The organism is Enterobacter cloacae complex sp. P14RS (assembly GCF_014895895.1).
Classification (GTDB): domain Bacteria; phylum Pseudomonadota; class Gammaproteobacteria; order Enterobacterales; family Enterobacteriaceae; genus Enterobacter; species Enterobacter bugandensis.
The window spans coordinates 1-42,973 of sequence record NZ_JADBQM010000018.1 but is presented as its reverse complement, the minus strand read 5'-3'; the positions used below and the strand labels follow the sequence as shown (position 1 = coordinate 42,973).

General features: G+C 54.9%; 37 protein-coding genes and 1 rRNA gene (1 of these 38 cut by a window edge). 15 read left to right on the top strand and 23 right to left on the bottom strand.

Translation table 11 applies throughout. The features are described from left to right. Positions 1–22, top strand: a 5S ribosomal RNA gene (gene rrf / locus IM295_RS14725); it begins 90 nt to the left of the window's first position. A 106-nt stretch (positions 23–128) separates the two neighbouring features. Here rrf and IM295_RS14720 read toward each other — a convergent pair. The 7 genes from IM295_RS14720 to IM295_RS14690 form a co-directional block, all read right to left on the bottom strand. Next, positions 129–887 carry an amino acid ABC transporter ATP-binding protein gene (locus IM295_RS14720; protein ID WP_041907797.1) on the bottom strand — a complete coding sequence of 253 codons (759 nt, stop codon included), beginning with the start codon at positions 885–887 and terminating at the stop codon, positions 129–131. A gap of 7 nt (positions 888–894) precedes the next feature. Beyond that, positions 895–1,998, bottom strand: a complete 1,104-nt coding sequence (locus IM295_RS14715) for an amino acid ABC transporter permease (protein WP_193066871.1) — start codon at positions 1,996–1,998, stop codon at positions 895–897. Between the two features lie 9 nt (positions 1,999–2,007). Further along, positions 2,008–3,189, bottom strand: coding sequence for an amino acid ABC transporter permease (locus tag IM295_RS14710; RefSeq protein WP_048959000.1), 1,182 nt, complete (start codon positions 3,187–3,189; stop codon positions 2,008–2,010). Positions 3,190–3,256: 67 nt separating this feature from the next. Further along, complete coding sequence (locus tag IM295_RS14705; protein WP_028014619.1) at positions 3,257–4,282, bottom strand: amino acid ABC transporter substrate-binding protein; 1,026 nt, start codon at positions 4,280–4,282, stop codon at positions 3,257–3,259. A 448-nt stretch (positions 4,283–4,730) separates the two neighbouring features. Beyond that, entirely contained in the window at positions 4,731–4,952 is a 222-nt protein-coding gene (locus IM295_RS14700) for a lipoprotein (RefSeq protein ID WP_008502867.1), read from the bottom strand. Between the two features lie 301 nt (positions 4,953–5,253). Beyond that, positions 5,254–8,367 (bottom strand): efflux RND transporter permease subunit, encoded by a 3,114-nt coding sequence (locus IM295_RS14695; RefSeq protein ID WP_193066870.1) that lies wholly within the window; start codon positions 8,365–8,367, stop codon positions 5,254–5,256. An 11-nt stretch (positions 8,368–8,378) separates the two neighbouring features. Further along, entirely contained in the window at positions 8,379–9,518 is a 1,140-nt protein-coding gene (locus IM295_RS14690; RefSeq protein ID WP_028014617.1) for an efflux RND transporter periplasmic adaptor subunit, read from the bottom strand. 383 nt (positions 9,519–9,901) lie between these two features. Between IM295_RS14690 and envR the strand changes: the two genes are divergently transcribed. Further along, on the top strand, positions 9,902–10,618 hold the full coding sequence (gene envR / locus IM295_RS14685; RefSeq protein ID WP_028014616.1) for an acrEF/envCD operon transcriptional regulator: 717 nt from the start codon (positions 9,902–9,904) through the stop codon (positions 10,616–10,618). Here envR and IM295_RS14680 read toward each other — a convergent pair. The 14 genes from IM295_RS14680 to IM295_RS14615 all read right to left on the bottom strand — a co-directional run bounded on the left by IM295_RS14680 (position 10,534) and on the right by IM295_RS14615 (position 23,463). Next, positions 10,534–12,615 carry a bifunctional diguanylate cyclase/phosphodiesterase gene (locus IM295_RS14680; protein WP_193066869.1) on the bottom strand — a complete coding sequence of 694 codons (2,082 nt, stop codon included), beginning with the start codon at positions 12,613–12,615 and terminating at the stop codon, positions 10,534–10,536. The genes envR and IM295_RS14680 overlap by 85 nt on opposite strands. 138 nt (positions 12,616–12,753) lie before the next feature. Then, positions 12,754–12,918 carry a DUF2556 family protein gene (locus IM295_RS14675; RefSeq protein WP_014885446.1) on the bottom strand — a complete coding sequence of 55 codons (165 nt, stop codon included), beginning with the start codon at positions 12,916–12,918 and terminating at the stop codon, positions 12,754–12,756. Positions 12,919–13,097: 179 nt separating this feature from the next. Beyond that, positions 13,098–13,394: a DNA-binding transcriptional regulator Fis gene (gene fis, locus IM295_RS14670; protein ID WP_000462905.1), complete on the bottom strand. Its 297-nt coding sequence runs from the start codon at positions 13,392–13,394 to the stop codon at positions 13,098–13,100. A gap of 23 nt (positions 13,395–13,417) precedes the next feature. Continuing rightward, entirely contained in the window at positions 13,418–14,383 is a 966-nt protein-coding gene (dusB, locus tag IM295_RS14665) for a tRNA dihydrouridine synthase DusB (RefSeq protein ID WP_008502861.1), read from the bottom strand. Positions 14,384–14,713: 330 nt separating this feature from the next. Beyond that, entirely contained in the window at positions 14,714–15,454 is a 741-nt protein-coding gene (locus tag IM295_RS14660; RefSeq protein ID WP_028014614.1) for a carbonic anhydrase, read from the bottom strand. Between the two features lie 137 nt (positions 15,455–15,591). Further along, on the bottom strand, positions 15,592–16,473 hold the full coding sequence (gene prmA, locus IM295_RS14655) for a 50S ribosomal protein L11 methyltransferase (protein WP_193066868.1): 882 nt from the start codon (positions 16,471–16,473) through the stop codon (positions 15,592–15,594). An 11-nt stretch (positions 16,474–16,484) separates the two neighbouring features. Beyond that, complete coding sequence (panF, locus tag IM295_RS14650) at positions 16,485–17,936, bottom strand: sodium/pantothenate symporter (protein WP_028014612.1); 1,452 nt, start codon at positions 17,934–17,936, stop codon at positions 16,485–16,487. Next, positions 17,926–18,168 (bottom strand): YhdT family protein, encoded by a 243-nt coding sequence (locus IM295_RS14645; RefSeq protein WP_006178860.1) that lies wholly within the window; start codon positions 18,166–18,168, stop codon positions 17,926–17,928. The genes panF and IM295_RS14645 overlap by 11 nt, the downstream gene beginning before the upstream one ends. Positions 18,169–18,276: 108 nt before the next feature. Further along, positions 18,277–19,626, bottom strand: a complete 1,350-nt coding sequence (gene accC, locus IM295_RS14640) for an acetyl-CoA carboxylase biotin carboxylase subunit (protein WP_003860388.1) — start codon at positions 19,624–19,626, stop codon at positions 18,277–18,279. A gap of 10 nt (positions 19,627–19,636) precedes the next feature. Continuing rightward, positions 19,637–20,101, bottom strand: a complete 465-nt coding sequence (gene accB, locus IM295_RS14635; RefSeq protein WP_008502856.1) for an acetyl-CoA carboxylase biotin carboxyl carrier protein — start codon at positions 20,099–20,101, stop codon at positions 19,637–19,639. A gap of 21 nt (positions 20,102–20,122) precedes the next feature. After that, positions 20,123–20,575, bottom strand: coding sequence for a type II 3-dehydroquinate dehydratase (aroQ, locus tag IM295_RS14630; protein WP_028014610.1), 453 nt, complete (start codon positions 20,573–20,575; stop codon positions 20,123–20,125). A gap of 234 nt (positions 20,576–20,809) precedes the next feature. Further along, entirely contained in the window at positions 20,810–21,409 is a 600-nt protein-coding gene (msrQ, locus tag IM295_RS14625) for a protein-methionine-sulfoxide reductase heme-binding subunit MsrQ (protein ID WP_028014609.1), read from the bottom strand. Next, positions 21,410–22,411 (bottom strand): protein-methionine-sulfoxide reductase catalytic subunit MsrP, encoded by a 1,002-nt coding sequence (gene msrP / locus IM295_RS14620; RefSeq protein WP_193066867.1) that lies wholly within the window; start codon positions 22,409–22,411, stop codon positions 21,410–21,412. Positions 22,412–22,488: 77 nt separating this feature from the next. Beyond that, the gene (locus IM295_RS14615) at positions 22,489–23,463 is read right to left on the bottom strand and encodes an MDR family oxidoreductase (protein WP_041907830.1); all 975 of its coding nucleotides are present in this window, start codon (positions 23,461–23,463) and stop codon (positions 22,489–22,491) included. 182 nt (positions 23,464–23,645) lie between these two features. Between IM295_RS14615 and csrD the strand changes: the two genes are divergently transcribed. The 8 genes from csrD (at position 23,646) to tldD (ending at position 35,910) form a co-directional block, all read left to right on the top strand. Then, on the top strand, positions 23,646–25,586 hold the full coding sequence (gene csrD / locus IM295_RS14610) for an RNase E specificity factor CsrD (protein WP_193066866.1): 1,941 nt from the start codon (positions 23,646–23,648) through the stop codon (positions 25,584–25,586). 282 nt (positions 25,587–25,868) lie between these two features. Next, on the top strand, positions 25,869–26,912 hold the full coding sequence (mreB, locus tag IM295_RS14605) for a rod shape-determining protein MreB (protein WP_000913396.1): 1,044 nt from the start codon (positions 25,869–25,871) through the stop codon (positions 26,910–26,912). Between the two features lie 61 nt (positions 26,913–26,973). Beyond that, entirely contained in the window at positions 26,974–27,990 is a 1,017-nt protein-coding gene (mreC, locus tag IM295_RS14600) for a rod shape-determining protein MreC (protein ID WP_028014605.1), read from the top strand. Beyond that, positions 27,990–28,478 carry a rod shape-determining protein MreD gene (gene mreD / locus IM295_RS14595; protein WP_008502849.1) on the top strand — a complete coding sequence of 163 codons (489 nt, stop codon included), beginning with the start codon at positions 27,990–27,992 and terminating at the stop codon, positions 28,476–28,478. Before mreC ends, mreD begins: the two co-directional genes overlap by 1 nt. 9 nt (positions 28,479–28,487) lie before the next feature. Then, positions 28,488–29,081 carry a nucleoside triphosphate pyrophosphatase gene (locus tag IM295_RS14590; protein WP_193066865.1) on the top strand — a complete coding sequence of 198 codons (594 nt, stop codon included), beginning with the start codon at positions 28,488–28,490 and terminating at the stop codon, positions 29,079–29,081. Next, positions 29,071–30,540 (top strand): ribonuclease G, encoded by a 1,470-nt coding sequence (rng, locus tag IM295_RS14585; RefSeq protein WP_008502847.1) that lies wholly within the window; start codon positions 29,071–29,073, stop codon positions 30,538–30,540. The genes IM295_RS14590 and rng overlap by 11 nt, the downstream gene beginning before the upstream one ends. Positions 30,541–30,582: 42 nt before the next feature. After that, complete coding sequence (yhdP, locus tag IM295_RS14580) at positions 30,583–34,380, top strand: AsmA2 domain-containing protein YhdP (RefSeq protein WP_193066864.1); 3,798 nt, start codon at positions 30,583–30,585, stop codon at positions 34,378–34,380. Positions 34,381–34,464: 84 nt separating this feature from the next. After that, complete coding sequence (tldD, locus tag IM295_RS14575) at positions 34,465–35,910, top strand: metalloprotease TldD (protein WP_028014602.1); 1,446 nt, start codon at positions 34,465–34,467, stop codon at positions 35,908–35,910. Between the two features lie 46 nt (positions 35,911–35,956). Here the strand turns inward: tldD and IM295_RS14570 are convergent, their stop codons facing one another. Further along, the gene (locus IM295_RS14570; protein WP_032644925.1) at positions 35,957–36,571 is read right to left on the bottom strand and encodes a YagU family protein; all 615 of its coding nucleotides are present in this window, start codon (positions 36,569–36,571) and stop codon (positions 35,957–35,959) included. 217 nt (positions 36,572–36,788) lie between these two features. Beyond that, the gene (aaeR, locus tag IM295_RS14565) at positions 36,789–37,715 is read right to left on the bottom strand and encodes an HTH-type transcriptional activator AaeR (RefSeq protein ID WP_028014600.1); all 927 of its coding nucleotides are present in this window, start codon (positions 37,713–37,715) and stop codon (positions 36,789–36,791) included. 179 nt (positions 37,716–37,894) lie between these two features. Between aaeR and aaeX the strand changes: the two genes are divergently transcribed. The 5 genes from aaeX (at position 37,895) to IM295_RS14540 (ending at position 42,873) form a co-directional block, all read left to right on the top strand. Further along, entirely contained in the window at positions 37,895–38,098 is a 204-nt protein-coding gene (gene aaeX, locus IM295_RS14560) for a p-hydroxybenzoic acid efflux pump operon protein AaeX (RefSeq protein WP_003860416.1), read from the top strand. A 7-nt stretch (positions 38,099–38,105) separates the two neighbouring features. Continuing rightward, positions 38,106–39,038: a p-hydroxybenzoic acid efflux pump subunit AaeA gene (gene aaeA, locus IM295_RS14555; protein WP_028014599.1), complete on the top strand. Its 933-nt coding sequence runs from the start codon at positions 38,106–38,108 to the stop codon at positions 39,036–39,038. A gap of 5 nt (positions 39,039–39,043) precedes the next feature. After that, on the top strand, positions 39,044–41,011 hold the full coding sequence (aaeB, locus tag IM295_RS14550) for a p-hydroxybenzoic acid efflux pump subunit AaeB (RefSeq protein WP_047367037.1): 1,968 nt from the start codon (positions 39,044–39,046) through the stop codon (positions 41,009–41,011). Between the two features lie 89 nt (positions 41,012–41,100). Beyond that, complete coding sequence (locus IM295_RS14545; RefSeq protein ID WP_028014597.1) at positions 41,101–42,555, top strand: NAD-dependent succinate-semialdehyde dehydrogenase; 1,455 nt, start codon at positions 41,101–41,103, stop codon at positions 42,553–42,555. A gap of 45 nt (positions 42,556–42,600) precedes the next feature. After that, positions 42,601–42,873, top strand: coding sequence for a barstar family protein (locus IM295_RS14540; RefSeq protein WP_028014596.1), 273 nt, complete (start codon positions 42,601–42,603; stop codon positions 42,871–42,873). Positions 42,874–42,973: the final 100 nt, after the last annotated feature.

Sequence of the window (42,973 nt, the reverse complement as noted above, 5' to 3'; positions counted from 1 at the left end):
TGAGAGTAGGGAACTGCCAGACATCAAATAAGTGAAAAGGCCATCCGAAAGGATGGCCTTTTTGCGTTTCTGCGCTGCACAAACCGTAGGCCGGGTACGGCGAAGCCGCCACCCGGCAGAGCAAACGACTAATGAATTACCTGCGATAAAAATGCTCGCGTACGTTCTGACTTCGGATGCGCAAAGAACTCATCCGGCGGTGCCTGCTCAACAATTTCGCCGCGGTCCATAAAGATCACCCTGTCAGCTACCGTTCTGGCAAAACCCATCTCATGCGTTACGCACAGCATCGTCATGCCGGATTGGGCCAGCCCAATCATGGTATCCAGTACTTCTTTCACCATTTCGGGATCCAGCGCAGATGTCGGTTCGTCAAACAGCATGATTTTGGGTTTCATGCACAGCGAACGGGCGATAGCCACGCGCTGCTGTTGCCCGCCCGAGATCTGACCTGGAAACTTATTGGCATGCTCCGCGATACGTACGCGTTCAAGGTAGTGCATCGCCAGCGCCTCCGCTTCCTGTTTCGGCATCTTTCGGACCCAAATCGGCGCAAGCGTACAGTTCTGCAGAACGGTCAGGTGTGGAAACAGATTAAAGTGCTGAAATACCATTCCCACTTCCTGCCGCACGCGTTCGATATTTCGGATATCTTCATTCAGTTCAATACCATCAACCACAATGCGCCCTTGTTGATGCTCTTCAAGATGGTTAATACAGCGAATGGTTGTGGATTTACCTGAACCGGAAGGGCCGCAAAGGACGATGCGTTCGCCCTGCTTTACCTTAAGATTGATGTCCTTCAGGACATGAAACTGTCCATACCATTTATTGACGTTTTCCAGCGTAATCATCGCGTTGGCGGTTGTCATAGTCATTTGGCTCATAATTTCCTCAGTGCGGTGTACGCCCGGTGTTAAAGCGCTTTTCCAGATGCTGGCTGTAGCGCGACATGCTAAAACAAAAGATCCAGTAGATCAGAGCGGCGAAGACATATCCCTCGGTGGACATACCCAGCCAGACAGGGTCAACGGTTGCCTGCTGCACGCTGCTAAAGAGATCGAACAATCCGATGATGATCACCAGGCTGGTATCTTTAAAGAGAGCAATGATCGTATTGACCAGCCCAGGGATAACCAGCTTGAGCGCTTGCGGAAGGATCACCAGCCCCTGCGTTTTCCAGTAACCGAGCGCCAGCGACTCCGCCGCTTCGTACTGGCCTTTAGGCAATGCCTGCAGGCCACCGCGTACAACTTCAGCGACATAGGCGGACTGGAAGAGAATCACCCCGACCAGGGCACGGATCAGCTTGTCGATCGTTGTACCTTCCGCCATAAACAGTGGCAGCATGACCGACGACATAAACAGTACGGTGATAAGCGGTACGCCGCGCCAGAACTCAATAAAGATAACGGAGAGCACGCGTACGACCGGCATTTTTGAACGGCGACCCAGGGCGAGTAAAATGCCCAACGGTAGCGCGCCAGCGATCCCTACTGAAGCGATAATCAATGTCAGCGTCAGACCACCCCACTGGCGTGTTTCAACGCGTTCCAGCCCCAGAAAACCGCCATACAGCAGCACCCAGACAATAATCGGATAAACCACCGCCCAGACGGCAATATAGCGCCCACGGTGAGGCAGCTTTTTCCAGAACATGACTGCAACAGAGAGCAGGCCGATAACCAGCGCCAGATTAATCCGCCAGCGCTGTTCGTGCGGATACAATCCATACATGAACTGACCGAAGCGCTCATGAATAAATACCCAGCAAGCGCCGGCTTTTGTGCAATCAGCTCGGGTTGAACCGACCCAGTTGGCCTGTAGAACCGCCCAGTTCAGCAGGGGAGGAATCAATTCCCACATTAGCCACAGGCAGACAATCGTCAGCAGGCTATTACTCCAGCTGGAGAAGAGATTCTTGCGTGCCCAGAGAATAAAACGTCCACCCGTCGAGCTGGCAGGGCGCGAGGAGTGCGACAGTATCGCTTTTGTCATCATAGATCCTTAGCGCTCGACCAGTGCTATACGACGGTTATAAAGGTTCATCAGCAACGAAATAGCCAGACTGATGATTAGATAGACGGACATAGTGATGGCAATGGTTTCTATGGCCTGTCCGGTCTGGTTAAGCACGGTTCCGGCGAAGAGAGACACCATATCCGGATAACCAATGGCAGCTGCCAGCGATGAGTTTTTGACAATGTTGAGATACTGGCTGGTCAGGGGCGGAATGATCACCCGTAAAGCCTGCGGAATAATAACCTGGCGAAGCGTCACGGTATTCGGCAAACCGAGTGAACGTGCCGCCTCGTGCTGCCCGTAAGGCACGGCCTGGATCCCGGAGCGGATGATTTCCGCAATAAACGCGGAGGTATAAATTGAAAGCGCCAGCGTGAGTGCTGCCAGTTCAGGAATTAACACCATACCACCCTGGAAGTTGAATCCGCGTAGGTGAGGAATATCCCAGTGCAAGGCTGCACCAAAAAGCCAGTGAGCAACTAACGGTAAGCCAACAATCAGCGCAGCGGCAACTGGCCATGTTTTACGAAGCTGTCCGGTTTTAATCTGATGCTTACGGTTATAGCGGAACAGGCCGACGGAAATCGCGAGCGCAACAATAATGGCGACGATAAAGGCGTAAATCCCTTCGGCCACCTGCGGAGAGGGAATGTATAACCCACGATTACTCAGGAAAAACAGCTCAAACGCATCGACGGCCTGGCGGGGACCGGGAAGATTACGCAGCACCGCGAAATACCAGAAGAAGATCTGCAGCAGCGGTGGGATGTTGCGAAACGTCTCAATATAGATGGTGGAAAGCTTTCGCAGCAGCCAGTTTTCAGAAAGACGCGCCAGCCCAATAAAGAAGCCCAGGATGGACGCGAAGACAATACAAAGTGCCGATACCAACAGCGTATTCAGTAAACCGACCACAAACACGCGTCCGTACGTGTCACCCTCCTGATAGTCGATAAGGTGCTGAACAATCCCAAAGCCCGCGCTGCGATCCAGAAACGCAAAACCGGAGGTGATACCGCGATTATTCAGGTTAGTGATGGTGTTATGGATGAGATACACGGCGATAAGAACAACCGCAACAATAGCAATAATCTGGAATAGCCAGGCGCGGACCGCGGGATGAGAAAAGGATAGCGATCCTTTTACGGCTGAGCGGCGATGGGACATAAAGAAACCTCAGTAACCATGACTCTGGAGTGGGCACTGCCCGAGCAGTGCCCGTTACAGCTATGACTTAACGTACTGGTGGCGCGTACTGAATACCGCCGTTATTCCAGAGATTGTTCTGGCCGCGTTTGATCTTCAGCGGGCTTTCCGATCCCACGTTACGCTCGAAGATCTCTGCGTAGTTACCCACCTGTTTGATGATGTTGTAAGCCCACTTGTTATCCAGCTTCAGATCCTTGCCAAAATCACCTTCTTTACCGAGCAGGTGCGCCATATCCGGGGTGGAAGGATTCGCCGCTTTCTCATCAACGTTTTTCGAGTTGATGCCCATCTCTTCTGCATTCAGCATGGCAAACAGCGTCCAGCGAACGATAGAGAACCAGTCTTCATCGCCACGACGCACAACCGGTCCGAGAGGTTCTTTGGAGATCACTTCAGGCAGGACAATCCATTCCGCCGGATTGCTCAGCTTAATGCGTAAGGCATACAACTGTGACTGGTCAGAGGCCAGGGTGTCGCAGCGACCGGATTCCAGCGCTTTGGCTGATTCATCCGAGCGGTCGAAAGTCACAGGGGTGTATTTCATCTTATTTGCTTTGAAATAATCCGCGACGTTCAGCTCGGTATCGGTACCCGCCTGGATACACACGGTGGCGCCATCCAGTTCTTTGGCGCTTTTCAGGCCCGCTTTATTGTGGGTCAGGAAGCCGATGCCGTCATAGTAGGTCACGCCCGTAAATGACATCCCCATACCTGCATCGCGGGAGGAGGTCCAGGTGGTATTACGCGAGAGCATGTCAACCTCGCCGGACTGCAGCGCCGTAAAGCGCTCTTTCGCCGTCAGCGGGGTGTATTTTACTTTGCTGTCATCACCAAAAACCGCTGCTGCGACGCCACGGCAGACATCCACATCAATACCGGTAAATTTGCCGTTCGCATCGGCATAAGAGAAGCCAGGCAGACCGTCGCTGATACCGCATTGAACAAAACCTTTCTTTTTAACGGCATCCAGAGTCGTTCCCGCATGGGCTTGACCGGCTATGGCAAACAACATGCCTGCAGCGGTCAGGCTGGCTATCATCGTCTTTTTCATAATGGATCCTGTGTGGCGAAATTTATTGTTATAGAAGCGTTTTTAAGCGCTTAACCTGTCTGTGGCATTGGCCAACGTTTATAAAGCAAACGTAATGCCAGTTTTGAGTTCAGCGAGATAAGAGAAAACTGAACGCTTAATGCAGAGTGTAGACAGGCTTAAATAAAATGAGCGCCCCGAAACAGTGCGAAATTACAACCTGTGCCACAAATTGGAGCAAAAGTTTTAACCGGGATGAAATAAAAAGGAGAGATAGTTTCTCAGGTGAATATTGGCAGAGTATTCAATAGTATTAATGTATGAAAATCATCAGAGATAAGAAAAAGGTGTTGATAGCGGTTGGTTGAAATGAAATATAAGAATAAATGCGGAACTTTGTTATTTATTAGAAAATGATGAACTCATTAAAAGCAAAAGCGCGGCCGGAGCCGCGCTTTCTGAACAGATGTTACTTCGTCAGGGCAACAATACCTAACGTTAAACCCGCTACTGCGGCAGCGCCGCCGGCGATGGCACCCGCTGTTTCCCAGTTGTCCTGGGTGGTGCCTTTCATACAGGTATTGGTATGAACCAGTCGGCCCTGATCATCGTAAACCGGTACACAAGGAGAGTCGTGCGCGCAACCAGCAAGCAGCGCAGCGAGAAGTGCAACGGAAATGAATCTTTTCATGATGTTACCTCAGTATTATTTCTTATTCGCTACAAAGCCAGGAGGGCTATTAACGAACTGGAGATTATTTTACCACCAGGGTAAGTTCCCGTTACACGTGGAATAATCTCAAATTATGTAGTTTGTAAAAATCATGGAGAAAAAGCATTTTCTGGATAAATTCATGGAGAAATTATGGAGTCGCAAGAGGGCGCTTTTACTTAACGCAAACTCATGAATTTTTAATATGCGATTCAATAATGACTAATCCATTGTTTATATTAAAATAAAAAAGGCACCAAACGGTGCCTTCAGGGATACGTTAATCCTTATGGTTGGTAAACCGTCTCCGGACAACCACAAAGAAAACGGGCACAAAGAAAATAGCCAGAAGCGTTGCGGAAAGCATGCCTCCCATCACACCCGTACCGACGGCGTTTTGCGCTCCGCTCCCGGCTCCGGTGCTAATTACCAGCGGCATGACGCCAAGAATGAAGGCCAGGGAGGTCATCAGGATCGGGCGAAGGCGCATTCTTGAGGCTTCCAGCGTGGCCTCAATGATACCTTTACCTTCTTTATCCATCAGGTCCTTAGCAAATTCGACGATCAGGATGGCGTTTTTCGCCGATAACCCAATCGTTGTCAGCAGGCCGACCTGGAAATAGACGTCATTGTTTAACCCGCGCAGCGACGCTGCGAAAAGAGCCCCGATGACGCCTAACGGCACAACCAGCATGACAGAGAAGGGTATGGACCAGCTTTCATACAGTGCAGCCAGGCACAGGAACACCACGATCAGTGAAATGGCGTACAGTGCAGGCGCCTGGTTACCGGAAAGGCGTTCCTGATAAGACATTCCCGTCCAGTCATAGCCGATGCCGGAAGGCAGTTTTGCCGCCAGGCTTTCCATCATCACCATGGCCTCACCGGTACTTTTCCCTGGGGCTGACTCACCGAGGATCTCCATGGACGGCATGCCGTTATAGCGTTCCAGACGAGGAGAGCCGTAAACCCAGTGAGCGCTGCTAAAGGATGAGAACGGCACCATTTCCCCATTCGCGCTGCGCACGTAGAGATTATTGATGTCCCCCGGCAACATACGGAATTTCGCATCCGCCTGGACGTAAACTTTTTTCACGCGGCCATGATCGATAAAGTCATTCACATAGGTACCACCCAATGCCGTCGATATCGTCTGGTTGACGTCAGAAATGCTAATACCCAGCGCCTGCGCTTTCTCCTGATCGACATCCAGTTTGAACTGCGGTGTATCCTCCAGGCCGTTAGGACGCACGCGAACCAGCAGGTCAGGGTGCTCTTTCACCATGCCGAGCAGCTGATTACGCGCCTGCGTCAGCTGGGTATGCCCCAGGTTTGCCTGATCGATAAGTTCAAAGTCGAAGCCCGTTGCGGTTCCCAGTTCGATAATGGCAGGCAGGTTAAACGGAAATACAAGGCCGTCTTTAATCTGGCTGAACGCTTTTGTCGCTCGGCCCACGATGGCCTCAACGCTATTTTTCTCCCCAGAACGTTCTTCCCAGGGTTTCAGGCTGACGAAGGCGATACCGGAGTTCTGGCCCTGACCGCTAAAGCTAAAGCCGTTAACGGTAAAGACGGATTCAACGTTCGCTTTCTCTTGGGTCAGATAGTAGTCCTGAACCTGGTCGAGAACCTGCTGAGTACGCGTCTGGGTCGCACCCGCCGGGAGTTGAACCATCGTCATAAATACCCCCTGATCCTCTTCAGGCAGGAAGGAGGTAGGTAAGCGCAGGAACAGCACCGCCATCCCACCGACAATAAGGACGTACACCACCAGATAGCGGCCGGTCTTACGCAAAATACCGCTTACGCTGTTGCTGTAGTGCTCCACGCTCTTATCAAAGAGCGCATTGAACCAGCCAAAGAACCCCCCTTTCTTCTCATGATGATCGCCAGAGATGGGCTTAAGCAGCGTTGCGCAGAGTGCGGGCGTCAGGATCAGCGCAACCAGCACGGAGAGCGCCATGGCGGAAACGATAGTCAGCGAGAACTGGCGATAGATGGCGCCCGTCGAGCCACCAAAAAAGGCCATCGGGACAAAGACCGCCGAGAGAACCATCGCGATCCCCACCAGCGCGCCCTGGATCTGCTCCATCGACTTCTGCGTGGCCTCTTTGGGCGGCAGCTTGTCCTCTACCATCACGCGCTCAACGTTCTCGACCACCACGATGGCGTCATCAACGAGTAGCCCTATCGCCAGTACCATCCCGAACATCGTCAGGGTGTTGATGGAGAAACCGAACGCCGCAAGAACTGCGAAGGTACCCAGCAGAACCACCGGCACCGCGATAGTCGGAATGAGCGTCGCGCGCAGGTTTTGCAGGAACAGATACATGACCAGGAAGACCAGAACGATCGCTTCAAACAGGGTCTTCACCACTTCATGAATAGAAATTTTCACAAAAGGCGTGGTGTCATAGGGATAGACGACCTTCAACCCCTGCGGGAAGAACTGTTGCAGTTGCGCCAGTTTGCTCTTGATGGCTGCCGCGGTATCCAGCGCGTTTGCCCCGGTTGCCAGCTTAATCCCCAGGCCGGTTGCGGCCTGCCCGTTGATTTTGGTCACCATATTGTAGTTTTCGCCGCCGAGCTCAATGCGAGCGACATCCTTCAGGTGAACCATCGAGCCGTCCTGGTTCACCTTGAGCGTCACGCGGCCAAACTCTTCCGGTGATTTCAGGCGAGTTTGCGCGATGATGGAGGCATTCAACTGCTGTCCAGGAACCGATGGCGTACCGCCCAGCTGACCTGCCGCTATCTGGTCGTTCTGCGTTTTCAGCTGGTTGATAATATCCAGCGGCGTCAGCTGGTATTTATTCATCGCGTTGCTGTCGAGCCAGATGCGCATCGCATACTGGGCGCCAAACAGCTGAACGTCGCCGACACCCGTCGTTCGGCTGATAGCATCTTTGACGTTCGAGGCGACATAGTCGGAGATATCATCCTGAGTGAGGTTTTTGTTGTCCGAAACAAAACCGGCGACCAGCAGGAAGCTGCTGCTGGATTTCTCAACGCCAATCCCTTGCTGCTGTACCTCTTGCGGCAGCAGCGGCATGGCGAGCTGCAGTTTGTTCTGCACCTGCACCTGGGCGATGTCCGGATCCGTTCCTGACTCAAAGGTCAATGTGATGGTGACATTACCTGCTGAATCGCTGGTGGAAGACATGTACATCAGGTTGTCGATACCGTTCATGTTCTGTTCGATAACCTGGGTCACGGTATCCTGCACCGTCTGGGCATCAGCGCCGGGGTAGGTCGCAGAAATCGCCACGGCTGGCGGAGCAATCGTCGGATACTGGGCGACGGGCAGTTTGAGAATGGCCAGCCCGCCTGCAATCATCAAAATGATGGCAAGTACCCAGGCGAAAACCGGCCTTTGAATAAAGAAATTAGCCATGTCGTCGTTCCTTAACTGGCGGGAGTCGTGGTGGTATCTGGCGTGGCGACGACGGTAGCCCCTGGTCTGACTTTTTGTAATCCGCTGACAATCACGCGGTCACCGTTTTTCAGCCCTTCCGTCACCAGCCAGCGGTCGCCAATGGCCTGAGGCGCAACGACGGTACGTGATTCAACCTGGTTTTTATCATTAACCACCAGCACGGTTGCGTCGCCTCGCGGCGTTCGGGTCACGCCCTGCTGCGGAACCAGAATGGCATCTGGCTGTGTGCCTTCATCAATTCGGGCGCGAACGAACATCCCCGGTAACAGCAGGTGTTGAGGATTCGGGAAAATGGCGCGCAGCGTGATTGAGCCGGTGCTTTCATCCACCGTAACGTCGGAGAACTGTAGGGTGCCTTTCAGCGGATAGGGCTGACCATTCTCCATCAGCAGCTCAACGCTGCTGGCCGTGTCGCCTTTTTGCAGGCTCGTCTGCTTCAGGCGCATAAATTCATTGCTCGACTGGGTCACATCGACATAAATCGGATCAAGCTGCTGGACCGTCGCCAGCGCTGCGGCCTGCCCGTTCGTCACGAGCGCCCCTTCCGTCACGCTGGATTTGCCGATGCGGCCATCGACAGGGGACGTTACTTTGGTATACGCAAGGTTGATACGTGCGCTTTCAACGCCCGCTTTTGCGGCGACAACGCTGGCATCTGCCTGCTGGGCCGTGGCCACGGCTTGGTCATACTCTTGTTTGCTGACATACTGTGTTCCCACCAGTGGGAGATAACGTTTCACCGTCAGGTGTGCAATATTGGCCGCCGCCTGCGCCTTTGCCAGCTCGCCTTTCGCGCTGTCGTAAGCCGCCTGATAGGTCGCAGGATCAATTTGATAAAGTGAGTCCCCAGCTTTTACATCGCTACCTTCCGTGAAGTTGCGACGCAGAATGATACCGCTAACCTGTGGACGAACCTCCGCAACGCGGAACGCATCTGTTCTGCCCGGGAGTTCAGTTGTGACGGCCAGCGGCGCACTTTTCACGATATGGACGCTGACCTGAGGCGCCTGTGCATGTTGTTGTTGATTTTCCTGGCCATCGCATCCAGTGAGCAGTACAGCGCAGACAATGAAACCGGCTAAGGGTAAACGTCTGAAATGATTCGTCATGACTGTTCCTTTAAATACCCATTAACCGATGTTTGCCGTAGATCGGTCGTGGGGCAGAGGGAAAAATAAAATGTAGCTGCGTATAATAATGAGGGTATTTAATGTTTTTTAATTTATAAGTGCGAATGACGAGGCCTGAGAAGAAAATCAGAATCAGTCCCGTAGAAAATACGGCTATACTTCTGCCCGCTAAATCAGGCTAATAGAGCTTAATCGGTAAATTTATTCATTTCGTGAATTTAATTCCGGGCATGTATTTAGATTGTTTATAGATAAAGTAAATTGACTTTTTTTGTGCAAAATTAAAACGGCTTTTAGTGAATACTTCCAGCCATCCGAACCTGATGTTATGTATATACCCAGTGAGTAAAGAGTAGCTGTCAATGGCGCGTAAAAAGAAAGAAGAGGCTCAACAAACCCGACAGCAGTTGATTGAGGCGGCTATCGGGCAGTTTGCGACGCGAGGCGTAGCCAGCACGACGCTGACGGATATCGCCGATGCCGCAAAGGTTACGCGTGGTGCTATCTACTGGCACTTTACCAGTAAAGCAGAGATATTTAATGCCATTTGGGAACAGCAATTACCGCTACGTGACATCATTCGCGACAGGCTTTCTCTCTCCGAAAATGATGATCCGTTGTTAATACTTCGTGAGCAATTCATTACTGCGCTTCAGTATATCGCACGCGAACCCCGTCAATGTGCGCTATTACAAATTTTGTATCATAAATGTGAATTTACTAGCGATATGATTTCAGAGGATGAAATTCGGAAACGTATTGGGTTCAATTATGATTCTTTGCGCGTTACGCTGGAAAAATGTATTTCTCGAAACATCATTTCGTCGCAGGTGAACGTTGAGCTGACCATGATCGTATTCCACGGTTTTTTTAGCGGCATCATTAAAAACTGGTTAATGAATACCGACAGTTTTAATCTTTATCAACAGGCGCCAGCCCTGGTCGACAGCATTCTGGCGACACTCCCTCTCTTGCGCGTGTCGCCTCATAATGATTACGGCTCAGCGCCTGGCAACATTTCACCCCGTGCACAAAGCGCCTCGATGGTCTGCGCGCTGGCGGGTTTACCTAACAGATAACCCTGTAAGGTATTACAGCCCAGCTCCGTCAAAAAGGCTTGCTGCGCTTCGGTTTCCACACCTTCGGCCACGACTTTCAGGTTGAGCGTTTTCGCGAGGGCCACAATCGCAGAGACAATGGTGGCATCCTCGCTTTCACCGCTTAACTCTTTCACAAACGCTCTGTCTATCTTCAGTTCACAGGCCGGTAAACGCTTGAGATACAGCAGGCTCGAATATCCGGTCCCAAAATCATCAATCGAGGCTTTCACCCCAGCATCCGTCAGCTCTGTCAGCACCCGCACGCTCTCATCTGGGTTGCTCATCGCCGTAGTTTCCGTGACTTCCAGGATCAACATTTCCGGCGGGACGTGATGACGCTCCAGGCAGTCGAGCACTGTTTTAACCAGCGAGGGTTGTTCGAACTGCAATGTCGACAGGTTTACTGCCATTGACCAGTTTCGATGCCCCTGCAGATGCCATTTTCTCAGCTGGCGACAGGCTTCATTGAGCACCCAGTTACCAATAGGGATGATAAGCCCGGTTTTTTCCGCCAGCGGCAGGAAAAGATCCGGCGTCAGTAAACCCTGCTTCGGATGCTGCCAGCGCAGCAGCGCTTCAAACCCGAGGAGAGGGCCCGCGGGCGCGTGAAACTTTGGCTGATAAAGCAGGCGCAGTTCATTACGATCGACGGCCATCCACAGATCGTTCATTAACTGAAGATGGGTCTGCGCCAGAGTGTTCATGGAGGGCTGGAAAAAGTGATAGCCGTTTCGGCCCATATACTTGGTGTGATACATCGCCGCGTCGGCGTTAAACATCAGCTCACGTTCGGTTTTGCCGTCGTGAGGGTACAGGGCGATACCAATGCTAAGCGTTACCACCAGTTCGTAGGGGTCGAGAGTGAACGGGCTATCGATCGCCCGCACCAGCGAATTTGCCAGCGAGGCCGCATCGTCCGGACCTTCTCCCTCAGCCAGCAGAACAAACTCATCGCCGCCAATGCGTGCAAGGGTAAACTGGCCCTTCAGGAGATGCAGCAGACGCTGCGTAACGGCGACCAGCAGCCTGTCACCGACATCATGGCCGTAGGCGTCATTGATGGCTTTAAAACCGTCAAGATCCATGAACATCAGGGCGAAATGGGTACCTTCACGGTCAGCTTTGCTGATGGCCTGATCGAGCCGGTCCTCCAGCAGGATACGGTTGGGCAGACGCGTCAGCGTATCGTGCAGCGCCAGCTGCGCAAGTTCCCGGTTCGCTTCTGCCAGCGACGAGGCCAGAAGGGCGGTTCGTGCCTGCAGGCGGGCATCCAGCATCGACACCAGCAGGGTGATCCCAAGAATAGAGAGAGCAACGACGCTGACCAGCACGGCCAGCCAGCTGCCGTTAATACCCTGATGGTGAACCATGGTGGACATTGGAAACTGCGCGGCCTTCATCCCGGCGTAGTGCATACCGGCGATAGCAATTCCCATCGTGATGGCAGCACCCAGGCGCATCAGCACCACCTGAGCGGCTTCATGACGCAGGCGGAAGGTCAGCCACAATGCTGCAAGCGAAGCGGCAAGCGCAATCACGACCGAAATGGCCACCCACAGCGTATCCCAAACGATCCCCGGCCTCACCTCCAGCGCCGCCATACCGGTGTAATGCATGGCAACAATGCCGATTCCCATCACCAGAGCGCCGGGGAGCAGGCGGCGCATGCGCAGCTGTTCACAGCTGACGAGCCATAGCGCAAACAGTGACGACCCCACGGCGATGACCATAGATAAAATCGTCAGGGTCGCGTTGTAGCTCATGCTCATGGAGAGATCCATCGCCAGCATGCCGATAAAGTGCATGGCCCATACGCCAATGCCCATCGCAACACCGCCTCCCGCCAGCCAGACGCGCGCTGCGACGCCCTGACTCCCGGCGACACGTGCAGCCATATTCAGCGCGGTGTAAGCAGCAAGGATGGCAACAGCAAAGGAGAGGGCTACAAGGATAGGGTTGTATTGGCTAACCAGCATGGTCGGTTCTACTCGAGTATGACGTTACGCAGGAGAGGTTGAGAAGGGCGAGACATTATCACCGTCAGGTAACGGCTCAAAGGGATTTAAATCCCCGTTTTTAGTGGGTAATACGGGGAGGTTGGTGACGGCAGGGTGTTAATCGAGTTCTGAACAGTTCACTAATTTCAGCGGATTGACGGAGTTCATATTGCGGCACTTGTCGGTTTCGGTGCTCATCAGTTCAATCCACTGCATCAGGAGGGCATCGAATAGAAAAACGGAGATTGCAAAGACGACCAGCCACCAGTATTTACGAATCATTGTGTCATTCCGCGAGAAGAGAGCCACTGAAGTGGTGGAAATATACACGAAAAGAAGCGGTTTAAAAGCGGGATAAGCAAAGGTTTACAAAGCGTTGACGGTGAAAGAAGAAGACAATAAAAAAGGCGCATCCCCATGCCAGGTAGCGCCTTTTTAAACAAGCATTTAACTGATTAGTATCAGTTCATGCCATATTTTTTCAGTTTCTTACGCAGAGTACCACGGTTGATACCCATCATCAGCGCAGCGCGGGTCTGGTTACCGCGGGTGTATTGCATCACCATGTCCAACAGTGGCTGTTCAACTTCAGCCAGTACCAGCTCATACAGGTCATTAACATCCTGACCATTCAGTTGAGCAAAATAGTTCTTCAGTGCCTGTTTAACCGAGTCACGCAGGGGCTTTTGAGTTACCTGATCCTGAGAGTTAACGGTAGAAACGGTCAGTACGTCAGAATTTACGCGTTGTTCGAACATAGTTCTGTCAGCTCTTTATTTCATTACGCAAGATTTTCGAAGTATGCCTCCAACGCCTCCAGCTGTTCGCTGGCATCCTCAATGGCGTTGAATGTGCGCCGAAACTGGTCATCTGGAGCGTGCTCCTGGAGATACCAGGAGACGTGTTTACGCGCAATTCGGTACCCTTTTGCCTGACCGTAGTGGTCATGCAGTTCCCGAACATGCGAACAAAGCAAGCGCTTTACCTCTGCCAGAGGCAGTGGGGCAAGCAGCTCCCCAGTGTCCAGATAATGCTGGATTTCCCGGAAGATCCAGGGTCTTCCCTGAGCTGCACGTCCTATCATCAGAGCATCAGCTCCCGTATAGTCGAGTACAGCCCTGGCTTTAAGCGGGTCAGTTATGTCGCCATTCGCGATAATCGGAATGGAAACCTTCTGCTTAACTGCCCGAATGCTGTCGTATTCAGCTTCACCATTGAACAAACAGGCGCGAGTGCGTCCGTGGATGGTCAGGGCCTGAATACCACAATCTTCGGCCAGTTGGGCAATCTCTACACAGTTACGGTGTTCCGGCGACCAACCCGTGCGAATCTTCAACGTAACAGGAACGTCCACTGCGCTGACAACCGCCGTCAGGATAGCTTTCACCTGGTCGGGGTATTGCAGAAGGGCTGAACCTGCAAGCTTGCGATTCACCTTTTTGGCCGGGCAACCCATATTGATATCAATAATCTGGGCACCACTTTCCACGTTAATACGCGCGGCATCTGCCATCTCTTCAGGCACGCTTCCGGCAATTTGCACGGTGCGAATACCTGGTTCATCAATGTGCACCATCCGAAGGCGGGATTTATCGCTTTCCCAAACCTGCGGGTTAGACGACATCATCTCGGATACGGTTAAACCGGCTCCCATCTCATAGCACAGCGTCCTGAACGGCCGGTCGGTAATACCTGCCATTGGGGCTGCGATCAGGCGATTTCTAAGCTGGTGGTGTCCGATGCGCATGAGTTAAGAAATGACCATACTGTGACTGCAAGGCGGCGTATATTACGCATTTTTTGCACGAGATGAAAGGCCAAACTTTGAACAATCCACTGTTGTAGATCAAGGAATCGCCACGCAATCTTTTCGTTTAAAATTATTCATTATTGAAATCATTGGGTTATGCGCTGATGGCTATTTTATGTGCGCTTACAATTTCCCGTAACTTCTCATCATTTCTGAATAAATGCGACAGATGAGCGGGATAATCTGCTGTTTTTAACAGCAGATTTCCCCACTTCTTTGCGATCTGCGTCGCATTTTAGAACATGATCTCAGGGCAAAAAATAGACGTTATTCGAGGATAACACGACCATGGAGGGACTGTACCGGCCGGTTATTATCGTGATGCATTGTGTGGGTGAATTTCTCGAGCTGCCCGGCGGAGACCGTCAGAGGATGCTTAAGCACGATCCAGGTGACGCCTTCTGAACACGGTGGCGTTGTCAGCGAGCCGCTAAAGCGCCAGTACGTTTTATCTTCCGGCAGCAGCTTATTCAGGTTGAGCTCCTGCTTGATGGAGACGTTCAGCTCAGCCTGCTGAGGCATAACGTCCCACAGTTTATCAAGCTCACGGTTCTCTGCCCCTTTGTCGAACATGACCGCGACCACCGCCAGTTCCCCCTTCGCATTTTTATGCACAAGGTGCATTTCCATCGCGTAATGCTTGCCGTGCACGGTGTTTTCGCTCGGCGCGTGGAAGTGGAACTGCTGTAATGTCCAGGTTTGCTTATCCAGCGTGATAGTGTCGCGAGTGTCGGCCTCCTCGCTTGCCTGAATGGTATGGCCATTGTTTGTCAGCGTCACAGGGCCGTCAACGTAGTGCGTTTGCAGCGGGGAGAGATGGGCGTTAGCGGTTGAATCAATATCAATGGGAGACTGGTTCATTCCACTGTTACAGGTCTTGTACGCTTCATCCAGTTCACCCCAGTGCTCCGGTGAACTTTCTCCTTTGTAGCTCCAGTGTGATGCGCATGCTGAAGCCGAGATCATGCTCAGCGCTAACAGCGCTGCCTTGCTATAAACGTGTTTCATAATATTCTTCCCGTGAATTTTTATTATCCAAATCAAAATTTATCAATATGATTTGTGTGGTTATTTTACCGGAGGCAGGCCAGGGGCGGGAGGAATATTGAGGAGAAAAGGCGTGGTCAGAGGACCACGCCAAATGCTTATTTCTTACGACCGGTAATGCGGCACCACTCTTCTTTCTCGACGACCGGGTCGAGCGCAAAGAGATCGGCGTAGGCTTCGCAAACGCTCTCCGCCTGGCTTGCCAGAATGCCGGAAAGTCCCAGCAGGCCACCCTCAACCGGCAGCACGCTGATTAATGGCGCCAGTTCACGCAGTGGGCCCGCGAGAATGTTTGCGACCACCACATCGGCTTTCATGGCTTCTGGCTGCGCTTCCGGCAGGTAGAGCTCCAGACGATCGGAGACGCCGTTACGCTCGGCATTATCGCGGCTGGCCTGAATGGCCTGCGGATCGATATCGATCCCGATGGCTTTCGCCGCGCCCAGTTTCAGGGCGGCAATCGCGAGGATCCCGGAACCGCAGCCGAAGTCGATCACCGTCTTACCTTCAAGATCCAGACCATCCAGCCACTGCAGACACAGAGACGTGGTTGGATGGGTGCCGGTGCCAAACGCCAGGCCTGGGTCAAGCATCACGTTCACCGCGTTTTCATCGGGAACCTCGCGCCAGCTTGGGCAGATCCACAGACGTTTGCCGAACTGCATCGGATGGAAGTTGTCCATCCACTCGCGTTCCCAGTCTTTGTCTTCCAGCTGTTCGATTTTATGCGCGAAGCCTGCACCCAGCAGCGGATGGTTTCCCAGAATCGCCACCACCTCTTTCATGTCGGTTTCGGCATCGAACAGGCCGATCACGTCGGTATCACCCCACAGGCGCGTTTCGCCCGGCAGCGGTTCAAAGACCGGCGTGTCGTGCGTGTCCTGAAAGGTGATGGAGACAGAGCCGGCTTCCATCAGCGCATCGCTTAGCTCTTCGGCGTTCGCGCCGGTTGTGTTCAGTTTTAGTTGGATCCACGGCATGGCAAAACTCTTTATTTATCAGTAGAAATCATAGCGGGTTGTGGGGCGGGCTGACCGAAACGGTTCCCCACCACAAACGCCAGTAAACTTAGCAGTAACGAAGGCACAATCGGATGGAAGCCCAGATACTGAATCTTAAATGTCGCAAGGATGGCATACAGCACACCGCCAACAATCATCGCGCTCAGCGCGCCTGCAGCGTTCGCGCGTTCCCAGTAAAGACCTAATACCAGCGGCCACAGGAAAACGGCTTCAAGCCCACCAAACGCAAGCAGGTTCAGCCAGATGATCATCTCCGGCGGACGCCATGCAGCTAACATCAGCAAAGCTCCTAACACCAGCGTAATGACGGCAGACATCCGCTTCAGGCGACGTTCATTTTCAACCTGCTCAGGGCGCAGGTTCAGATAGAGATCTTTAATGATCGTAGCGGAACTTTGCAGTAACTGGGCGTTAATGGTCGACATAATGGCGGCCATTGGCGCTGCGAGGAAAATGCCGGCGGCGAAGGGCGGCAGCACTTTAACCATCAGCGTCGGGATCACCAGATCCGGCACGGTAAGGTCGGGAATCACCGCGCGCCCTAATGCACCTGCCAGGTGCATACCAAACATCAGGACCGCGACTACAATCGTCCCGATGATGATGCCCTTGTGAACGGCTTTACTGTCTTTATAGGAGATACAGCGCACGGCGGTATGCGGCAGACCAATCACCCCGAAGCAGACTAACACCCAGAACGAGGTCATAAAGGTCGGCGAGAGGATATCATCCGCGCCCTGCGGTGAAATCAGTTTCGGGTCAATCGCTTCCAGGGTTTCCACCGCATGAGTGAGTCCACCCGCGGCATGAACAATCCCCACCAGCAGAACAATCGTGCCGATGAGCATGACCATTCCCTGCAGCGTATCGTTCAGCACGCTGGCGCGGAACCCGCCAAACGCGGTATAGAGCGCGATGCTTACCCCGAAGATAAGCAGGCCTGTCTCGTAAGGGATCCCGGCCGCCGTTTCCAGCAGGCGTGCCCCGCCGATAAACTGTACGGTCATCGCGCCAATAAAGGCGACCAGCAGGCTTAAGCTCGCCAGCCACACCAGTAAGCGGCTCTGGTAACGGGCAAACAGCATGTCGTTGAGCGTGACGGCATTATAGCGGCGCGCCAGAATGGCAAATTTCTTACCAAGAATACCGAGGGAGAGCCAGACGGCAGGCAGCTGGATCATCGCCAGCAGTACCCAGCCTAACCCGTACTTGTAGGCCGCACCGGGGCCGCCAATAAACGAGCTGGCGCTGATATAGGTCGCGGTCAGCGTCATTGCCAGCACAACGCCGCCCATCGAACGGCTGCCGAGGAAATACTCGTTCAGAAAAGCACCGGTCGTTCTTTTGCGCATGGCGTAAATGGATAAACCAAACACGACCAGCAGGTATGCGACAAGCGGCAGAATGACTTCAAGCTGCATCATCGTCCTCCAGCGGAATATCGCGATAGATGAATTTCACCATTGCCCAGCACAGCAGGATAAACACCAGCGGTACCAGCAGGCAGGCCATTTCGAACCAGTGCGGCAGGCCGGTGATGCCAATAGCGGAGTCAGGTAAGTAAGCAGTTACTAACCATGCAGCAAGATAGAGAAGGGTCAGCCACAGCGCCCAGCGCGCTTCTTTATGGGCCTGAACAAAACGTTTGTCCATTTTTTGTCCCTTGTGGATGCAGAAAGCGGGGATTGTACATGATGGGGCTTTGCGATCCCCAGAAATAAAAAAGGCCGGATAATCCGGCCTTTTAGCAACACAGCTCTCTTACTTCTCGTTCAGGCCGAGTTTTTTCTCCAGGTAGTGGATATTCGTTCCACCATTCTGGAAGTGCTCGTCGCTCATGATACGCATCTGCAGATCAACGTTGGTTTTAATACCGTCGATGATCAGCTCCTGCAGGGCGTTCTTCATGCGGGCAATGGCCACGTCACGGTTTTCGCCGTAGCAGATGAGCTTGCCGATCATTGAGTCATAGTACGGCGGTACGGTGTAGCCGGCGTAGATATGAGACTCCCAGCGCACGCCAAAACCACCCGGCGCGTGGAAACGCGTGATTTTACCCGGGCTTGGCAGGAACGTGTTCGGGTCTTCGGCGTTGATACGGCACTCTACCGCATGGCCTTTCACCACAACTTCTTCCTGCTTGATGGACAGAGGCTGACCGGCTGCGATACGCAGCTGCTCTTTGATCAGGTCAACGCCGGTGATCATTTCGGTAACCGGGTGTTCAACCTGAATACGGGTGTTCATCTCAATGAAGTAGAACTCGCCGTTTTCGAACAGGAACTCAAAGGTACCCGCCCCGCGATAGCCGATATCAACGCACGCTTTGGCGCAACGCTCGCCGATGTAGCGACGCAGTTCCGGGGTAATGCCCGGCGCTGGCGCTTCTTCGACCACTTTCTGGTGACGACGCTGCATGGAGCAGTCACGTTCTGCCAGATAGATCGCGTTACCCTGACCGTCAGCCAGCACCTGAATTTCGATGTGGCGTGGGTTTTCCAGGTATTTTTCCATGTACACCATGTCATTGCTGAAAGCCGCTTTCGCTTCCGCTTTGGTCATGGAGATGGACTGCGCCAGTTCAGCATCGCTGCGCACAACGCGCATACCGCGACCGCCGCCGCCGCCGGACGCCTTGATGATAACCGGGTAGCCAATGCGTTTAGCATGAGCACGGTTAGCATCCATGTCGTCGGTCAGAGGGCCGTCAGAGCCTGGCACGGTTGGAACACCGGCTTTTTTCATTGCGGTGATTGCAGACACTTTGTCGCCCATCAGGCGAATGGTGTCGGCTTTCGGACCGATGAAGATAAAGCCTGAGCGTTCAACCTGCTCAGCAAAGTTGGCGTTCTCAGAGAGGAAGCCGTAACCCGGATGAATTGCCACCGCGCCGGTGATTTCAGCGGCGCTGATGATAGCCGGGATGTTCAGATAGCTTTTTACGGACGGAGCCGGGCCAATACAGACCGTCTCATCCGCCAGCAATACGTGTTTTAAATCGCGATCCGCGCTTGAGTGCACGGCCACGGTCTTGATGCCCAGTTCTTTACAGGCACGAAGAATACGCAGTGCAATCTCGCCACGGTTGGCGATAACAATTTTATCCAGCATGTTCGCCTCGTTACTCGATGACGACCAGCGGCTCGTCAAATTCAACCGGCTGACCACTTTCGACCAGAATCGCTTTCACAGTACCTGACTTGTCAGCTTCGATCTGGTTCATCATTTTCATCGCTTCAACGATGCACAGGGTATCGCCTACGTTGACTTTCTGACCCACTTCGATGAACGCCTTCGCGTCCGGGCTCGGGGTGCGGTAGAAAGTACCAACCATTGGGGAACGTACGATGTGACCACTGATTTCTGCTGCAGCGGCAGGTGCGGCTTCAGCTGCTGCTGGCGCAACGGCTGCGGAAAGCGCAGGCTGCTGCACTGGCGCAGCGTAAGCTTGCTGCATTACCGGGAAGCTAGCGGCTGGGGCTGCACGGCTGATGCGTACAGACTCTTCGCCTTCAGAAATTTCCAGTTCGGAGATGCCTGATTCTTCAACCAGCTCGATCAGTTTTTTAATCTTACGAATATCCATGAGTGGGTTCCGTACTCTTGTTTAGTGTGATTGTGACAAGCGTTTTACCGCTGTCTGTAAAGCGTATGAATAGCCGTCTGCGCCCAGTCCGCAGATAACGCCAGCAGCGATATCCGACAGATACGAATGGTGGCGGAACGGCTCTCGGGCGTGCACGTTACTCAGGTGGATCTCGATAAACGGGATACTCACCGCGAGCAGTGCGTCGCGGATAGCAACACTGGTGTGCGTAAACGCGGCCGGATTGATCAGGATATAGTCCACAGTGTCTTTAGCCTGATGAATACGGTCGATGATTGCGTACTCCGCGTTTGACTGAAAATGATCCAAATCCACATTCAGCGAGGCTGCTTCCGTGCTCAGACGGTTAACAATTTCGCTCAATGTCAGCGTGCCGTACTTCTCTGGCTCACGGGTGCCGAGCATGTTCAGGTTCGGTCCGTTTAAAACTAAGATGTGGAACTTATCAGTCATTATGCCGCTATCTCCTGCGATTTTCGGGTAAAAAACAAAATATACCGTCGAAGCGCAAATGTCACCTTTTCAGAGGCCTAAAACCGCTGTCAGGCGAACCAAGGTCGCACATTATAACGATTTCGTAGCATTTGGCAGCTAAATACTGGTCTTATCAGGGAAGATTATCAACCGCAATCCAAAAAAGATTTGCGGTTGAGAGGTAATCTGCGGGAAAACGCACAGTTTCGCGAACTATCGCAACCACTGGCGGAACTTCTTGTAACGCCATGCTAAAAGCGCCACGGCTGCCAGCGCGTAAAGGACCGGCTGCGGAGAGAGGATCTTCACCGACCACAGATAATGAATGGGGGCGAGGATCGCGACAAGATAGACGAAGTTGTGCAGCAACTGCCAGCGACGGCCCAGCTTTCGCTGCGCATACTGCGTGGATGTCAGCGCTAATGCCAGCAGGATCAGCCAGCTAACAATGCCCAGCATCAGGTAAGGGCGTGTTACCAGCTCGCGGCCAAGCAGTGTCAGATTGTTAATTCCCAGTTCCAGCAGGGCGTAACTGGTGAGGTGCAGGGTCGCCCAGGCAAAACACCATAGCCCCAAAAGCCGACGGGTGCGTATCAATAATGGCTGTTTAGCGTAGCGCGCCAGCGGCGAGACGAGCAAGGTGGCCAGCAAAAATTTCAGAGCCATCCGACCGGTAAAATGCTGGATATCCTTTGCCGGATCGGCGCTAAAGAGGCCCTGGCTGGCCGCCCAGAACAGCCAGATAAAAGGAAGTATCCCGGCTAAATGCAGCAGCACTTTCAGCCAGGTAATCTGCTTTGCCGTTAAACGCACTCAGAAGTTCTCCCGTAAATTGAGGCCACGGTAAAGGGACGCCACTTCATCCGCATACCCGTTAAACAGCAGCGTGGGCTGGCGCTTCACGTCCAGCGCGCTGCCGGAGCCAATAAAGCGTTCCGTCGCCTGCGACCAGCGGGGATGATCCACATGCGGGTTCACGTTGGCGAAGAAGCCGTATTCACCCGGCGCCGCCAGGTTCCATGTCGTCGGCGGACGTTCGCGGGTCAGCTTAATGCTGACGATCGATTTAATCCCTTTGAAACCGTATTTCCACGGCACGGTTAAACGGATGGGGGCACCGTTCTGCGGCGGAAGCGCCTTGCCGTAAACGCCGACGGTCAGGAGGGTAAGGGGATGCATGGCTTCGTCAAGACGTAACCCTTCAACGTACGGATACTCCAGCCCGCCGCCGATGAACCGGTCTTTCTGGCCCGGCATCTCGTCCGGGGCGTAGCGCGTCTGGAAGGCGACGTATTTTGCGTTGCTGGTGGGTTCAACCATCGCCAGCAGCTTATGCAGCGGGAAGCCTACCCAGGGCACCACCATCGACCAGGCCTCTACGCAGCGCATGCGATAGATACGCTCCTCAAGCGGGAAGCGGGTGGTCAGATCGTGATGGTCCAGCGTCAGAGGTTTTGCCACTTCACCGTCGATTTTCAGCGTCCACGGATCGGTTTTCATGCTGCCGGCATTGGCGGCAGGATCGGCTTTATCCAGACCAAATTCGTAGAAGTTGTTGTAGCCGGTGACTTTATCTTCCGGCGTGAGCGCCAGCGTGTTTTGCCATTCGGCGGGTTTGGTAAAGGTAAGCGGGGCACCGGAAGGCGCCTTAGGGCGATCGTTGCCTTTAAACCAGTCGAGCAGGTCGGCGTGTGCCGCTGGAGAGAGCGTCAGTGCCGTGGCGCTGATGCCAAGCATTTTCAGGATCTGGCGGCGCTGTAACATAAAGACAGACTCAGACGTTACGTCGGCTTCCGTCAGTTTTCGGTTTTTCATGGCATCCTCCGTCATGCGTTTTTCTAAGCATGACGGAGGAGAAGCGTTAGCGCGAATATGTCACGAAAATTTGAAGATTAGGCGATTTTCACCAGCGCGCGGCCGTGGAACTGGTTATCCATGATCTTACTGGCATATTCAGGTGCCTGGCTGAGCGTAATTTCGGTAGCGCTCTGGGTATAGAACGATTCCGGCAAATCGCGCACCAGACGCTCCCATGCCTCTGCACGGCGAGCCGCAGGCGTCATCACGGAATCCACGCCCTGCAGGCGGACGTTACGCAGAATAAATGGCATGACGGTCGTTGGCAGGGCAAATCCGCCCGCCAGGCCGCAGGCTGCCACGCAGCCGCCGTAGTTCATCTGCGCCAGGACTTTTGCAAGCACCTTGTCACCGACGGTATCCACCGCACCTGCCCAGACCTGTTTTTCCAGCGGGCGGGTCTCGGCAAACTCATCGCGGCCAAGAATGCGGCTGGCGCCGAGCTGGCGCAGATAATCATGCGTGCTTTCACGGCCGGAAACCGCCGCAACCTGATAACCCAGCTTGTGCAGCAGCGTGACCGCCGTGCTGCCCACGCCACCGCTGGCCCCGGTCACAACAATTTCACCCGACTCGGGGCGAACACCCGCCTCTTCCAGCGCCATCACGCACAGCATGGCGGTAAAGCCTGCGGTACCAACGATCATCGCTTTGCGACCATCTATGCCTTTCGGCATAGGCACCAGCCAGTCGCCCTTCACGCGCGCCTGCGTTGCCAGCCCGCCCCAGTGATTTTCGCCCACGCCCCAGCCGGTGAGCAGCACCTGCTGGCCCGCATGAAAACGGGGATCTTCGCTGCTATGAACCCGGCCAGCAAAATCAATACCCGGCACCATAGGGAAATTTCGGATGATTTTACCCTTGCCGGTGATCGCCAGCGCATCTTTATAATTTAAACTGGACCAGTCGATGTCGACGGTGACGTCGCCTTCCGGCAGGCGAGTCTCTTCTACGGCCTGTACTGAGGCAAGCGTTTTGCCGTCCTGCTGTTCTAAGATTAAAGCCTGCATACGGGGTCCTCACGGCTCAGATGATTGGAAAAGAGTTCCTGAAGACTATACTCGCTCAGGGTAAAGCAATGCCGATTTAACGCAATAAATTGCCAGATACGCCAGGTTTGGTAGTATGCCGCATTTGAAATGCAAGTTAGCGCTTACTCGCTACCCCATCAACCCACGGAGTAATCTCAAGGATGCGATTAACGACGAAGTTCTCGGCTTTTATCACCCTGCTGACGGGGCTTACCATCTTTGTCACGCTTCTTGGTTGCTCTCTGAGCTTTTATAACGCCATTCAGGACAAACTGGTCAACCGGGTGCAGTCCGTTGCGTCGGTCATTGATACGCGTCTGTTGACCACTCCACTTCCTGAGCTATCCCGGGAGCTGGATGAGTTGATGGTGCCGGTTGATATTATTCAGGTCGACATCCAGCAGGGAAAGCATCCGGTTTTAAGCCATAAACGACAGGACAGCTATCGACCTGCGGGCGTGGTGAGCCAGTATCGGGAAGTAACGGTGCACTCCCTCAAAAATCCGGGGATGACCATACACATGGTCTACCTCGATCCGATGGCCAGCTATTTCCGTTCTATGATGACCACCGCGCCGCTCACTGTTGCCGTCGCCTTCATTATTTTGCTGATTTTTCTCGCGGTCCGCTGGCTGCGCCGCCAGCTTTCAGGCCAGGAACTGCTGGAGATCCGCTCCGTGCGTATCCTGAACGGTGAACGCGGCCCGCAGGTTCGCGGCTCGGTCCATGAATGGCCATCACGCGCCAGCAGCGCGCTAGATACGCTGCTCTCAGAGATCCAGTTTGCCAGCGACCAGCGCAGCCGAATGGATACGCTGATCCGCTCTTATGCCGCGCAGGATAATAAAACCGGCCTGAACAACCGCCTTTTCTTTGACAATCAACTCGCCACGCTGCTCGACGACCCGGAAAAAGTGGGCACGCACGGGGTGGTGATGATGATTCGCCTGCCCGATTTCGATCTGCTGCGCGACACATGGGGGCAGCGGGCGGCGGAAGAAAATCTCTTTACGCTGATCAACCTGCTCTCCACCTTTATTATGCGCTATCCGGGGGCGCTGCTGGCCCGCTACCACCGCAGCGACTTTGCCGTATTGCTGCCGCATCGCACGTTGAAGGAATCAGAAAGTATTGCCAGCCAGCTACTTAAGGCCGTCGACGCGCTGCCGCAGAGCAAAATGCTCGACAGAGACGATATGGTCCATATGGGGATTTGCGCCTGGCGCGGCGGACAGTCGACAGAGCAGGTGATGGAGCATGCGGAAGCGGCCACCCGCAACGCGGTATTGCAAGGGGCGAACGGATGGGCGGTCTATGATGATTCGCTGCCTGAAAAAGGGCGTGGAAACGTGCGCTGGCGTACTTTGATTGAGCAAATGCTGAGTCGCGGCGGGCCGCGTATTTATCAAAAACCGGCGGTCATGAAGAACGGTTTTGTCCACCACCGGGAATTGATGTGCCGTATTTTCGACGGAACGGAAGAGGTTATTTCTGCGGAATATCTGCCGATGGTTCTGCAATTTGGGCTCTCCGAAGAGTATGACCGCCAGCAAATTACACGCTTGATTCCATTTTTATCATTCTGGCCTGAAGAGAATCTGGCGTTACAGGTTACCGTTGAGTCATTAATACGCCCGCGTTTTCAGCGCTGGCTGCGTGATACCTTAATGCAATGCGAAAAATCGCAACGCAAACGCATTATTTTTGAACTTGCTGAGGCGGATGTGGGTCAACACATCAGCCGGTTGCGTCCGGTGGTCCGTTTGATCAACGCGCTGGGTGCCCGTGTCGCGGTAACGCAGGCGGGTTTAACGCTGGTCAGTACCAGCTGGATCAAGGAGCTGGATGTGGAGCTATTAAAGCTACATCCGGGGCTGGTAAGGAATATTGAGAAGCGCACGGAAAACCAGCTGCTGGTTCAGAGTCTGGTTGAAGCGTGTAAGGGAACGCGAACACAGGTATTTGCCACAGGCGTGCGCTCCAGAGGCGAATGGCAGATGTTAACAGAGCGCGGAGTGACGGGCGGTCAGGGCGATTTTTTTGCCGCCTCTCAGCCGCTTGACACCAACGTGAAAAAATATTTGCAAAGATACTCTGTTTGACCTGCCGTTTACGTTGTTTTCACGTAGAATATCGCGCCTGTAGCTTTGAGTATGTCGAGCAAAAAGCCAGTGAACGACCTTTAATGGGTTACAAATATCAGTGAGGAACACGACTGTTTACTCAGCCCTGAGGGAGTCAGGGGATGAATTTGTAACAACAGGAAACGTACTGCACAAATTTTCACCGTTGCAGATGATTTTTGCGCCTTGTCGCTGCTGCGTGTGGTTGGTAAAGTAAGCGGATTTTGTTTTCCGCCCCAGCTTTCAGGATTATCCCTTAGTATGTTGAAAAAATTTCGTGGCATGTTTTCCAATGACCTGTCCATTGACCTGGGTACCGCGAATACCCTTATTTATGTAAAAGGACAAGGCATCGTATTGAATGAGCCTTCTGTTGTGGCCATTCGTCAGGATCGTGCAGGCTCGCCGAAAAGCGTGGCCGCAGTGGGTCATGACGCGAAGCAGATGCTGGGTCGTACCCCTGGCAACATCGCCGCTATTCGCCCAATGAAAGACGGCGTTATCGCTGATTTCTTCGTGACTGAAAAAATGCTTCAGCACTTCATCAAGCAGGTTCACAGCAACAGCTTCATGCGCCCAAGCCCGCGTGTTCTGGTGTGTGTGCCGGTTGGCGCAACCCAGGTAGAACGTCGCGCAATCCGTGAATCTGCCCAGGGTGCAGGCGCACGTGAAGTGTTCCTGATTGAAGAGCCAATGGCTGCGGCAATCGGTGCGGGTCTGCCTGTTTCTGAAGCCACCGGTTCTATGGTGGTGGATATCGGTGGTGGTACCACTGAAGTGGCCGTTATCTCGCTGAACGGCGTGGTGTACTCCTCCTCTGTACGTATCGGTGGTGACCGCTTCGATGAAGCCATCATCAATTACGTGCGCCGTAATTATGGCTCTCTGATCGGTGAAGCCACCGCAGAGCGTATCAAACACGAAATCGGTTCAGCGTATCCGGGCGATGAAGTGCGTGAGATCGAAGTGCGTGGCCGTAACCTGGCGGAAGGTGTTCCACGCGGCTTTACCCTGAACTCCAACGAAATTCTGGAAGCACTGCAGGAACCACTGACGGGCATCGTGAGCGCGGTAATGGTTGCGCTGGAACAGTGCCCACCAGAACTGGCGTCCGACATCTCCGAGCGCGGTATGGTTCTGACCGGTGGTGGTGCGCTGCTGCGTAACCTCGACCGCCTGTTGATGGAAGAGACAGGTATTCCTGTCGTAGTTGCAGAAGATCCACTGACTTGCGTCGCCCGCGGTGGTGGCAAGGCGCTGGAAATGATCGACATGCACGGCGGCGACTTGTTCAGCGAAGAGTAGTCATGGTGAAAGGGTAGCGAATCGCTACCCTTTCTCTCTGACACGAGAATACGCATAGCCTATGAAGCCAATTTTTAGCCGTGGCCCATCGCTACAGTTTCGCCTCATTCTGGCGGTTCTGGTTGCGCTTGGCGTCATTATTGCCGATAGCCGCCTCGGTACGTTCAGCCAGATCCGAACGTACATGGATACCGCCGTCAGTCCTTTCTACTTTATATCAAATGGTCCCCGTGAACTGCTCGACTCCGTTTCTCAAACGCTGTCTTCACGAGACCAGCTCGAACTTGAAAACCGGGCATTACGCCAGGAACTGCTGCTGAAAAACAGCGAACTGCTGATGCTGGGGCAATACAAGCAGGAAAACGCGCGTCTGCGTGAACTGCTCGGCTCGCCGCTGCGTCAGGACGAGCAGAAGATGGTTACCCAGGTGATCTCCACCGTGAACGACCCTTACAGCGATCAGGTTGTGATCGACAAAGGGAGCGTGAACGGGGTGTATGAAGGTCAGCCCGTCATCAGTGATAAGGGCGTAGTAGGCCAGGTCGTTGCTGTCGCCAAACTGACCAGCCGCGTGCTGCTGATTTGCGACGCCACCCACGCGCTGCCGATCCAGGTCCTGCGTAACGATATCCGCGTGATTGCGGCCGGTAACGGCTGCACGGACGATCTGCAGCTGGAACATCTGCCTGCTAACACGGACATCCGTGTCGGCGACGTGCTGGTGACGTCCGGTCTCGGTGGACGCTTCCCTGAAGGTTACCCGGTTGCGGTGGTCTCTTCGGTTAAGCTGGATACGCAGCGTGCATACACCGTGATTCAGGCCCGTCCAACCGCCGGTTTACAGCGTCTGCGCTACCTGCTGCTGCTCTGGGGTGCCGATCGTAACGGTGCTAACCCGATGACGCCTGAAGAGGTGCATCGCGTGGCGAATGAACGCCTGATGCAGATGATGCCGCAGGTTCTTCCGCCAGCGGACTCTATGGGGCCGCCTGCGCCCGTGCCTGCGCCGGCAACCGGGTTAACGCAGCCGCAGCCTGATGCGCCGCCACCGCCTAAACTCTCTTCGGGAGGGCAGTAGTGGCAAGCTATCGTAGCCAGGGACGCTGGGTCATCTGGCTCTCGTTCCTCATTGCACTGTTGCTGCAGATTATGCCCTGGCCGGATAACATTCTCGTTTTCCGGCCAAACTGGGTCTTGCTCATTTTACTTTACTGGATCCTTGCCCTGCCGCATCGCGTAAATGTCGGCACGGGTTTTGTGATGGGTGCCATACTGGATCTCATTAGTGGCTCTACGCTGGGCGTGCGCGCCCTGTCCATGAGCATTATTGCGTACCTCGTCGCACTGAAATTCCAGCTCTTCCGTAACCTCGCGCTCTGGCAACAGGCCCTGGTCGTGATGCTGTTGTCGCTTGCTGCGGATATCGTTGTTTTCTGGGCAGAGTTTTTAGTGATCAACGTCTCTTTCCGACCGGAAGTGTTCTGGAGTAGTGTAGTAAACGGTGTGCTCTGGCCGTGGCTATTCCTGCTGATGCGTAAGGTTCGCCAGCAGTTTGCTGTGCAATAAAAGGTTTCTATGACGTCTCTGTATCTTGCTTCCGGCTCCCCGCGCCGTCAGGAACTCCTGACGCAGTTAGGGGTCTCTTTTGAACGCATCGTGACCGGCATTGAAGAAAAACGTGCTGAGGGCGAAAGTGCTCAGCAGTACGTGTCTCGCCTGGCACGCGAGAAAGCGCAGGCGGGCGTGGCCTGTGTGCCGCGCGATCTGCCCGTGCTGGGAGCAGATACCATCGTTATCCTTAACGGTGAAGTCCTCGAGAAACCGCATGACGCCGACCATGCGGCGCGCATGCTGCGCAAGATGTCCGGGCAAACGCACCAGGTGATGACGGCCGTCGCGCTGGCGGACAGCCAGCACGTGCTGGATTGCCTGGTGGTTACGGATGTCACGTTCAGAGTGATTACCGACGACGAGATCGCCGCTTATATTGCCAGCGGTGAATCGATGGATAAAGCAGGTGCATACGGTATTCAAGGGTTGGGTGGCTGTTTTGTCAGGAAGATTAATGGCAGCTATCACGCCGTAGTCGGCTTACCGCTGGTGGAAACGTATGAGTTGCTGAGCAATTTTAACTCACTGCGTGAGGGAAGGGATAATTATGACGGCTGAATTGTTGGTAAACGTAACGCCATCGGAAACCCGTGTGGCCTATATTGACGGTGGCATTCTTCAGGAAATTCATATTGAGCGTGAAGCGCGGCGCGGAATAGTAGGCAATATCTACAAAGGTCGTGTCAGTCGTGTACTGCCGGGTATGCAGGCGGCTTTTGTAGATATTGGACTGGATAAGGCGGCATTTTTACATGCCTCCGACATCATGCCGCACACCGAATGCGTCGCGGGCGAAGAGCAAAAGCAGTTTGCCGTGCGCGACATTTCCGAGCTGGTGCGTCAGGGCCAGGACTTAATGGTGCAGGTGGTGAAAGATCCCCTTGGCACCAAAGGTGCCCGTCTGACCACCGACATTACCTTACCTTCCCGCTATCTGGTCTTTATGCCCGGCGCGTCGCACGTGGGCGTTTCGCAGCGTATTGAGAGCGAAAGCGAGCGCGAGCGGCTGAAGAAAGTGGTCAGCGCCTACTGCGATGAACAGGGCGGGTTTATTATCCGTACCGCTGCAGAAGGGATCAGCGAAGAAGACCTGGCGTCGGATGCGGCTTACCTGAAGCGCGTCTGGACCAAAGTGATGGAGCGTAAAAAACGCAACCAGACTCGCTACCAGCTATACGGTGAGCTGGCGCTTGCGCAGCGCGTGCTGCGTGATTTTGCCGACGCGCAGCTCGACCGCATCCGCGTGGATTCTCGCCTGACGTATGAAGCGCTGCTGGAGTTTACCGCTGAATACATCCCGGAAATGCCGGGCCTGCTGGAGCATTACACCGGGCGTCAGCCGATCTTCGATCTCTATGATGTCGAAAACGAGATCCAGCGAGCCCTGGAGCGTAAGGTTGAACTGAAGTCCGGCGGCTATCTGATCATCGATCAGACCGAAGCGATGACCACCGTCGATATCAACACCGGCGCGTTTGTCGGTCATCGCAATCTGGACGACACCATCTTCAACACCAACATCGAAGCCACGCAGGCGATTGCGCGTCAGCTTCGTCTGCGCAACCTCGGCGGCATTATCATCATCGACTTTATCGATATGAGTAATGAAGACCATCGTCGTCGTGTGCTGCACTCGCTGGAGCAGGCGCTGAGTAAAGATCGCGTGAAGACCAGCATCAATGGCTTCTCGCAGCTCGGCCTGGTGGAAATGACCCGGAAACGGACCCGCGAAAGCGTGGAACATGTCCTGTGTAATGAGTGTCCAACCTGCCATGGACGCGGAACGGTAAAGACGGTGGAGACGGTCTGCTACGAGATCATGCGTGAAATTGTCCGTGTCCATCATGCCTACGACTCCGATCGTTTTCTGGTCTATGCTTCCCCTGCGGTGGCTGAAGCCCTGAAAGGCGAAGAGTCGCACGCGCTGGCGGAAGTGGAAATCTTTGTCGGCAAACAGGTAAAAGTACAAATTGAACCGCTCTATAACCAGGAGCAGTTTGACGTCGTAATGATGTAAAACGCAGTACGCTGCGTGACGAAAGCTGACAAGGAGAGATGCGTGAGGCGATTGCCGGGGATTTTAGTGCTTACAGGGGCAACGCTGGTCGTGATTGTCGCGTTGCTCGTGAGCGGGCTACGCCTCGTTTTACCGCATCTGGACAGCTGGCGTCCGCAGCTGCTGGCGAAAATCGAATCCACCACCGGCGTACCGGTCGACGTAAGCCAGGTTAGCGCCAGCTGGCAGAATTTTGGCCCGACGCTGGATGTCCGTGACATCAACGCCAGCCTGAAAGATGGCGGTCATCTCAAAATCAAACGCGTAACCCTGGCGCTGGACGTCTGGCAAAGCCTGCTGCATCTGCGCTGGCAGTTTCGCGATCTCACCTTTTATCAACTCCAGTTTCTGACCAATACGCCGCTGACTGGCGGTGATAACAATCAGGGCCTGGAAGCCAACCGCTTCAGCGATCTCTTCCTCCGCCAGTTCGATCATTTCGATCTGCGCGACAGCGAAGTGAGCTTTATTACCCTTTCTGGCCAGCGCGCCGAACTGGCGATCCCGCAGCTGACCTGGCTTAACGGCAAGGATCGACACCGCGCCGAAGGGCAGGTCAATCTTTCCAGCCTGAACGGCCAGCACGGCGTCATGCAGGTGCGTATGGACTTGCGTGACGATGACGGCCTGTTAAACAACGGCAAAGTCTGGCTGCAGGCCGACGATGTGGATGTAAAGCCCTGGCTCGGCGACTGGCTGCAGCAAAACATGCAGCTGGAAACCGCGCGTTTCAGCCTTGAGGGCTGGATGACCCTGACGAAAGGGAAATTTGCCAGCGGCGATATCTGGCTGAAGCAAGGGGGCGCAAGCTGGAAGGGTGAAAGACAGCAGCATCAGCTTTCCGTCGATAACCTGACCGCGCACGTGACGCAGGAAAAAGAGGGCTGGCAGTTCGCCATCCCGGATACGCGCATCACGATGGACGGCAAGCCTTGGCCGCGCGGTGCGCTGACGCTGGCCTGGATGCCGGAGCAGGACGTGGGCGGCGCGGCGAGTAAACGCAGCGATGAGCTGCGCATCCGCGCCAGCAACCTGGATCTGTCGGCCATTGAAGGCCTGCGCTCCATGGCGGCAAAGCTCTCTCGGGACCTGGGCGAGATCTGGCTGGCAACGCAGCCGAGCGGAAAAATTGATTCTCTGGCGTTGGATATCCCGCTTCAGGCGACGGAAAAAACCCGTTTCCAGGCAACATGGAAAGATCTTGCCTGGAAGCAGTGGAAGATGCTGCCGGGCGCGGAGCATTTCAGTGGCAAGCTGGAAGGCAGCGTGGAGAACGGCAGGCTCACGGCCGATATGCACAACGCTAAAATGCCTTACGAGACGGTCTTCCGCGCGCCGCTGGAAATTGAGCAGGGCAGCGCGGTGCTTAACTGGCTCCGTAACGATAAGGGCTTCCAGCTTGATGGTCGCCATATTGACGTCAAAGCCAAAGCGGTACACGCGCGGGGTGACTTCCGCTATTTACAGCCGCAGGGTGACGAACCGTGGCTGGGCATTCTGGCCGGGATCAGTACTGATGACGGTTCTCAGGCCTGGCGCTATTTCCCGGAAAATCTGATGGGTAAAGCGCTGGTCGACTATCTGAGCGGCGCAATTCAGGGCGGTCAGGCGGAAAACGCCACGCTGGTCTACGGCGGTAACCCGCATCTTTTCCCGTACAAACATAATGAGGGGCAGTTCCAGGTGCTGGTGCCGCTGCACGACGCCACCTTCGCGTTCCAGCCGGGCTGGCCCGCGCTGAAAAACCTGGATATCGAGCTTAACTTCCTCAACGACGGATTATGGATGAAGGCGGACAGCGTTGCGCTGGGAGGCGTAACGGCCAGCAACCTGACGGCCAACATCCCGGACTACTCAAAAGAGAAGCTGCTGATTGATGCCGACATCAACGGCCCGGGGAAAGCGGTGGGGCCGTACTTTGAGGAGACGCCACTCAAAGAGTCGCTGGCGGCGACCCTTCAGCAGCTCCAGCTCGATGGCGATGTGAATGCTCGCTTACATCTTGATATCCCGCTGGACGGTGAAATGACCACCGCCAAAGGTGACGTCCGTCTGAAGAACAACAGCCTGTACATTAAACCGCTTGATAGCACCCTGAAAGACCTCAGCGGACAGTTCAGCTTTGTGAACGGTAATTTGAAAAGCGAGCCGCTGACCGCCAGCTGGTTTAATCAGCCAGTGAATATCGACTTCTCAACAGCCGAGGGGCAAAAGGCTTATCAGGTGGCCGTTAATCTGGACGGCAACTGGCAGCCGTCGCGTATGGACGTCCTGCCGAAGCCGGTTGAGGCGTCAGTAGCGGGCGCGGTCGCCTGGCAGGGCAAAGTGGCAATCGACCTGCCTTATCACGCAGGTGCACACTATAAGGTCGACATTACGGGTGACCTGAAGAATCTTCAAAGCCAGCTGCCTGCGCCGCTGGATAAACAGGCCGGACAGCCGCTGCCGGTGAAGCTTAACGTGGATGGCAATCTGGACAGCTTCGCGCTGACCGGAAGCGCGGGCGGAACAAACCACTTTAACAGCCGCTGGCTGCTTAACCGCAAGCTTACCCTCGACAAAGCCATCTGGACGACGGACAGCAAAACCACGCCGCCGTTGCCTGAGCATGCGGGCGTTGAGCTGAATCTCCCGCCGATGGACGGCGCGGAGTGGCTGGCGCTGTTCCAGAAAGGCGTTGGGCAAAACGTTGATGAGGCCGCCCAGTTCCCGCAGACCATTACCGTACGCACGCCGTCGCTGATGCTGGGCGGACAGCAGTGGAACAATCTGAGCATTGTCTCCCAGCCAACCGCTAACGGCTCAAAAGTGGAGGCGCAGGGCCGGGAGATCAACGGCACGCTGACCATGCGCAATAACGCGCCGTGGCAGGCAGCGATCCGCTATCTCTACTACAACCCGGCTGCCGCGAATAAAGATAAACCGGCGAATACATCGCCGCTGAGTAATACTACCCGCGTCGATTTTAGCGGCTGGCCCGATCTGCAGCTGCGCTGCGCGGAGTGCTGGCTGTGGGGGCAAAAATATGGCCGTATCGACGGTGATTTTGCCATTCAGGGGAATACGCTCAAGCTCTCCGGCGGATTGATCGACACCGGCTTTGGCCGCATGACGGCGGGTGGAGAGTGGGTGAATAACCCGGGCGAGCAGCGCACGTCTCTGAAGGGCGACATTAAAGGCAACAAGCTGGATGCGGCAGCCAACTTCTTTGGCATCAGCACGCCGCTGCGCGGCTCCTCGTTTAACGTTAATTACGATCTTCACTGGCGTGCCGCGCCGTGGACACCGGACGAAGCGTCACTGAACGGTATTCTGAAAACACACTTTGGCAAAGGTGAGATCGCCGACGTGAGCACGGGGCGTGCCGGGCAGATCCTGCGTCTGCTGAGTTTTGATGCGCTGCTTCGCAAGCTGCGCTTCGATTTCAGCGACACCTTCAGCGAAGGTTTCTATTACGATTCCATCCGCAGTACGGCGTGGATCAAGGACGGCGTTCTGCACACGGACGACACGCTGGTGGATGGGCTGGAAGCGGACATCGCCATGAAAGGCTCGGTCAACCTCGTGCGTCGCGAGCTGGATATGGAAGCCGTGGTGGCGCCGGAAATTTCCGCAAGCGTGGGCGTGGCGGCGGCCTTTGTGGTTAACCCGATTGTCGGTGCGGCTGTGTTTGCCGCCAGTAAAGTGCTGGGGCCGCTGTGGAGCAAGGTCTCCATTCTGCGCTACCGCATTACCGGTCCGGTGGATAAACCGCAGATTAACGAGGTGCTGCGCCAGCCGCGCAAAGATGCACAGCAATGATTTGACGTGGGCTGGTAATTGCCTCACTCTCAATAAATACGATCTTTATACCGCCACGGGCGGCAACGAACGAGTAGCAATACGATGAGTCTGAACCTGGTAAGTGAACATTTGCTCGCAGCGAACGGCCTGAGCCATCAGGACCTGTTCTCCATTCTTGGTCAACTGACCGAACGCCGTCTCGACTACGGCGATCTCTATTTCCAGTCGAGCTATCACGAATCCTGGGTTTTAGAAGACAGCATCATCAAAGATGGCTCATATAACATTGACCAGGGCGTCGGCGTGCGCGCCATCAGCGGCGAAAAAACCGGTTTTGCCTATGCCGACCAGATTAGCCTGGCCGCGCTTGAGCAGAGCGCTCAGGCCGCGCGTACCATTGTGCGCGATGCCGGCGACGGTCGCGTGAAAACCCTGGGTGAAGTGCAGCACTCCGCGCTTTATACCAGCATCGACCCGCTGCAGAGCATGAGCCGCGAAGAGAAGCTGGACATCCTGCGCCGCGTGGACAAAGTGGCGCGCGCCGCCGACAAACGTGTTCAGGAAGTCTCCGCCAGCCTGAGCGGTGTGTATGAACTGATTCTGGTGGCGGCAACGGACGGTACGCTGGCGGCCGATGTGCGTCCGCTGGTGCGTCTCTCCATCAGCGTGCAGGTCGATGACAACGGCAAACGCGAGCGCGGCTCAAGCGGCGGCGGCGGTCGTTTCGGCTATGACTGGTTCCTGGGTGATGTTGACGGCGAAGCGCGTGCTGACGCGTGGGCTAAAGAAGCCGTGCGCATGGCGCTGGTGAATCTTAATGCTGTTGCGGCGCCGGCCGGGACATTCCCGGTGGTGCTGGGCGCAGGCTGGCCGGGCGTGCTGCTGCACGAAGCGGTGGGCCACGGTCTGGAAGGCGATTTTAACCGTCGCGGGACGTCCGTGTTCAGCGGCCAGATCGGACAGCTCGTCTCCTCTGAGCTTTGCACCGTAGTGGATGATGGCACCATGCTTGACCGCCGCGGCTCGATTTCTATCGACGATGAAGGTACGCCAGGCCAGTACAACGTGCTGATCGAAAACGGCGTGCTGAAAGGCTACATGCAGGACAAACTCAACGCGCGCCTGATGGGCGTAGCGCCAACGGGTAACGGCCGCCGTGAATCTTACGCGCACCTACCGATGCCGCGCATGACCAACACCTATATGCTGCCGGGCAAATCCACGCCGCAGGAGATTATCGAATCCGTGGATTACGGTATCTTTGCGCCAAACTTTGGCGGCGGCCAGGTGGATATCACCTCCGGTAAGTTTGTCTTCTCGACTTCAGAAGCGTACCTGATTGAGAAAGGCAAAGTGACCAAAGCGGTGAAGGGCGCGACGCTGATTGGCTCCGGCATTGAAGCCATGCAGCAGATTTCCATGGTCGGTAACGATCTGAAGCTGGATAACGGCGTGGGTGTTTGCGGTAAAGAAGGCCAGAGCCTGCCGGTTGGCGTGGGTCAGCCAACGCTGAAAGTGGATAATCTGACGGTGGGCGGCACGGCCTGACCTGAGCAAACATAAAAAATGGCGCTACAGATGTAGCGCCATTTTTTTAACGTAAGTTCCCCAGCGGGATCTCCGGATCCGGCTCGTGAGTAATGCGGTTACGCAAGTCACGTCGAATGATTTCGATCGACCAGAACCAGACCAGATGACCCACGATCTCTGACACGTGTTCATACCAGGGCAGATCAAACAGCGGTGGCGTCAGCCCCATCAGCGGGAAGGAGAGCATGTGAACAAAAAGCTGTGCCAATGCACCCGCCAGCAAACCCTGCCAGAGTTTAATTTTCGGGAAGACTTCAGCAACGACACAATACCCAACCGCGAAGACGATTGAGAAAATAATATGCGTTACGCCGACCCAGTTAAATATATGTCCGGCAAAGGTATAAACTGCTGCGTTAGGATCAACTACGCCCAGCCAGTCGCGTAAAAAAACATAGGGTGGATTTAAAAAATTGCGGGAGCAATCTATCTGGCCTGCGGCTCTTATTAATTGCTCAGGGCCGCATGCGCCGGTAAATAAATCGGTGGGACTGCGTGGCGGGAGTGGTACCTCGGCTCCCCATTTGACAAACGCGGAGACAATTCCTGCAATTAAGCCAATGAACGCGGCGAGTCCGTAGCGCCTGCGTGACGGCGGTGTTTGTTCAAATAGATTCATTTCGTTTCCTTGTTTAACGTCATCCTGCGGAATACATTTTATTATTCAAATCAGCAACAAAATAATAACAGTCTGAATGCCAGACTTTTTATAAGGTAAAGGGCAGGCGGCGGCAGTGTCAATTCGCTATTCCTGATAGAAGCTAAAGAATATTCCTGGATGAAGGCCGGCTTCATCCTGAAATATTAATGGCGCGGATATTTCAGAAATTAATTTCTTATTCCTTTCTTCTACCGCGCATACCCTGAAACAGCTCTGCTACGTCGACAAAATAGTCCGTCAGATAGTTAATACAAACCTGCACCTTCAGCGGCAGCTTGTCCTTCTCGGTATACAGGGCGTAGACCGGGCGTGGATCGGACTGATAGCGCGGGAAGAGGATCTCCAGCACGCCGCTGTTGATCTCATTGATCACCCACATCAGCGGCACGTAGGCGATCCCGGCGCCGGCCACCAGCCAGCGCGAAATGGTCATCGGATCGTTGGTGACGAACCGGCCTTCCGGCAGCAGCCTGGTGGAGATCCCTTCCGGAGCAATCAGCTCAAATTCATTATCGGGGCGGACGCTGTACTCCAGCCAGGAGTGGTTAGCGAGATCGGCAGGTTTCTCCGGCACACCGTACTGCGCCAGATAGCTCTTCGAGGCACAGACCACCATCGGCATGCTCCCGAGGCGACGCGAGAACAGGCTGGAGTCCTGCAACGCGCCAACGCGGATCACCACGTCTAAACCATCGGCGATCAGGTCTGGGGCAGGGATGCCCGTCACCAGATTGACGGTAAGCCCAGGGTACTCTTTCAGCATGTCCGCCGTCATGGCAGCGAGAACATTTTGTGCCATAGTTGAAGAACACCCTATACGCAGCGTGCCGATGGGCGTGTTGTTAAAGGCATAGAGTTGCTCGTGAACATCCTGCACTTCATGCAGCATGCGGCGACAGCCCTGATAGTAAATTTTACCGGCTTCCGTCAACCCGATGCTGCGGGTGCTGCGGTTGAGCAGCTTAACCTGAAGCTCATCTTCCAGTTTGGACACCGTCTGGCTGATGGATGAGACGCTCATCTGAAGCTGGCGCGCAGCGGCGGTAAATGAGCCGAGTTCAACCACTTTGGCGAAGACGGACATGCGTTTTAAACGTTCCATTGTTCACTCTGGCTTAAAAGTGATTTAGATCACATATGATAGATAACAGCATAACAGTTACGTTAATATATTATTAATTACATAACGGCTGCGCCATTCTCGCCCTGCGTTTCTAGCTCTCCTGCGATGGCGTGCGCTAAAAAATTCTGAAGCCTGCACTCTCTCTTATCAAGGTCAACATGAGTCTGTTTCCCGTTATCGTGGTGTTCGGTCTGTCGTTCCCACCGATATTTTTCGAGCTTCTTTTATCACTGGCGATCTTCTGGCTGGTGCGCAAGGTGCTGGTCCCGACCGGGATCTACGATTTCGTCTGGCACCCTGCATTGTTCAATACCGCGCTGTATTGCTGCCTGTTTTACCTGATATCGCGCATGTTTGTCTGAGGTTGATGTGAAAACGCTAACAAGAAAAATCTCCCGCACCGCCATTACCATGGCGCTGGTTATCCTCGCGTTCATCGCTATTTTTCGCGCCTGGGTTTATTACACCGAATCACCGTGGACGCGTGACGCGCGCTTTAGCGCCGATGTGGTGGCAATTGCCCCCGACGTGGCCGGCCTTATCACGGCGGTTAACGTTCACGATAACCAGCTGGTGAAGAAAGATCAGGTCCTGTTCACCATCGACCAGCCTCGTTACCAGAAGGCGCTGGAGGAAGCAGAAGCAGACGTGGCCTATTACCAGGCGCTGGCCGCAGAGAAACGCCGTGAGGCAGGCCGTCGTAACCAGCTTGGCGTTCAGGCCATGTCCCGCGAAGAGATTGACCAGTCCAACAACGTGCTGCAAACCGTGCTGCACCAGTTAGCGAAAGCGCAGGCAACGCGCGATCTGGCGAAGCTCGACCTGGAGCGTACCGTGATCCGCGCGCCGGCCGATGGCTGGGTGACCAACCTGAACGTCTATGCCGGAGAGTTTATCACCCGTGGCTCAACCGCCGTGGCGCTGGTTAAACAGAACTCCTTCTACGTGCTCGCCTATATGGAAGAGACCAAGCTGGAGGGCGTTCGTCCGGGTTATCGCGCAGAAGTCACGCCGCTTGGCAGCAACCGCGTCTTTAAAGGTACCGTCGATAGCGTCGCCGCAGGGGTAACCAACTCCAGCAGCTCTAACGATGCCAAAGGGATGGCGACGGTGGATTCTAACCTGGAGTGGGTGCGTCTGGCGCAACGCGTGCCGGTACGTATTCATCTGGATGAGCAGCAGGGCAACCTGTGGCCAGCGGGTACCACGGCGACGGTGGTGATCACCGGAGAAAAAGATCGGGATGCCAGCCAGGACTCCCTCTTCCGTAAAATTGCCCATCGCCTGCGCGAGTTTGGTTAATCGCCATGGGTATCTTTTCCATCGCCAGTCAGCACATTCGCTTCGCCGTGAAGCTGGCGTGCGCCATCGTGCTGGCGCTGTTCGTTGGCTTCCACTTCCAGCTTGAAACCCCTCGCTGGGCGGTGCTGACCGCCGCGATTGTCGCGGCGGGCCCTGCCTTCGCCGCGGGTGGAGAACCCTACTCTGGTGCGATCCGCTATCGCGGGATGCTACGTATCATCGGGACGTTTATCGGCTGTTTCGCGGCGCTGACCATTATTATTCTGATGATCCGCACGCCGCTGCTGATGCTAATGGTCTGCTGCATCTGGGCGGGCTTCTGCACCTGGGTCTCGTCTCTGGTAAAAGTCGAGAACTCCTACGCCTGGGGGCTGGCGGGCTATACCGCGCTGATCATTGTCATCACCATCCAAAGCGAACCGCTGCTCGCGCCGCAGTTTGCCGTGGAGCGCTGCAGCGAGATTGTGATTGGTATTGTCTGCGCGATCGTGGCCGACCTGCTTTTCTCCCCGCGCTCGATCAAGCAAGAGGTGGATCGCGAGCTGGACGCGCTGATCGTTGCCCAGTACCAACTGATGCAGCTGTGCATTAAACACGGCGATAGCGAAGAGGTGGATAAAGCATGGAGCGGGCTGGTTCGTCGTACGCAGGCGCTGGAAGGGATGCGCAGCAACCTCAATATGGAGTCGTCTCGCTGGGCGCGGGCGAATCGTCGCCTTAAAGCCCTGAATACCGTCTCCTTAACGCTGATTACCCAGGCGTGCGAAACCTATCTTATCCAGAACACCCGCCCGGAATCGGTCACCGATACGTTCCGTGAGCTGTTTGCCGAGCCGGTAGAGACCGTGCAGGACGTGCATAAGCAGCTTAAGCGCATGCGCCGGGTGATTGCCTGGACCGGGGAGCGCGAGACGCCGGTGACGATCTACACCTGGGTTGGGGCTGCAACGCGTTATCTGCTGCTTAAGCGCGGCGTGATCGGTAACACCAAAATCAGCGCGGCGGAAGAAGAGGTGCTCCAGGGCGAAGTGGTGATCAAGGCGGAGTCTGCCGAGCGCCATCACGCGATGGTCAACTTCTGGCGTACCACGCTTGCCTGTATGCTCGGCACGCTGTTCTGGCTGTGGACGGGCTGGACGTCCGGCAGCGGCGCGATGGTGATGATTGCCGTCGTGACCGCACTGGCGATGCGTCTGCCTAACCCGCGCATGGTCGCCATTGATTTCCTCTACGGCACCATCGCCGCGCTGCCGATAGGCGCGCTCTATTTCCTGGTCATCATCCCGTCGACGCAGCAGAGCATGCTGCTGCTCTGTATTAGCCTGGCGGTGATGGCGTTCTTTATCGGCATTGAAGTGCAAAAGCGCCGCCTGGGATCGCTGGGGGCGCTGGCGAGTACGATTAACATCATCGTGCTGGATAACCCGATGACCTTCCACTTCAGCCAGTTCCTCGACAGCGCGCTGGGTCAGCTGGTGGGCTGCTTCCTGGCGATGATGGTGATTCTGCTGGTCCGGGATAACTCGCAGGCGCGGACGGGGCGCGTATTGCTGAACCAGTTTGTATCGGCTGCCGTGTCGTCGATGACTACCAATACCGCGCGTCGTAAAGAGAACCACCTGCCCGCGCTCTACCAGCAGCTGTTTTTACTGCTGAACAAGTTCCCGGGCGACATAGCGAAGTTCCGCCTGGCGTTAACCATGATCATCGCGCACCAGCGTCTGCGCAACGCGCCGGTGCCGATCAACGACGATCTCTCGGCCTTCCACCGTCAGCTGCGTCGTACCGCCGACCATGTGCTTTCCGCCAGCAGTGACGACAAACGCCGTCGTTACTTTACCCAACTGCTTGAAGAACTGGATATTTATCAGGAAAAGCTCAAGCACTGGCAAGCGCCGCCACAGGTGACCGAGCCGGTAGGGCGGCTGGTGTTTATGCTGCATCGCTACCAGAATGCCCTCACGGATAACTGACTGAAGTAAAAAAACCGACGCCAAAAGCGCCGGTTTTTTTGTGGCTATACTTATTCCAGCACGTACTTACATTCAGGAAGGGAGGACACATGACGACTCAGGCGCTTCAGGACAACACCCTTTTTCAGACCGGCTATCTGGTCGACGGCATCTGGAAAACGCTGGACACAACGTTTGATGTGCTGAACCCCGCGACCGGTGAGGTCATCGCTAAAGTTGCGAAAGCGGGTAAAGCGCAAACCGAAGAAGCGATCGCAGCGGCCACCAAAGCCTTCCCGGCATGGCGTGCCAAAACCGCGAAAGAGCGTTCGGCGATTCTGTACCGCTGGTACGAACTGATTATTGAAAATAAAAGCTGGCTCGGGCGGCTAATGACCACCGAGCAGGGCAAGCCCCTGAAAGAGGCGGAAGGGGAAGTGGAGTATGCCGCCAGCTTTATCCAGTGGTTTGCCGAAGAGGCCAAGCGCGCGAACGGTGAAATTATTCCGCCAATCAAGCCCGGCTCGCGCATTCTGGCGACCCGTGAGCCCATCGGCGTGGTCGCGGCCATCACGCCGTGGAACTTCCCGATGGCGATGCTCACCCGCAAGCTAGGCCCGGCGCTGGCAGCCGGGTGTACCGGTGTCATCAAACCGGCCAATAACACGCCGCTCAGCGCCTTTGCGCTGCTGACGCTGGCAAAACAGGCGGGCGTGCCCGACGGTGTGCTCAACGCGGTGGCCGGAAATACCCATGAAATCAGCGATGCGATCATGGCCAGCCACGACGTGCGTAAAATCTCCTTTACCGGTTCGACCTCCGTCGGCAAAACGCTGGTGCGCAACGCCGCAGAAACCATGAAAAAAGTCTCGATGGAGCTGGGGGGAAATGCTCCGTATATCGTCTTTGAGGATGCCGACATCGAGGCTGCGGTAAAAGGCGCAATTGCCAATAAATTCCGCAATGCCGGGCAGGTCTGCGTCAGCGTGAACCGCTTCTACATTCAGGAAACCGTCTACGACAAGTTTGTGAATAAGCTCGCAGATGCGGTTAATGCCCTTAAGGTGGGGAATGGCCTTGAGGACGGCGTCGTCGTCGGGCCGCTGATTGAATCCGCCGCGGTCGACAAGGTCCGTGAGCATGTTGAAGATGCTGTCACACGAGGGGCGACCGTGCTGGCAGGCGGCAAACCCCATCCGCTGGGCGGTAATTTCTGGATGCCAACCGTGCTGGGCGACTGTCACGAAGGCATGAAGCTGGCAGAAGAAGAGACGTTTGGTCCGGTTGCGGCGTGTTTCCGCTTCACCTCGGAAGATGAAGTCATCCAGCGTGCGAATAACACGCCTTACGGGCTGGCAGCTTACTTCTACACCCAGAACCTTTCCCGGGTTTTCCGCGTTTCACAGGCCATCGAGAGCGGGATGATTGGCATTAACGAGTGCGCCGTTTCCACCGAGCTGGGGCCTTTCGGCGGCGTAAAAGAGTCCGGTCTTGGACGTGAGGGATCCGTGCTGGGGCTGGAAGAGTATCTGGAAGTTAAAACCCTGCATATCGGGGGATTATAATAGACTGGGCGGCATCTGCCGCCCGCCTGGACTGGGTGGCTGGCAATGAAAACCTATACTTTTGATTTTGACGAAATCGACAGTCAGGAAGACTTTTATCGGGAATTTATCCGGGCGTTTGATCTTGAACGGGAAAGCGTGACCAATCTGGATACGCTGTGGGACGTGGTCACCGGCAGCATGCTGCCGCTACCGCTGGAGATTGAGTTTATCCATCTGCCCGATAAGCTGCGCAGACGTTTCGGCGCGCTGATATTACTCTTCGATGAAGCGGAGGAAGAGCTTGAAGGACAGCTTCGCTTTAACGCGCGGCATTAAATGAAAAAAGCCCCTGACCACGAGGCCAGGGGCAAGTCGTATGATGAGATACGACGAGGGTTTATTTATACAGTTCAGCCGTGGCGTGCCAGTGGTCACC

Excerpts from the sequence above, each read along its gene's own strand:
- IM295_RS14720 (WP_041907797.1), bottom strand. The coding sequence starts at position 887 with ATGAGCCAAATGACTATGACAACCGCCAACGCGATGATTACGCTGGAA.
- IM295_RS14715 (WP_193066871.1), bottom strand. The coding sequence starts at position 1,998 with ATGACAAAAGCGATACTGTCGCACTCCTCGCGCCCTGCCAGCTCGACG.
- IM295_RS14710 (WP_048959000.1), bottom strand. The coding sequence starts at position 3,189 with ATGTCCCATCGCCGCTCAGCCGTAAAAGGATCGCTATCCTTTTCTCAT.
- IM295_RS14705 (WP_028014619.1), bottom strand. The coding sequence starts at position 4,282 with ATGAAAAAGACGATGATAGCCAGCCTGACCGCTGCAGGCATGTTGTTT.
- IM295_RS14700 (WP_008502867.1), bottom strand. The coding sequence starts at position 4,952 with ATGAAAAGATTCATTTCCGTTGCACTTCTCGCTGCGCTGCTTGCTGGT.
- IM295_RS14695 (WP_193066870.1), bottom strand. The coding sequence starts at position 8,367 with ATGGCTAATTTCTTTATTCAAAGGCCGGTTTTCGCCTGGGTACTTGCC.
- IM295_RS14690 (WP_028014617.1), bottom strand. The coding sequence starts at position 9,518 with ATGACGAATCATTTCAGACGTTTACCCTTAGCCGGTTTCATTGTCTGC.
- envR (WP_028014616.1), top strand. The coding sequence starts at position 9,902 with ATGGCGCGTAAAAAGAAAGAAGAGGCTCAACAAACCCGACAGCAGTTG.
- IM295_RS14680 (WP_193066869.1), bottom strand. The coding sequence starts at position 12,615 with ATGCTGGTTAGCCAATACAACCCTATCCTTGTAGCCCTCTCCTTTGCT.
- IM295_RS14675 (WP_014885446.1), bottom strand. The coding sequence starts at position 12,918 with ATGATTCGTAAATACTGGTGGCTGGTCGTCTTTGCAATCTCCGTTTTT.
- fis (WP_000462905.1), bottom strand. The coding sequence starts at position 13,394 with ATGTTCGAACAACGCGTAAATTCTGACGTACTGACCGTTTCTACCGTT.
- dusB (WP_008502861.1), bottom strand. The coding sequence starts at position 14,383 with ATGCGCATCGGACACCACCAGCTTAGAAATCGCCTGATCGCAGCCCCA.
- IM295_RS14660 (WP_028014614.1), bottom strand. The coding sequence starts at position 15,454 with ATGAAACACGTTTATAGCAAGGCAGCGCTGTTAGCGCTGAGCATGATC.
- prmA (WP_193066868.1), bottom strand. The coding sequence starts at position 16,473 with ATGCCGTGGATCCAACTAAAACTGAACACAACCGGCGCGAACGCCGAA.
- panF (WP_028014612.1), bottom strand. The coding sequence starts at position 17,936 with ATGCAGCTTGAAGTCATTCTGCCGCTTGTCGCATACCTGCTGGTCGTG.
- IM295_RS14645 (WP_006178860.1), bottom strand. The coding sequence starts at position 18,168 with ATGGACAAACGTTTTGTTCAGGCCCATAAAGAAGCGCGCTGGGCGCTG.
- accC (WP_003860388.1), bottom strand. The coding sequence starts at position 19,626 with ATGCTGGATAAAATTGTTATCGCCAACCGTGGCGAGATTGCACTGCGT.
- accB (WP_008502856.1), bottom strand. The coding sequence starts at position 20,101 with ATGGATATTCGTAAGATTAAAAAACTGATCGAGCTGGTTGAAGAATCA.
- aroQ (WP_028014610.1), bottom strand. The coding sequence starts at position 20,575 with ATGACTGATAAGTTCCACATCTTAGTTTTAAACGGACCGAACCTGAAC.
- msrP (WP_193066867.1), bottom strand. The coding sequence starts at position 22,411 with ATGAAAAACCGAAAACTGACGGAAGCCGACGTAACGTCTGAGTCTGTC.
- IM295_RS14615 (WP_041907830.1), bottom strand. The coding sequence starts at position 23,463 with ATGCAGGCTTTAATCTTAGAACAGCAGGACGGCAAAACGCTTGCCTCA.
- csrD (WP_193066866.1), top strand. The coding sequence starts at position 23,646 with ATGCGATTAACGACGAAGTTCTCGGCTTTTATCACCCTGCTGACGGGG.
- mreB (WP_000913396.1), top strand. The coding sequence starts at position 25,869 with ATGTTGAAAAAATTTCGTGGCATGTTTTCCAATGACCTGTCCATTGAC.
- mreC (WP_028014605.1), top strand. The coding sequence starts at position 26,974 with ATGAAGCCAATTTTTAGCCGTGGCCCATCGCTACAGTTTCGCCTCATT.
- IM295_RS14590 (WP_193066865.1), top strand. The coding sequence starts at position 28,488 with ATGACGTCTCTGTATCTTGCTTCCGGCTCCCCGCGCCGTCAGGAACTC.
- rng (WP_008502847.1), top strand. The coding sequence starts at position 29,071 with ATGACGGCTGAATTGTTGGTAAACGTAACGCCATCGGAAACCCGTGTG.
- tldD (WP_028014602.1), top strand. The coding sequence starts at position 34,465 with ATGAGTCTGAACCTGGTAAGTGAACATTTGCTCGCAGCGAACGGCCTG.
- IM295_RS14570 (WP_032644925.1), bottom strand. The coding sequence starts at position 36,571 with ATGAATCTATTTGAACAAACACCGCCGTCACGCAGGCGCTACGGACTC.
- aaeR (WP_028014600.1), bottom strand. The coding sequence starts at position 37,715 with ATGGAACGTTTAAAACGCATGTCCGTCTTCGCCAAAGTGGTTGAACTC.
- aaeX (WP_003860416.1), top strand. The coding sequence starts at position 37,895 with ATGAGTCTGTTTCCCGTTATCGTGGTGTTCGGTCTGTCGTTCCCACCG.
- aaeB (WP_047367037.1), top strand. The coding sequence starts at position 39,044 with ATGGGTATCTTTTCCATCGCCAGTCAGCACATTCGCTTCGCCGTGAAG.
- IM295_RS14545 (WP_028014597.1), top strand. The coding sequence starts at position 41,101 with ATGACGACTCAGGCGCTTCAGGACAACACCCTTTTTCAGACCGGCTAT.
- IM295_RS14540 (WP_028014596.1), top strand. The coding sequence starts at position 42,601 with ATGAAAACCTATACTTTTGATTTTGACGAAATCGACAGTCAGGAAGAC.